Below are 57,671 nucleotides of genomic sequence, written 5' to 3'. Positions count from 1 at the left end.
TGGGCACCTTGAATTTTCCCGTATCACTTGTGCGACCCGTTACGCCGGCACGTCCGATATTGTCGGCATTGAAGGTGGCGTCCAAACCATTGTTGTGATATTCGAAGGTGCTCAACAAATCCACGGTATGGCAATGGAAACAATCACCCCGTTCCGTAAAGAAGATTTGCATCCCCCGGAAAGCCGCCTGACTGAAGCTGTTGGGTTCACCCCGGTAAAACTTGTCATATTCGGAATTTCCCGAAATCAACGTGCGCTCAAATTGAGCGATTGCCTTCACAGCCAATTCCTCCGTAATGTCATCTGTTCCGAAAGCCGCCTTGAACAATCGTGGATATTCAGCAGTCGCTTGAAGCTCAGCAACTGCATTTTCCCAACTCTCATGCATTTCGATCGGATTGATGACAGGCTCGCGTGCTTGGACTTCCATCCCAAATGAACGGCCATCCCAGAAGAATTCCTGCGCCCAACCCAAGTTCATGATCGCCATGGCGTTCATGTTTCCCAATTGGCCGTCGATACCCTCGCTGAATTGTTTTCCGTTGTCGCTGAAGGCAAAGGCCTGGGCGTGGCAGGAACCACAAGACTGGGTATTGTCTCCACTGAGAAGCTCCTCATAAAACAGCTTGCGGCCAAGCTCGACACCTTCGACGGTCATGGGATTGTCTGCAGGAATCGTAATGGGTGGCATGTTGGAGGGCGTTTGCAACTCCAAGGGGGTTGGTCCCAAATCCGTCAGCAATGGCTCCCGTTGGTCAATGACACAACCGGTAAACATCAAAATAGGAACCGAAACGGCCCATGTCAAACGTCTGGCTATGCGATGATTTCTCATAATTCGTTGGAAAGCCTTTTTCCAAAACTACGTTCCAATCGCCGCTTTTAAAAGTGACTTCGCTCAATTTCCCCGCGACATTTCCCGCTTTTTCCCGAGAAATTTAAGGGAGACTAACCCCTCAGTCGATCAAGCAGGCTGCTCAGCATCTCCAATTCATCGTCGCTGAGGTTATGCACGTTGCCTTCGACTTGATCCAGAACATTTTCCAACTGCGGCAAAATGGCAAGTCCAACCGGAGTGATCAGCACATTCACCTGCCGACGGTCACTCGGGCAAACAGTGCGCTCCACGTAACCCTTGGCGAGCAACTTTTCTACCAAACGTGAAGCATTGCTCATTTTGTCCAACATGCGGTCGGTGAGCAAGGTAATTGAGGCCGGATTGGGATGTTGCCCACGCAGAATGCGCAGGATGTTGTATTGCTGTATCGTAATTCCGAATGGTTTCAGGACTTTGGCTTGTCGCGAATGAATCCAATTGCTGGTATAAATAATGTTCACGATACCCTTTTGGAGGGGACTCTTGAACTTGGCCTGAACAATTTCCTTTTCGATTTCCATTGTGGTTATCGGGAAAACCCGTTTAGAATTCACTTACAACGACAAAGTTGGACCAAATGCTACAAATTTCAAAGTTTTTGCCAGCCCTCCTGCCGTGCTGCCGCATTGCAACACCATTTCGCGGAAAATTTCCCTAGAAAATCAAAATGAGCTCAAAACCCAATAGACTTTTAGCTAAACATTCTATAAATTAATGACTTCCTGTCCGTTGCGAATACGCTACGAAACAAAACGCTCTTTCACACTCGATTGATCACCCCTAACGGCGATTGCCATTGCTACGATTATGAAACACTTTGCAACAAAAGACATCAAAAACGTCGTGTTGGTTGGCAGCACAAAATCTGGCAAAACTTCCCTTGCAGAAACCATGATGTTTGAAGGCGGCATCCTGCAGCGGCGAGGCAGCGTGGAAGAAGGCAATACCGCCTCAGATTACACCGATTTGGAGAAGGAAAAAGGGTATTCTGTTTACGCCGCGTTGCTGCATACCATTTGGCGAGACACCAAAATCAACATCATCGACACCCCCGGCAACGACAATTTCATTGGCGAATTGCTCGGTGGTTTGCGCGCAGCCGACACTGTTGTGATGGTACTCAACGCCGCCCAAGGCGTAGAAATTGGAACGGAAATCATCTGGCGGCACGTCAAAGCAAGCGGGAAACCGGTGGTGATCGTTGCCAATCAAATGGACCATGAAAAGGCTGACTACGATCAACTACTAGAGGAGGCAACCGCGCTGTTTGGATCCGCGGTGATTCCCATGCAATTTCCACACAACGCAGGCGTCGGATTTGACAGCGTCGTGGACCTGCTCAAGATGACCATGTACAAGTTCAAAAAGGATGGCGGCAGGCCTGACAAACTTGCCATCCCGTCGGATGTACAATCCCAAGCAGCAATATGGCACAATACCCTGGTCGAGGCGGCCGCAGAAAACGATGAGACCTTGATGGAAAAGTACTTTGCCCAGGGTTCCCTCGACGAGGACGAGCTGCGGCAGGGAATCCGACTGGGGATGATGAAAGGCGCCATTTACCCCTTGTTTGTGGCGTCGGCAAAGCAGAACATGGGATCCGGCAGGATGATGGGCTTCATCGGCAATGTTTGTCCTACAGCGGCCGACGCACCGATTTTGCATACCACGGAGGGAAAGAAAGTCGCCTGTGACGGGAACGGCCCTGCAAGCGTCTTCATTTGGAAAAACAGCACCGAGCAGCATCTTGGGGAGGTGACGTTCTTCAAAGTACAATCCGGAATGGTTCAAGTCGGCGATGATTTACAAAATTCCCGCACCGGCAACAATGAGCGATTTGGCACATTGTATGTCGGCGAAGGCAAGAAAAAGCACACCATCAGCTTCATGAATGCCGGAGATCTTGGCATCACTGTAAAGCTCAAAGACGGCAAGGTCAATGATACCTACCGTCCCAAAGGTTCAGAAATCGCCTTTGAGCCCATCCACTTTCCGTCATCGAGCTTCATCGCTGCCATCAAAGCCGTCAATGCCCTTGACGAGGAAAAAATGGGCGAAGCCCTTCACGCGCTTGCCCAAAATGATCCAACCCTACACGCAGCCTACCGCGGCGAACTGAAACAGACCCTGATTGAAGGACAAGGCGAAATGCAGTTGGCCATGGTGAAAGCCGTTCTGGAAAAGCAATTCAAAATCCCCACCGAATTTATCAAACCACGGATCAGTTACCGGGAAACGATCCAAGGGAATGCCATTGCCACGTACCGCCACAAAAAGCAAAGTGGCGGTGCCGGGCAATTTGCCGAGGTACACCTCCGCCTTGATCCCTACATTTTTGACAATCCAATCCCGGCAGAATACAAATCGCGGGATATTCACCTGCTGGATCTGCCTTGGGGTGGCAAGCTGGAATTTGTGAATTGCATCGTCGGTGGTGCAATCGACGCAAGGTTTGTTCCCTCCGTGTTGCGCGGCATCATGGACAATATGAACGAGGGCCCACTCACGCATTCGCCAGTCAGGGATGTAAGGGTCTGCCTGTTTGACGGCAAAATGCACCCGGTCGATTCCAACGAAATGGCGTTTAAGATTGCGGCGAGCCACGCCTTTCAGGAAGCTTTTCTGCAGGCCAAACCCAAACTGCTGGAGCCCATCATGGAATTGGAAGTCCTCACCCCCGACGATACCATGGGTGAGGTGATGACGGACCTCCAAAACCGTCGAGCCACCATCCTCGGGATGAATGCCGAAGGCAAATTTCAAAAACTCCATGCCAAGGTGCCCCTTGCCGAACTGTACAAGTATGCGACGAGCCTAAGGTCGATCACCCAAGGCCGTGGATTTTACAGTCAAAGGTTTTCTGATTATGCCCTGGTCTCTGAGAATCTCAAAGACGCCATCGTCAAGGAATTGAAAGTCGTGGCTAAAGAGGATTGATGTTGAAGGGCAAATTGGCTTGGCTTTCAGGGATCCCAACTGAAACGAAGGCCGATGCTTCCACTGATCCCCACAAATCGGCAGGTTTGATTCAGAACGATTACCTTTTGTCAAATGACGTCAATGGAAATGCGCCGGTTTGCTACGCAGGAACTCCTGAAGGGAAATTCCTATGAGGCCGTGTACACAGACCTTGCGGGTCGCATCCATGGCCGAGAATTGGAGGCAAGTACCAGCGCGGGCATCATGAAACCTTGGGTGAAAATGGCGTACGCAGCTACAAACAAGCCGTTAAGTGGGTGGATTAGGGCAGTGCAAGCTCGTTTTAGTTTTGAGGACTTTGGCGAATCGCATTGACTTTTGTATCTTTCCGACCAATCCCATCAAATCCCTTTTCATTCTATGGCAACCATCACTTCCAAAGACATCAAAGAAATGATCCGCACCAAGGTGCTGGAGAACAAATCCCACCAAACGATCTATGACGAGCTCAACACGGCCATTCCCAACCGCGAAATCGACCTTGCGAGAATGGTTGGCGGATTCGTGACGTTGGCGCAGCAGGAGCGATTCAGACTTTGGAATTGGCTGTTGATCGTGCTTGTCGGATTGGCAGCGGTCGGCAATATCATCCTTGCACTGGTGAAAACAGGAGGCACTTGGGAGTTTGAAGTGTTCATGGTCATGATGGTTGCAATGGCCAACGCGGTCACGATGTTTTTTCTGTACAAGTGGAACCTATCGGCCTACTTGGCGATCGATGTGCTCGCGGTCCTCAGTATGTTTGAAGTTTCTTCGATGTCTGCCGAAATGGTCATTGACCCAAGTCGCGCCGGAAGCTGGGCCCTCATTGCCTTAGCCACCTACATTTATTCCCAAATCGGTGGCAGCTACAAAAGCCAAGCGAAGCAATACACCGACGCCAAGGGCCAAATCAGGGCCCGCCATACCGTCACCTTCAAAAAATAGGATTCACACCGTCGCCATTACCTTCAACTCGATCCCGATCGGCGTCGGCAGACAATTGATCTCCAATGTCGTGCGGCAGGGTGGATTTTCAGCGAAATACTCAGCCCAAAGTTTGTTGTAGATCGGGAAATCGTCCTTCATGTTGGTGAGGTAAACCGTCACATCGACGATTTTGTCCCAGCTACTGCCGGCATCTTCCAAGACAGCTTTCACGTTGGCGAAGACCGACCGGCATTGGACCGCGATGTCATACGAGACGATTTCGCCTTGCTCATTCAGCTCCACGCCCGGAATCTTTTTGGTACCGCGCTCTCGTGGGCCGATCCCGCTCAAAAACAACAGGTTGCCCACACGGCGCGCATGCGGGTAATGTCCGACGGGCTCAGGGGCTTTCTGCGAATGGGTGACGTCTTGCTCTGCCATTTTCTTTTCTTAGTTGAATAAACGGTGGCGTTTCCAATTGCTTTGTTTGGCTGTCTGAGCTGCTGCGCCAGTGAATGCCGTGGCACCACTCGTTGCCAAAACCGTCGAAGCCACCAATGCGGCCACTTCGTTTTCAGTTGCACTCAGCTCCTGCGCCAAATACTCTGGCTTGAAGTGCTTCTCGACAAACTTCGTGTCAAAGTTGCCCGAGACAAACGCCTCGTGTTCCAGCACAAATTCGCAGAAGCGCAACGTTGTCTCAAATCCCACGATTTCAAATTCGCGGATGGCACGCAGCATCTTGGCGATCGCCGTCGGTCTGTCTGCGGCGTGGGCAATCAATTTGCCGATCATCGGATCGTAGTAAATCGGAATTTTCATTCCCTCCTCAAAACCATCGTCCAACCGGATGCCGTGGCCCTGCGGACGTTTGTACACGTCCAATGTGCCGATGTCGGGCAGGAAGTTATTCGTAGGATCCTCTGCATATACCCGAATCTCAATCGCATGGCCATGAATTTGGAGATCTTCCTGGGTGAAGCTCAACTTTTCGCCGCGTGCAATTTTGATTTGCTCCTTGACCAAATCCAAGCCGGTGATCATCTCCGTTACCGGATGCTCGACCTGGAGACGGGTATTCATTTCAAGGAAGTAGAAGTTGAGGCTTTCATCCACCAAAAATTCGACGGTCCCTGCATTGTAATAGTTGCAAGAACGTGCAACGTTGACGGCAGCCTCGCCCATGCGCTGCCGCAGCGCAGGCGTGAGAATGCTCGAAGGCGCCTCTTCGACAACCTTTTGGTGGCGACGTTGCACGGAACATTCACGCTCGAAGAGATAGACAATGTTGCCGTGGTGGTCGCCCAGCACCTGAATCTCGATATGTCGGGGTGAGCCGACGAACTTCTCGATGAAGACGGCGCCATCGCCAAAGCTGCTGACGGCCTCGCTCACCGCGCGGTCCATTTGCTCTTCAAAGTCCTCGACACGGTCGACGACACGCATGCCTTTGCCACCGCCGCCGGCACTTGCTTTGATCAGAATCGGGAAACCGATTTGGGTCGCGATCGCCTTGGCGGCCGGAATGTCCGTGATTGCCTCGGCTGTGCCGGGGACAAGGGGCACATCAAAGTCCTTGACAGCCGCCTTGGCGGCCAATTTACTGCCCATCACGTCCATCGACTGTGGCGAAGGGCCGATAAAGGCAATCCCCGCCTCGGCAACCTTGGCAGCAAACCCCGAATTTTCGCTCAGAAATCCATAGCCGGGGTGAATGCCGTCCACTCCATGCTCCAAACAGAGCGCGATGATCTTGTCGCCCAAGAGGTAGGATTGGTTGCTCGGCGCCGGGCCGATGCAATAGGCTTCGTCCGCAAACCGCACATGCGGAGACTGCCGATCCGCCTCGGAATAAATGGCGACCGTGCGGATTCCCATTTCTTTGGCGCTGCGCATCACACGCAAGGCTATTTCGCCACGGTTGGCGACAAGGATTTTCTTCATGTAAGCTTGATTTCCAAGAGCGGCAAACTTACGAAATTTTGGAGACGGGGGATTGGGGCAGGTCGAGAAAGTTCCGGTAAGCCATGAAAACGCTTTGTCCCTTGGATGGGTCCCAAAGGCATCCTTTCTTCCCATAAACCTTGACAAATGAGCCCATTCAGCGTAGATTTGCAAAAAGATTCCGAATGATCATTGCCAACCCCATCTACGATGTCGCTTTCAAATTCCTGATGGATGATGACCGGGTTGCCAAGTTTTTCATCGGTACGATTCTGGAAGAGCAGATTGAAGATGTTTCCGTAAAGCCGCAGGAGCTTGTTTACAAAGATGAAAGCGGTGCCGGGTTTGCCATTTTCCGGCTTGACTTCATTGCAACGGTACGCACAGCCGATGGCGAACTCAAAAAAGTGCTCATTGAAATCCAGAAGGCCAAGAATGCCATTGATCTGATGCGCTTCCGGAGATATTTGGGAGAGCAATACAAAAAACAGGATGAAGTGAACGGCAAGAAAGTCGTTTTGCCGATCGTAACCATTTACCTTCTTGGATTCAACCTTCCGGAAATCGAGTCCTGCGTCGTAAAGGTGAACCGGCAATATGTCGATTTGGAAACGCACGAGATTCTGCATAAAAAAAGCGAATTCATCGAGAAGTTGTCCCATGACTGCTACGTGGTGCAACTAGGTCGCATCAAATCCAAGTTTCAGACCAAGCTGGACAAACTTTTGAGCGTGTTTGAACAGAATTACTTCTTTGACGAAAACAAAATCCTCAAAGAATACAAACACGAAGCAGACAACCCATCGTTGGCGCTCATGATCAACAAATTGCACTACATGGGCACCGAACCTTTGGAGAAAAAGAAAATCGAAGACGAAGAGGAGGCACACCGCGTGTTTGAAGTCTTTTTCGGCGCAACATTGCAAGAGCTAGAGGGGAAAATCGCCCAGAAGGAAAAAGCACTGGAAGAAAAGGACAAGGCATTGGGTGAGAAGGACAAGGTGCTGGAAGAAAAGGACAAGGTATTGGAGGAAAAAAACAAAGCCTTGGAGGAGAATGCCAAACTGATTGAGGAGCTCAAACGCAAACTTGGCCTCGATTGATTGTTGGCTGCGCAACCCAAACCGCATCAAAGGAGTATCAAACTCGGGAAATCATTGCATTTCCCCCGAATTCTTGAATCTTTGCAGATGCCTTTGAGGATGAAGACACACAAAAACATGTCGCGGATGGTTTTGCGAACAGTTGCGCTTTCGGGGCTGCTGTTGTTGATCATCGCTTGTACAACCGGCAGAAAGCACCTAGCATCAGATGCAGGAAATGCCCCTGTTGCGACTGCCCTCACTGCAGAGCAGCTGATTCAATTCGAGCCCGAAGCATTGCGTTTCGACTCCTTGCTTAAAACCGAACTCGAAGCCCGTGGCGGAATTGTGTTTTCAGGAAGCTCGAGCATACGCAAATGGGAGACTTTGCAGTCGGATATGGCGCCTTTGCCTGTGGTGAACCGCGGCTTTGGTGGAGCCATCATCAAACAAGTCACGCACTATACTGGAAAGATGATCGTCCCGCTGTATCCCAAATTGGTCGTGTTTTACTGTGGGGAAAACGACATCGCCAACGACAAATACCCCGCCGAAATGCCCCTCAATGACTTCAAGGCGTTCACCAAACAACTGCGCAGCCGGCTTCCCAATACTGGCATTTTGTTCATCTCGCTGAAGCCATCGCCCCTGCGTTGGAAATGGTGGCCCAAATTCCAGGAAACCAATCGCCTGATCGCAGATTACATCTCCAAGGAGAAAAAAATGTGGTACGTCGACGTCAGTCAACCCATGCTAGGACGGAACGGCAAGCCGATTCCCGAGCTGTTCACCAGCGATTCCTTGCACATGAATTCCAATGGCTATGAGCTCTGGACCAAGATCTTGAAGCCTGAGGTTGCAAAACGATTCGACGAGGTAAAATAAATTCTGCGATAAAAGCCTTGAAGACGTCTTAAAACGATTCGCATCGCCCTTGGATTTTTCCTAATTTCGAACTGTGGGAATGTGCCCTTTCAGAACCTTTGGATTGAATAGCCTGCTTTTGGGGCTGGTGACGATCGTTTTGGCGAATCAGCTTTTGGGGCAGCCAATTTCGACGCGTCACCGACTCAATGCGCAAGCACAGCTGATTTTGCACATGGATGGGCTTGAAAGCAGTTGGGAAGTTATGAACGCCCGCGCCAATGAGCTGAACAAAGGCGTTGCGCCTGAACCACTTCCGCTTCCTGTTGACGATCAGTTGAGCCGGGAACTACGGATGACTCTGGGAGAGATTCGTATCGATTTTGGTCCCCGTGTCAAGGAATTCATCCACTTCTTTACCAAACAGCGCCGCAGCACGACCGAGGCAATGCTCGGCGTTTCCAATATTTATGCTCCCGTGATCGAGCGCAGGCTAGTCGAAATGCAAATGCCCCCCGCCTTTGCCTATTTGCCTGCAGCCTTGTCTGCCTCCCATTTACGTGCGACTTCCGAGGATGGCAGCGCCGGACTCTGGCAACTCAACTATTTTGTTGCAGTTCGCCAAGGTCTGATTTGCAATGCAACGGTCGACGAGCGTCGTGATCTGTACAAAAGTACCCGCGCTGCGCTTAACCATTTGTATGATTTGAACAGGCTGTACAGCGACTGGGCGCTGACACTTGTTGCCTATACGTGCAGCCCTGCAAGCATCGCACGTGCAAGGGAGCGCGCAGGAGCGCGCGCAAATTTTGAACAGATGTATCCGTTTCTTCCTGAAGGCAAACGCGACTTTGTTCCTGCCTTTGCAGCTGTCGCTTACGTGATGTCGCATGCCAAACAGCTTGGGCTCAAGCAACTGGCAATGGAGGTGATGCCATTACCCGACCGCATTCAGTTGCAGGAACCATTGCGCTTCACGCATGTCGCCAATGCGCTTGGCATACCTGAAAACCAATTGCGCAACATGAACCCGGTGTGCCGTACGGAGGTCATCCCGGGTATTGGGATGCCCGTCCAACTCTGCCTCCCAAAGGGATATGGAACCCGATTCGCCGAATTGAAAGACTCGATTTATACCCTGCAAATGCGCAAGGATGCCGAGACCAAAAAACCGGAGCCCAAACCAGAAGCAACAAGTGCGGAAACCAACGATGCCCCGAGACCCGAGCCGGCCAAGCCCGTTCCACCCAAACCCTATGCGCCGCCCACCGGCACTTTGCCCCTGATCTACACCATCAAATCGGGCGACAACGTCGGCCTCATCGCGCAATGGCACGGTGTTCCGGTAAAGGACCTCCGCGAAATGAACGGACTCACATCCGACCGCATCAAGGCCGGAGAAAAGCTCAAAATCTACGTTCCAAAGGCTGATCTTTCTCGGTATGCACGCGTGGAAACGATGACATTTGCGGAAAAACAGGCTTTGACAGGATCAAAGGAGCCCGTGATCGTGCAACCCAAGCCGCAGCCTGCCGCCGCAGGCTATACGATTTACACGGTCAAATCGGGCGACAACCTTTGGTTGATTGCCAAAAAATATCCCGGTGTCACCACAGAGGCCATCATGAAAGCCAATGGCGTGAACACCAAACTTCAACCGGGCATGCAGCTCAAAATCCCCAAGGTGGCCAAGTGATTCCTCCTCACAAGATCGATCCGCAGGCAGGTCCCGACATCTCGCAAGATGCCGCACACACGTCAAAAGTCCGTGGTGAGCAAACAGGCGTCCCCCATTCGCCAGGGAAATTACCGCCGGAGACGGCGCCCGAAGGCAAGTCGTTGCAGCCACAGTATGTGCTCGGTTTTGTGACAGCAGTGATCTGCGTATTAGGTTTGATCGCACTTGTTTTTCCGAAACAAGGGGTAAAAATTCCGGAAGTCAAGCTTGTCGGGACCAACCTTACCGTGATTCCGGGTTTTACAGCCTATTTTCCGACTTGGAACGACTTTTTTGAAGCTGATACCAACGAAGCGAAAGATCTCGATGATATTCTGGCTGCTTTGGCAGCACCCATCGATTCCAAAACACAGGCGGCACTGGATACCACTGCTCAATTTGCAAAGGCCGCCAACATGAACCGGCCACCCAATACGATTCAATACCCCAACGATGACCCGAGCATTCTTTTCCCGGCATTCGAAGCTTTGGAAAAGGCACAACAAAGTCAAAAGCCTGTTCGCGTGATCCACTTTGGCGATTCGCAAATCGAGGGTGACCGCATGAGCGGGCTATTCCGAGCACGGATGCAGGAGCGGTTTGGAGGCACAGGTCCTGGGTTGGTGGCTGGCAAGCCATTGACAAGTTCGATGTCGGTCGTCCAAGAAGCCTCGGAAAATATGCGGCGCTACGCGCAGTATGGCGGAATTGACAAGTCGGTAAAACATCGTCGCTACGGTGCAATGGCCATTTTCAGCCGATTTGCGCCGATCGTTCCTGACTCCGCATTTACCGAATCAGAAACACATACTGGATGGTTGAGCATTGGTGTGCCCGGATCTGCTTATGCCACGAGCAAGACCTTTACCAAACTCAAAATGTACTACGGTTTCAACCGGAGTGATGTCAACGTCAAGGTATTCTTGGACGACGTGCTATTTGCGGATGAAACCTTGCCCGCCAACAAGACGCTGAAGGTCAAGACTTGGCGATTCAACAGCACGCCCAAGAAAATCATGATCATCATGGAGGGCTTTGACAGTCCTGACATCTACGGATTGAGCTTGGAAGGAGATGGGGGCGTGGCCTTGGACAATATTTCGATGCGCGGCAGTTCCGGGACGACTTTTACGAGTTTGGAACACATCCCCTTCAAGCCGATGCTCGACAGTTTGAATCCTAAGCTGCTTTTGCTTCAGTACGGCGGCAATACGGTTCCGTATATCAAGGACAAGAAGGCAGCCGACAACTACGGCCGCAGCTTCAAGGCACAAATTGATTACCTGAAGGGCTTGGTGCCTGGAGCTGCCATCATTGTGATTGGACCGGGCGACATGAGTACGAAGGTGGATGGCGAAATGCAGACCTACCCCAATTTGGTGGATATTCGAGACGCGCTACGCAAGGCGGCATTTGATGCTGGCGCAGGATTTTTTGATATCTACGAAGCGATGGGTGGGCACAATTCGATGATTACCTGGGTCGAAGCCAAGCCTTCCCTTGCGGCTGCCGATTACGTCCACTTCTCACCGGGCGGCGCAAAGATCATTGCCGAGGCATTCATCAAGTCTTTCATGGCCGATTATGAGGCCTATCATCAAGCACGGGTCAATTGAGAAAGTTGATGCTTCATAGCTTGCGGATGGGACTTCGCCTGCGGGTGGTTGGCTTTTTGCTGGCAAATTTTGCCCTGCTTTGCGGAGCTGCATTCGGCCAACAAGACTATCCCTACGCGGTCAATCAATATCCGTTTCTCCATGCCGACCAAAACCAATTGACCTTTCCTGGCGCTCCGGATGCCTACGAAAGGTTGTTCAAGAAATTTGATCAAGTGCTGTTCAGCGGTCGCGGGCAAGTGCAGGTCGTGCATATTGGCGGATCGCATATACAGGCAGATATGTGGAGCGACCGCATGCGGCAGCGCCTACAGCATTTTTTTCCCGGCACAGAGGCTACCCGCGGATTGCTGTTTCCTTTTACCATGGCCCGCACCAACAACCCCTACAACTATCACACGGAATATACCGGTCAGTGGGAAAGCTGCCGGAATGTACAATGGAACCGTGCCTGTGACCTTGGCCTCACAGGCATTTCTGCCACCACGCGCGACAGCAGTTGCCGCATCAAGGTCTTTTTCCGAGGGGCTGATTATCCGCAGTACGAATTTAACCGCGTACGCATTTTTCAAGATACCGATAGCACAAGCTACACTGCCCGTGTGGTCAACTCCGGCGTAAGCGCAAGTTATGCGGTGGACACCGCACTCGGATTTTCAGCGCATCGATTGGGCTCCTTTCAAACCTTCGTCGAAATCGAAATCAAAAAAACCGCGCCCTCGCAGAATCATTTTACGCTGTATGGCATCAGCATGGAAAGCGACGACCCCGGATTTGTGTACAGCGCGATGGGCGTAAACGGCGCAGCGACCAAAAGCTACTTGCGCTGCTCGCTGTTTGAGCAACATTTGAAAGCCATCACGCCTGATTTGGTCATTTTTTCCGTAGGGATCAACGACGCCAATACGACTGAGTTTGATTCGCATCTCTTCGAAAAGAATTACGACTCCTTGGTGGTCAGGGTGCAGCGCGCATCTCCCAATGCCGTCGTGCTCTTCACGACCAACAATGACACCTATTACCAAAAGAAGTACCCCAACCGCAATGCCGAAAAAGTAAGAGCTTCCATGCTCAAGCTTGCCAAAAAACACAATGCTGCGGTTTGGGACCTCTTTGAAGTCATGGGCGGACTTGGATCAATCAAGGACTGGATCGCCGCAGGCTTGGCCAATTCAGACAAGATACATTTGCTCAAGCCCGGCTACGAATTGGTGGCTGACTTGATGTTCAATGCGTTGATGCAGGCTTATGATCAGCATCTGAAAATCGTTTATCAAAACAATCCAAAATAAGGAACAGGAAATAGTGGAACTGCTACGCGACATATTTGGATTGGATTTCAAGACCCCGCTGCTCTTCACGCAGTTTTTCTTTTGGGGCTTCTATGCGGCTGTATTGGGTGTTTTCACCCTGATTCACCCCTATCGCCTCGCGCGAAACACGTTCCTTTTCATTGCCAGCATCTTCTTCTACTACAAGACCGGCAGTTTCTTTTTTGTGCTGCTGTTGAGCTCGACGGTCATTGATTACTGCATCGGATTTTTGATCCACGATGCCAAAACGAAGCGGGTCAAACTTGTTTGGCTGATCACGGCTATCGTTTATAACCTACTGGTGCTCTGCTACTTCAAATACAGCTATTTCTTCACCGAATCCTTCAACGACTTATTCGGGACACATATCGTGTACCACAACCATTTCAATGAATGGATGAACAACATGGCGAGTTGGATGGGCATCAAACTGGGCAAAAACTTCCCGATCGATTCGTTGATTCCACCAATTGGGGTGAGCTTCTTCACCTTCCAAACGATTTCCTACGCCATTGACATTTACCGCGGGCAGATCAAACCCGTGCGCAACATCCTCGACTTCGGCTTTTTTGTCTCCTATTTTCCGCAGTTGGTGGCAGGACCGATCGTGCGTGCCTCCGAATTCATCCCGCAGATTTACCAACCCTACAAGGTTTCGCGGCAAGAGTTTGGCATCGCCATCATCTGGGTGCTGAAGGGACTCGTCAAAAAGTTGGTCCTGGCGGATTTCATCGCCGTGAACTTCGTGGACCGGATTTTTGCGAATCCGGAGCTGTACACGGGCTTTGAGAATCTGATGGGCATTTATGGCTATTCGATTCAGGTCTATGCCGACTTCTCGGGCTATACCGACATCGCCATCGGCATTTCGTTGCTGATGGGATTCCGGTTGCCGGTGAACTTCAATTCGCCGTACAAGGCGCGGAGCGTTGCCGAATTTTGGCGGCGATGGCATATTTCGCTGTCGACTTGGCTGCGGGATTACCTGTACAAGCCCTTGGGCGGCAACAAGGGCAGCACGTTCATGACTTGGGCGTTCTATTTCTCGTTGCCGTTGATTGCAACGGCGATCTTTGGCGTACAACAACTGCCATTCATCATTTTTGGAAGCCTGGTCTTCCTCCTCATTTTCCTGTTTCTCGACTACAAATTCCCGAATACCCGCCTCGAAATGGCGATGAGCGGCAACTTGCTCATCACGATGTTGCTCGGCGGCTTTTGGCACGGCGCCAGCTGGATGTTCATCATCTGGGCAGCGCTGAATGGCGGAGCACTTGTGCTCTACAAATACTGGAAACGCATCAGCCCCTACGAAGGCAAAACACAGTGGTATTGGGTCGTCTGGTCGGTGTTTTTCACCTTCAGCTTCATCTCCTTCACGCGCATCTGGTTCCGGTCACCCGACTTGGAAACTGCCAATGCACTCATTCACAACATCTTCACCAACTTCGGCTTTGAGCATATCCCGGCTGTGATCGACAATTACTTCAAGGTATTCTATGTGATGTTTGTCGGCATGGTCGTGCATTGGCTCCCCGAATGGATGAAGGACCATGTCTATCAGCACTTTGTGCGCATGCACTTCGCGGGCAAAGTCGCCATCACGGTCGGGGTCATCTTCTTGGTGTACCAAGCGATTTCCAGCGACTTGCAGCCCTTTATCTACTTTCAGTTCTAGCGGGCTAGTTCAACTGATAGCTTTTCAGGACGCGCTTCCATTTAAGGATCGCCGTCTGCAGCATGCCATTATTGTCTCCGAATTCGGCTTCGCCTTCTTGGTAGCTCTGGACCATCCCAATGCCCGGGGACCAAAGTTGTGACCCAAAATCGGTGCATGTAAACGTTCCAGCAGGGGTGGTGACCATTACAGGCGTAGCTGTTGCCACCAACGGCCGAAATATGACCTTGTACCGAATGCCTTGATAGTTGCGGGGCCCTAGGTCGTTCACGCATTCCCTGAGATCATGAAAAGCAGGAACATAAACCAAGGAGTCGCCGATTCCCGGCTTCGCATACATCGCAACCTGCAATCCATCGTAGCTCGTGGTCATGATGAAGGGTGCATTTTGCTCCAATTCTCCCACCACACGGCTACAAACCGTAGAACTTCCAAAGTTAAATAGAAGCGGAACTCCCGTTGAAAACAAGGTGTCGTCCTTCCAAATCATCGTGTTGGGAAACCGAGTTGCGGTGTTGGTGACTTCCCATCCTTGCCAACGTTGTAAAGACTTCGTTGGCTTTCCTTTGTCGACAAATAGATCGATCCACCTTTTCCGCGTAACGTCATAAGTGGTTTCTGTCACCAAGGTATCCAATCCCGGCAAAGATGAAGTCACAAAAAACGAATCGACATAAACCCATTGGTTGCCCACCGCCAAGGGCAGCATGGCATTCTGTGATTCGGGCAAGACCTCGACCTTTGCACAGCTTGAAACGAGGAAAACCAGCAAAATGGATAGGTATGCGATGGAGGCCTTTTTCATTCTTGGAAATTTTTAAACAACCTCACCTGCAAGGACAATGCAGCAGTTTCAATGAAATAATTGCGCCGGTTAGGAGAATAAAACAGCTCCTCCGGACCAAAAAAGTTCACGTATTGCGCCCCAATTAGCACTTGAAATGCGCACCTGCGAAGGAAAAACCACGATGCTCCAGCCATCGCACCCGTCCGCGTCACGTTTACATATTTCTGGGGCCACGGAATTTTGGCATACCAATTCGCATTTTGGCGGGTGAAAAATGCTGCGCCATCAAAAGTGATCCGCGCCTTTTTGAAGAGTGGCAACACAGGGGAATGGTAGGTCCCCATGCCGCCAACACTGAATGGATAAGGTGAAATTTCCAAGCTAAGATTGCGAAAGTGGCCCGAAAGCGTTGGAAGAAGGCTCAGCCCGTTCAAGTCACTGACACCTTCGACAACACCGACATTCCATTTCCGAAACTGCGGACGCTGGGCATGCGTAGTTGAACTGATCATCAACAAAACAACGAATCCCAACGTCGTCCATGCTTTTAGAGTCAAATTTCCTGCTCGGGCCATTTTGCTGTTCATCGCTTGTCAAATTGTTTTGTTACCTCCTTCGTGACGCGAAGTATTGGTGAATATAGAAAACAATTCTGGACAAACCCAGCTCAGAGGGCAGGAACATTTTGATTGACCAACATCTGATCTCACTCCAAATGATAGCTTGTCAAACTGCGTTTCCAGTTCAAGGTCCCCGTCACTGACGCGCCGTTTTCATCCAGAAATGCGGTGGCTCCAGCGTATTGGAATTGCACCAAGCCTACTCCGTCAGCCCACAATTGGGAACCAAAATTCCGACAGTTGAAGGCACCTGCGGGCGTCATCAGGCTCACGGGGTCGGTGTCGTAGGTCAATGGTTCGAAAACAATGGTGTAGACCAATGGTGTCGAACCCACATACCCCAATTGGAAAATGCAACGCGGCAAGTCATGGAAAATGGGGTGCACCGGCATTTCGGCACCATCCGCCAAGCCGGAAGCGAGCCCTGGAGAAACCACTGTGCCGCTACTGTTTAACCAGTCAGGACCCACCTCCATGGCACCCTTGACGCTCGGGCAATTGCCAAACCCAAACAGGAAGTTAGGGGCCCAGCCATCCACCCAAAGGGTATCCTCAACCGGGAAAATCCCTCTATTGGGCAATCCGGACAACCCCGAACTCAATTCCCAGCCACGGAACCGACGGAAGTTGCGTTTCCCAGAATTGTTGTAGGTATCGATATAGGTTTCCTTCAAGACACTGAAGGTCACTTCGGAAACAATCGTATCGATCGTCGAAAGCGAAGTCGTCGCAATCATCGTATCGGTATAGGTCCATGTATTGCCAACTGCCAATGGAAGCAATGCATTGTTTGCCAAAGGCAATTCTTCAACCTTTTGACAGCTCCCAAAAAGGGCAATCAGGCCCAAGAGCATCCAAGTTTTGGTGTGCGTTTTCATTGGGCAAAGTTGTTAAAGAGCCTGACTTCGAAGGAAATGGCAGCTTGTTCAAAGATATAGTTCTTGGTGCCAGGAAAATGCTGAAACTCCCGTTCGCCATACTGCGAAATCCAAGCAGCACCCAACATGCCTTGCAAGCTGCATCGCTTGAGGAAATAGAAGGATGGTCCGGCGAGCAGGCCTACGTTGGTTTGGTTGTTCATGTGCCTGAAAAAGGGGAACGTGACCCAATACTTTCCATTTTGACGTGCTGCAAACAAGGTGGCGTCCAAATTGAAATGGATCTTTTTCAGAATGGTCCACACGGGGAGATGGTAAGTGGCACCAAGGCCGACGCAGAATGGATAAGGCGAAACTTCAGCGCTCCAATTGCGGTAATGTCCACGCACCGTTGGCAAGCCTGAAAGCCCATTCATTGGACTGATACCTTCCACGGCACCGAGATTCCACTTTGCGAATTGCGGCCGTTGCGCGCTCAAATTAGCAGGGACTGCAAAAAATAGCAGGAAAACTGAGAAGACAGCCGCTACATGCCAGCGCGGCGGTCGAAGGTGAGACTGATTTTTGATACCCATGTTGAAAGAGAGTTAACGTTGGGTAAGGCTGATTTCATGCGAGCGCTTTTGGTAACACAACAAAGATGCACAGAATCTTCTGGCGAAAACGTGTCAAAATTGGTGCCTATTTCAAATAGCTTTCCAAGACGATGAATAGTCCAAGCCCGTCACAAACGCTCAAGTGGATTCGCTGAAAATCTACCTTGCAATCACCCGCCGCACCGCAGCCACGACGTCATTTTCGCCCAGCCCGTACTTCTCCAACAACTCTTCGGGCAAGCCGCTTTCGCCAAATGTGTCATTGACAGCCACGTATTCGTGGGGCGAAGGCAGGTGACGCGACAGCACTTGGGCGACGGCATCGCCGAGGCCACCGTTGCGCATGTGTTCCTCGGCGGTGACCACGCGGCCGGTTTTACGGACCGACTTCAAAATGGCCTCCTCGTCGAGGGGTTTGATCGTGTGCATGTTGATGACCTCGACAGAGACACCTTCGGATGCGAGCTGCTGCGCAGCCTGCAACGCGATCCAGACCATGTGCCCACATGCGATCAAGGTCACATCCGTGCCTTCGACCAATACCTGCGCCTTCCCAATCTGGAAAGTCGGATCTTCGGCGGGCGTGAAAATATCCCATTTCGGACGACCGAAACGGAGGTAAGCGGGACCGTCAAACTCGGCGATGGCCAAGGTTGCGAGGCGGGTTTGGTTGTAATCGCAAGGCACGACCACGGTCATATAAGGCAACATCCGCATCATGCCGATGTCTTCGAGGCTTTGGTGGGTCGCACCGTCCTCGCCCAATGTCAAGCCGGCGTGGCTTGCACAGATTTTGACATTCTTCTTGCTGTAGCAGACGCTCTGACGAATCTGATCATAGACCCGCGCCGTGCTGAAATTGGCAAAGGTTCCTGTAAAAGGGATCTTGCCCCCAATCGTCAATCCGGCCGCCATGCCGATCATGTTGGCTTCGCTGATGCCAGCTTGGAAAAACCGGTCTGGAAATTCGGCGAGGAAGGCCTCCATCTTGAGCGAACCAATCAAGTCCGCGCAAAGTGCGACGACCTCCGGATTTTTGCGACCGAGTTCCAACAATCCCTGACCAAAGCCAGAGCGGGTATCTTTTTTGCCAGTGGAAATTAACATGATGACTTATAAAGGATTGACGGTGGGAGTGGAGAGTTGAGAGTTAAAAGTGGAGAGTTGATAGTGGAACTCTCATCTCTCCACTCTCAACTCTCCACCATTCGGTTCAATAGTCAAGAAACCTTGTTACCGGAATTTGCGCCATGGCGCGTGCAAATTGCTCATCGTTGGGCGCTTTGCCATGCCATTCGTGGGTGCCTTGCATGAAGTCCACGCCGCGGCCCATGTCCGTGTGCATGATGATCGCGATGGGTTTACCACGGTAGGTAGCACGACGGGCGGTTTCCAGGGTATTCAGGACCTCGACGTAGTCGTGGCCATTCATTTCCAAGACTAGCCAGCCAAAGGCTTCAAATTTTGGACGCAATTCGCCGAGGGACATCACCTTTTCCGTCGGTCCATCGATTTGCTGCATGTTGCGGTCGATGGTGCAGATCATGTTGTCCACGTTTTTGGCGGCGGCATAGATCACCGCCTCCCAGATTTGGCCTTCCTGCAATTCGCCGTCGCCGTGGAGGGTATAGACGATATGCTTGTCTCCGTTGAGCTTCTTGGCTTGCGCCGCGCCAATGGCGACGGACATGCCTTGCCCCAGCGAACCGGAGGCTACACGCACGCCTGGAAGACCTTCTTTGGTGCCGGGGTGTCCCTGCAACCGCGAATTGATCTTGCGGAAGGTGGCCAATTCATCCACGGAAAAATAGCCGCTCCGGGCCAAAACGCTGTACCAAACGGGCGAAATATGGCCATTGGACAAGAAAAACAGGTCTTGTTCCTTGCCATCCATCGTCCAGGTTTTGGGGTCGTGGCGCAGGTGGTTGAAGTACAGGGAAATGAAGAATTCCGTGCAGCCCATGGATCCGCCGGGGTGACCCGACTGGACGGCATGAACCATGCGTAGGATGTCGCGCCGAACTTGATCGGCCATTTCCTGCATTTCGGGGATGGTAGCTAATTTCATTGTTTTCCTAAGAATGGCGCGAAAATACAAACCCTTAGGCTCCAATGAAAAAATTGTTGTACACAAGCCATTACAACATGTCAGCAACCGAAAGGCGAAAACCGAAGATCGTTGACAACCAGCAACAACCGCACACCCCCAACCACCCCTCCCCCCCACCCCGGCCGGCCTTTCCCTTCTGCCCCCCCCCCTCCTTCCCCCCCCCCCGCAAAAAAACCCCCCCCCCCTTGCCCCCCCCCCCACAAACCGCGCCCATTCCTGCCGAAACAGGGATCGTGATGATCCAAGCAACGAGCAAACGTGTCGTAACGCCCCAACGCACAGCGGAAAGGCGCTTGGTCGCACCAACGCCAATGATGGCGCCAGTAATGGTATGGGTTGTGGAAACTGGAATTTTTAAGTTTTCAGACATGAACAGAATTGCCGCGCCAGCCGTTTCTGCTGCTACGCCTTCAAACGGCGTCACCTTAGTGATTTTGCTGCCCATGGTCTTGATGATCTTCCATCCGCCACTCATGGTTCCGGCTGCAATGGCTGCGTAGCAGGCCAATGGCACCCAGTCAGGCATGTGTTCAAAGTCCGGAATGACCTTCCCTGCGATCAATGCCGCTGAAATGATCCCCATGACCTTTTGGGCGTCGTTGCCACCGTGCCCGATGCTGAATGCACCAGAAGAAACAAGTTGCATCCGCTTGAACCAACGTTCGGCTGAGGCATGATTGAGGCTGCTGAGAGACAGTGTGAATATCCCGACAATCCAGGCGATAAATGCGAGCAACAGCCACTTGAAATTAGAGCCATGGAAAATGACCTTGAGCCAATAGGCATCGTAATTCGCCTTCAAATGGGAAATGTCAAAACGCTCAGGGGAATCTTCCAAAACGCGGTGCGATTCGGTCACAACAGCCGTAAGCTTCGTTTTTGAGATGCCTTCTTCGACCTTTTTCGTCAAGGCCGGGTCTATGGTGGTTTCGCCCTTTTTCTTAAGGAATCCCGTTTTGATCGTGTAGAGGGTTTTCGTTTCGTCGGCCTTGCCTGATTCATCCTTCCCCAATTTCACGACAGGCGCATATTCCTTTTCCTTCTCATCGACAAAAGTGAAGGCCTTTTTTACTTTGTCCTTTTCAATGGGTGCATCAAACTTCAAGGTATAAACCGAGCCGCCAGCGAAATCCTTTTTGAATTCCATTTTGGAGTACACCAACCAAGAAACCCCAAGAATGACGACAAGGCTGATAATTTTGGGATACCAAGCTTTTTTGAAGCTGTGCAAAAACCATAGGGACATCAGCATCGCAACAATCATTCCCAGAAAAGGGGCCAAGAGAATAAAAGAGGCTGTTTTGATGATAGGTTCGGGATTGAGGGACTGAAAACCTGCATGTGCAATGGCAGCGCCCATAAATCCACCGATCAGGGTATGTGACGAACTTGAAGGGATGCCGCGCCACCAAGTGAGCAGGTTCCATATAATCGCTGCAATGAGTCCGGAGGTGATAACCCCTAGTGTAACAAACTGTTCCTGAACAGTTTTGGCGATCGTATTGGCGACGCCGTGATCCTTGAAAATAAAAAAGGCTGCAAAGTTGAATGCTGCAGCCCAGATCACCGCCTGTGTTGGCGAAAGTACACGTGTGGAAACGACAGTCGCAATCGAATTTGCGGCGTCGTGAAATCCATTGATGTAATCAAATCCTAATGCTAGGATGATGATCACAATCAGCAATGTGGTCATTGGAGGAAGTTAAAACTCAAGTGGTCTTGATGAGAATGGCCTCCAATGCAAAGGAGAGCTCTGCAAAGTAGCGCATTGCATTGTCGGTTGCGTAGAAGATCTCCCTGAGCTTCAGCACGGAGTTGCCTTCGTAGTCGCCGCCATACAGACTAGCCATGCCATGCAGGAAGGTCTCTTCCGCGCGTGACTTGTGTTCCTGAATGGTTTTGATCTTGGCTGCCAACTGCTTTGGGTGGCGCAATGTCTTGAGCATGTGCACCGCTTCCACCGCAGCCAAACCACAAGCGCGGATGTCAGCAGCCAAGTCCAAAAGCTGATTGGGAATCGTCGTCACTTCATAGAGGACAACGCGACGTGCACCGCCATTGAGTTCATCCAAAATGCCATCGAGCGTAGTTGCCAAACGGTGGATATCTTCGCGGTCAAAAGGAGTCAGAAAAGTTGCGGTAAGCTCGGTAATCACACTGTGAATCAACTCATCGCCCTTCACTTCAGCTGCACTCACGCTGTCTGCATGTTTGCGGCGCTCCATTGGATCCTTGGCCATGAGCAGGTCAAAGTAGCTGGTGGCAGCTGCATTGACAGCCTCTGCATGGGCGTCAAACAATGGATAAAATCTTTTATCTTTTGGGACCAGCTTCTGTATCAACGAGTTTGCAAATGACATACGCGAATAGGAGCCAGTTTCTTTTGCCTTTGTTTCAGGCCCGTTTGGGGCCGATGTTTCAGCTATCATAATCTTGTCGCCGCTTTATACAGCATTACAAAGCTGACCAAACTTCTTGTGCTAGATATTTCCCGGATGTTAAATTAATGTTACGCACACATTTCATTGTCGATCAACAATCTACGCCATATTTTTGCCTTGTTTTTCGCAAAAAAATCATCCACAAATCCATTTACCTCCTCTTCCCAAGCCCCAGACAAAAGAAGTGCGTGTTCCTCGGCCGTTGAACGGTTTCCAGGTAGCTCCTCCGACAATCCGACAACGGTCAATCCACCGGATTGGAGGTTGTTGCCGCACCATTCGGGCTCGACCAACAGGCAAAGCCAACACTTGCGCCCGTAGCCTGAAAATTGGAGGACATCGCGGCAATCCAATTGTTCTTGCGGCCCCAAAGCGGCCTCCAGTTCCCAGCCGGCATCGGCCATGGCCTTAAAAAGCGGCTTCCAGGCTTCCGGCAAGCCCAATTCAGGATAGGTGATCATCGCGGCAAAGCTTGACGGGTGAATGTCGCGGCGCTTGCTTCCGCCATGATCTTGGTCCAGCCATCCGGGTAAGGCGCCTGCAGCAAGCTGCCCGTGGCGATGTAGGGATAACTTTCGTCGTAGCGGGCAATGAGGGTCTGACCTTCGTTTCGGTTCAGGTGGGCGCGGTTGATCTCCGTCGAATGTTTCAGCCCCGTAGCGGCCAACAATTCGCGGAAGGCTTTGACCGTTTCGCCATGAAAATTGGCGACGCGTTGCTTTTTGTCAGCCACGACAAGTCCTTTCATCAATTCGGGTTTTTGCGTAGCAACTCCTGTGGGACAGATGTTTTTATGGCATTCGAGGCTTTGGATGCAACCCAAGGAAAGCATAAAAGCCCGCGCGGCACTACATCCGTCGGCGCCGATGGCCAATGCACGGTAAATGTCAAATGCGGTGGCCACCTTTCCTGCAGCGATCACTCGGATGTCCTTTTTCAGGTCAAAACCCACCAAGGCATCGTACACAAAGGCCAATCCGTCGCGTAAAGGCCATCCAACAGAATTGCTGAATTCGACGGGCGCGGCGCCGGTGCCGCCTTCTCCCCCATCCACCGAAATGAAATCGGGCTTGATTCCTGTCTCCACCATGGCTTTGCAGAGCGCGAGGAATTCGCTTTTTTGGCCGACGCAGAGCTTAAATCCGACAGGCTTGCCGCCCGACAATTCGCGGAGCTGCCCGATGAATAACATCATTTCGAGCGGCGTATGGAAGGCGGTGTGGTAGGGCGGCGAATTGACTGTGGTGCCCGGCTGCACGCCGCGGATGGCGGCAATCTCGGGGGTATTTTTTTGTGCCGGAAGGATGCCGCCATGCCCGGGCTTGGCGCCTTGCGAGAGTTTCAATTCGATCAATTTCACTTCGGGCCGAATCGCATTCTCTGCAAATGCCTTCGGAGAAAAGCCTTCCTTGCCTGGTTCGCGCGCTCCGAAGTAACCCGTTCCGACTTGGAAAATGAGGTCGCCTTTGTTTTCCAGATGGTATTTGCTAATGCCCCCTTCGCCGGTGTTGTGGGCAAATCCGCCAATTTGGGCACCGGCATTCAAGGACATGATTGCATTGGGACTCAGCGAACCGTAGCTCATTGCCGAGATGTTGAGGATGCTTGCCGAATAAGGCTGCTTGCAGTCTGGTCCGCCGATGGTGATGCGCGGATCCTCCTCGACGGCATGGTGGTCGAGGGCGGCGATGCTGTGATTCACCCATTCGTAGCCTTCTGCATAAACATCGAGTTGGGTTCCAAAGGGGGCGGTGTCGAGTTCCTTTTTTGCCCGCTGATAGACCACCGACCGGTCGATGCGGGAAAACGGACGGCCATCGATGTCGCTCTCCACGAAGTATTGGTAAATCTTGGGACGCAGAAATTCCATGAAGTAACGACCGCGTCCGAGCAGGGGATAATTTCGGCGAATGGTCTGTTTGGTCTGCAGCATGTCGGCAATTCCCAAGGCAATCAATGGCCCGAAAATCGCCAACGAAAAGACAATCGGCCACCAAAACAGGGCAATCACCCCGACGGCAACCACGATCAGAACCGAAGCAACCACAAACATTTTCTGCATACCACAGAGATACGGTTTCTGCCGAAAATCCCCAAACTCTGGCGATATTTACCCCGATGTACCACGAAATGGGTCAGAAATTTTGCCACGAAGGCACGAAGACACGAAGACACACACGCTCCACTTGGTGCCTAGGTGCCTTGGTGGCAATCATCTTTCTGATTCCGTCCCAATTGTCCGCTCAAAACGAATTGGTGGCATCTGACAGGGTTCGCGAACTACCCAGTGCTTCGCTTTATACAGTTGCAGCACCCATCGCCACTACTGGCTATACCTTTCTTGCAGCAGGACATTGGTACGGCGCCAACGAAAATTATCAATCGATAGGGCCGGCGGCGAGTTTGCTGGGTGCGGTCGACAAAATCAAAGCTGCGCAACCGAACTGGGTCTTTGCCTTGGGCGATGTGGTACGGAATTCGGACAATGCGCAGCAGGTCGCGCAGTACCAACATACCTTGGAGGCATTCGGGTGCCCGATGATTTTGGTTCCCGGGAACCATGATTTGTTGGCAGATGGGAGTTTGCCTCCGTCGATCGGCGCCGAATTACCTTGCCAACGCGCCTATGGCGACCAATTCATCTTCCTCAACACGGAAAAGCTGCTTCAGCACCGCGGGCATGAATTGTTGAAGCAGTTGCAGGCCCTGCCCTCCGAATGCGATGGCGGCCAAAACTTGTTTGTCTTTTCGCATCGTCTGATGTGGGCCTTGGCCGAACCGGAATTTGAGCGAATGGACGAATTTGCCAATGAGCCGTTGCGTGACAAGGTGGACCTGGACACGTTGAAGCTCGTTTTTGATGCGGTAGGAAAATTGGCGATGAACCGCCCGATTTATTGGTTCAGCGGCGACATCGGCGCAAGCTGGTCCTTGCCCGTGTTTGAAGGCCATTCGCAGGATCAAAAACGCCACTACTTTGCCGCAGGTTTGGGCGACACCGAGGAAGATGCCTTTTGGCAGGTGCATGTCGACGCCGAAGGGAAAGTGACGACGAGCCTGTTTTCGCTGGCTCCGATTGATTTCCAGCGTCCGATTTATGACCTCGCCTATTGGGAGCGGGAAATGGCGGCGCGCGGTGGTCAGGACAAAACCGGGTTCCTTGACAAATTCGTTGCCGAATGGAAGGTTTTGTGCATTGGCGTTTTGCTGGGAATTGGGCTGGCCTTCTTGCTGATGCGTTTTCGAAGGAAGCCTCGGTAGCAGGTCTGCGATAAATTCATTACCTTCCCCTTGAAATTGAGAGGGATCCGTATTCCGACTGCCCCCTGCGGCGCAACCAACATCTACTATGAAAAGGCTGTTTCTGCTGGCCATACTGTCTTGCTTGACTTGGACGTTGTCTGTCGGACAAGTTGTGCTCAACAGCGGTTTCACGAGCGGCACCGCCAATTGGGGTTGCACGCCTGAAACCAATCCGGAGAGTGTCTACGGCGGTCCGACTGCGAATACGGTTGCCGAAATCGACGTGCTTGTCGGACTTTGCCAAACGATCAATGGCCTTGTTCCGGGAACGGTGTACAACCTGAATTATGTGGCTTCCCGAAGGCTCGGCGGCTGTCCCGGGCCGAATCCGGCGACGATCGGCGTGACCATTGCGAACCTGAACACGACCGATTCCCGCACGAATACGATTTGGGCGCTTTCGCCGTCGACGTTTCTCTTCACAGCAACGGCCACTTCGCATACGCTCAACATCTTCCATCAATTTGTTGTGAATACCACGTGCGGATTTATCATCGATGACATCACGGTCACGGTGGCGGTTCCATTTCCGGTGACGCTCACGAGTTTTGATGTGACCGAATCGGAAACAGGCCAAGCTCACGTCACTTGGACGACCGCCGATGAATGGCAAGCCCTGACCTTCGCCGTCACCAAAAGTCAGGATCTGCAACAGTGGCTACCCGTTGCAGAAATTACAGCGACGGGGAATGCAGGGTCGTATGAAGTCCAAGATTGGCCCACTGCGGGCGACAGGACCTATTACCGCCTTCAAGGAATCGACGCCAATGGGCAAGTGCAAGATTTGGGGACCAAGGTCCTTTTGGCGCAAGGGCAGGCACGGCCGGTTGTCAGTCCGAATCCTTGTAAGGATCATTGTTGCATCGACTTTCCGGGAATAGGTGACGGCAGGATTTTGCTTATGGATGGTTTGGGGCGGATTGTTCAGCCTGCTTTTATGTTACAGGAAGAAAACCGCGTTTGTCTGGATCTGCGGGGATACCTGCCGGGGATTTATTCCTTGCGGATTTTGGTGGATGGGAAGGACTTTGTTTGTCGGGTGGTTTTGGTCGGCAGTGCCGATTGATGCGTTGGCGCGTGGCCCGCGAAGCGGGGTCCCGCCAATACGCGGATGCTGTTTTCAGCCTCCGGCTGGCGAAATTCGGGAGCAGAATTTAGGTCCTTACAGGATTTGATAGCAGAACCATCTCGAGGGTTGAATTTGTTGGGGGAAGATTTGTTGTCCGCGGCTTGCCGCTTGGTTGTCGCCTCATCCCCTGCCCCTTCTCCATGTCCTTCGGCATCGGTGATTTTGAAGGCCATGGAGAAGGGGTCATGTCGGTCGGCGGTGCCATATACAGTTTGAGGAAGCAGTTTGAGGACGAGGGGTTGGCTTTGCCTTTGGGGTCCAGAAGCTTAAGCATCTGGCAATTCATTCAATGGTCGCTTTGTGATCGGGTTGGTTCTGAAATTGAGTCATTGTTGGTTGTATGTGTTGTCGTTCGCGCCGAAGGTGCCGTCTGTCGGTAGCCACGGGCGGAAGCCCGTGGTTGGGTGGGTCCTACGATTATTCGCTTTGGCGGCGACTGTTTGGGTCGGCGCCAAAGCGGGGCCCTGCGGCTTTGCAGCGGAAGGATTATTGGTGGCGGCTTGCCGCCTTTTTTGATCGCCTCACCCCTGCCCCTCTCCAACGCCTTCTTTATCAGAGATTTTGAAGGCTCTTGGAGAGGGGGAATCGGTCGGCGGTGCCGACTTTGAGGCGTCGGCGTCCCGCCGAAACGCCGACGCTGCATCCAGCCTCTGGCTGGCGAGTTTGAGGAAGCAGTTCGAGGACAAGGCGTCGGCGGCTTGCCGTTGCGCTACATGCAAATGCAATGCGCCTATTGGCAGAGGGGACTTTGAGCGGAGGTGTGCGGCAGTTGAAGGGCTAGATTGTCGGACGGGTGATGGTATGCTGCAACAGTCAGGATGGAATCTTGATGGTGTTTGGATCAACCTTTGGCGGTGGTAAGCGGTGTTGTTGGTTGCTTTTGGCTACCTATTATATATGTATTGCTTCGTCCTGAAATAGCTATACACTTAGGGGCGCTGAACCTGAACTGGCTATACACCCTTTTTATTGAACCTAAAATAGCTATACACCCCCTCGTTGTCGAGCCTGAAATGGCTATACAGCCCTCGTATCCGAGCCGAAGGTAGGGATGTGGCTCAACGATTCCTAGGGTATGCCTAACTTCGCGTGTCGGGTGAAGCGGACGGTGGCTCTGCTGAGGAGCAACCACCGAAGAGGAATAGCCCGACCCGTAGGCGTAATGCCGTGTCGGCCTCCGAGTGATTGGGGGCCGCACTTTTTATCGGCATACGCAATCGGCAGATGCCTGAAGAAACCTACGTCACGCTGGCACATCCTGCCTCCCTTTGCGCTGATGCCAGTATTTCCACCGCTTGGGGATCGGACCGCTCATTTTGTGGGCCTCTGCCGGCGAGAGGTAATCGATACTCCCGTGTGGCCGCTCGTAGTTGTAAATCTCGATGGCCTCCTGCACTTTCTCCCAAGCCTCCTCGAACGATCCAAACTTCATCTCAAGTCCCTGCTCGTCCTTGAGGATGCCGTTTACGCGCTCGGCGATGCCGTTGTCCCTGGGATCGCTGTCCTCAGTCATACTGATGCGGATGCCTCTTGCGATAAGAATCCCTGTATGCGCGTAGCAGGCGTATTGGCTGCCACGGTCGCTGTGGTGGATCAGGTCGATGTCGCCCTCTGGAAGCGTTGCCAAGGCCATTTCAAGTGCCACGATGGTCTGCTCGGCGGTCATCAAGAGGCTGAGGTTGTAGCCGACGATCATGTGCGAGTAGGCATCGGTCACCAGACTCAGGAAGCAGAAGCAATCCGTCAGCGACAGGTAGGGTAATGTCCGACACCCATTGCTGGTTCGGGCCTGTGGGCACGACGCCCTTGACGAGGTTCGGATACAGCGGGAAACCGTGGTTGGAATCCGTCGTCCTTGGGCCAATGCGCCGCTTGACCTTGATCGTCATCCCGGCATCCAGCAGGATCTCGTGGAGCGTGTCCCTGCCCACTTTCAGGTCGTTGTTGGCCAGCGAACCTCGATCTTGTGATAAAGCCTGCGTGTCCCGAGCTTGGGCTGGCGCCTCCTCACCACCGCGACAATTGCCAGTACGGCGACCTTGGTCCTTTCCCACTCTGTTTCGCTCCAAATACGGTCATAATATGCGTGTCGCGTCTTCCCGAACAGCTCGCAGAGCACCCTGACGCCGATGCCCTTGTACTTCGTGTGCATGCGCTTTACTGTTTGGAACCATACTTTTTTCGAAGGTCTTGCCCAAGCTCCTCCCCGGCCACCTCGATTACCGTTTCGGCCGCGAGCAACTGCAATTGCAAGTTGGCCAACCTTGCCCTCAAATCCCTGTTTTCCTGTGCCAATGCACCCTCTTGCTCATCCACCTTGTCTAGCACCGATTTTTCCGGCTGCGCAATCTCGCCATCCAGTGCCTTGATCCAAACTGAGACCGTACGTGGATAGACCAAGCCCGCCTCGGCCATTGCCTCCTCGACGGTCATGTACCCGCCCTGGACGGCTACCGCAAGCCGGCGGCGCGTGGCAGCATCGGGTCTTGCCTTCGCAGGCCAATCCATCAACGCGCCAGACTTTTTCAGCCAATCGCGAACCGTCGACTTGTCAACCCCTAGTTGCTCCGCAACCTCACGCCGCGTCATCGTCCCGGCAAGGATTGCATCCACCGCAGCTTTCTTCTTCGCAGGCGAAACATGGGCAATTATCTTGCCTACTTTTCCGTCATTCTTACTCATGTCTATCTTCCAAATTAATAGTTACACACTTTTCAGGTGTATAGCTATTTCAGGTCAAGACAGTATCTCTTGGAAAGTGCTGGTTTTGGTACAATTTGGACAATCCGGCTGTGGGAAGGCTGGATTTGAGGCATGGCGTAGCCTGACGCGGTTGGCGTTGATGGAAGAAAAGATGGTTGGGAGCGCTAAAACGACATTTTTACGTTTGTCGCATTTTGGCTAGGGCGGCTGAGATGTAGGCTTTGGGATTCGTGTAGGGGTTGACCCTTGGCATTGCAGTTTGGTTCAGGATGGCCGTCGGAAGGGTATGGTGGGCAGCGGGTTTTTGCCTTTCTAAAGATTTGGCGTCTTGGGCTTCCCAGACTGCGGCGGGCGCATGTGCGGATACGATGCGTGCAATGCCAAAGGCGTGATGGCGAATCGTTTTCTGGCCTACTTTGCGCATCTCGCGCCATTCTATGAGAATTGCAGTCAGGTAGGTTGCATCGGGTTCCCAGGCTGGTAGCTCAATCGAAATCCCTTCGGTTGGCAGGATGTCCAAGGGAATCCAATCACTGGGTTGTGTGGACTTTTGCTTGGAGGTGCCCGTTTTTTTGGATTCGCCCTTCTGTTCTTCTTGGGTGATCCATGCCGCATGCGATTCGGAATAAAAACGTTCCACGAACCTGACTTGCCGGATGTGAAAACGGACTTCGAGGCGGGCATTTCCATGGGCCGGAATTGTCTCCGCGGCTTTGGTCAAGCCAAGGATACGAATCGCAGTGGGGTTGTGCTGCGGTCCAATTGGAATAAATCTGACATGGCCTGCCGTGTCGTCGTTCTTGCTCAGGTCAAGACCCTTCAGGGCTACGGCAGCGTCCCGAAACAGAAAACGATCCGCAAAATGGTAGTACCTGTGCTTGCGTTTGGCCTCTGCTTCGGAGGCTTTTTTGAGGATCCCCGTCAACACATTTTGCGAATAGGCTTTAAAAATCGGACCGGGGGCATCGGCGGGATTGGTAACCTGCCATTTGCGCGGCTTTTCCGGTTTGAGGGCATTGTAGATTTCGCAGGCAATTTTGGCTGCGCCGGCAAATTCGCGTCTGTTGAGGCCGTGTGCAGGTGTGCCTTGCCGGAAAACGTATTCCTTGGGAGCCTCATGGACAAATTGCTTGCCGTTTCTGACGGTGTAAATGAGGTTTCCAATTTTGCCTTGGATGGGATGTGGGGTTGATGCCTTTGCCATAGTGGATCAGAATTAGCAGAATTTATGGAATTTACAGAATCATTGTTGGTGTTGAATTCTTGGGTGTTTACTTTTTTGGGTATTTGATTGTTGAATATACGTTTTTTTCTTTTAAGTCATTTGCCTCTTTCGATGATTGTCTTAACTTTGATTTTATAAAGTGACTAAACGGATGTTAGAGAATGGCATCGTGCCATTGTGAAGGCATCACCCTCGATTTAAGCATTTTTTGGTGATGACAATGTATCCTTGGCGTTTGGCCAAAGTGATGCCTATTCCGCCACAATAGCACCTCGGCCCATGAGATGCATCGTGATTGAGAATAGCGATAGACGTATTTGCTTGTAGATCGCTTTTTTATATCGGTTTGGTCTTGCCTTGCCTACACGGTGTGCCATGCTTATGGAAGGATGTTTGATAAAATGCCGCTTGGGCACAAACGCAATATTGGCTCCTTTTGAGCCTTACGACTTCTTGAATTTGTATCATCTATGCTAGACAAGAATACCGCCCCGCATACACCCACCCCCTCGGTGAACGCCTCCGCCAACAGCGCGGCACCCGATAGCAAAAAGAAGAATGGCATCGCCATCGATGTCCCTAGCGTCACGTTGCCCAAGGGCGGCGGGGCCATCAAGGGGATCGACGAGCAATTCAAGATGAACCCGAGCAACGGCACCTCTTCGTTCAGCGTCAAGGTTCCGCTATCGGCCGGCCGCAACGGCTACACGCCATCCCTCGCCCTGAATTACAACTCGGGGAGCGGCAACAGCATCGCTGGCATCGGTTGGAGTCTCGACGGCACCTCGATCCAGCGGCGCACCGACCGCCGACTGCCGCGGTACAACGATGCCGACGACACATTTATGTTTTCAGGTGCCGAGGAATTGGTGCCGGCGCTGCGGTGGCAGGGCGGGCATTGGGTGCCCGATGCAGACACGATTGCGGGATTCCAAGTCCAAGTCTATCGACCACGTCTTGAATCCAATGTGGCAAGGATTGAGCGCATCCGGCAGGGCAACGACACGTGGTGGCGCACGATCTCCAAAGACAACCACATCACTTATTTCGGCACGAGCCCTGCAAGCCGCTTGCATGATCCCGCCGACCCCAGCAGGGTCTTCCAATGGCTACCAGACTTCAGCCTAGATGACCGCGGCAATTGCATCGCATTCACCTACAAGCCAGAAAACCTGCAAGGCGTGCCCAACACGATCGCTGAGCGCAATCGCCTCAACGGCAATGCACTGCAGCGCAACCTTTACCTGAAATCGATCCGGTATGGCAACGCGACACCTTGCTACCGCGATGCCGTCCACGCCATGTTGCCGCCCAACTATGTGGGTGCCTACCGCTTCGAGGCTGTGCTTGATTACGGCGAGCACCACGCCACCCTGCCAACGCCTGCCGAGGTGCCCGGCCAGGATTGGGCACTGCGGCCCGACCCCTTCAGCACCTACCGCCCGGGCTTTGAAGTGAGGAGCTACCGCCTCTTGCAGCGGGTGCTCATGTTTCACACATTCCCGGACTTGCAGGCTGGGCAACCCTGCCTCGTGCGCTCCCTGGACCTTGGCTACACGTCCTCGGGCGTGGGCGCAGGCCAAGACGCTGAACTCAGCTACCTCAGCAGCGTCACCCAAAACGGCTACCACAGCATGTCCAACGGCCAATATTCCAAAAAATCATTGCCCGCATTGGAGTTCAGCTACCAGCCCCTCGACTGGGACAATACCATCCATACCCTCGACAAGGCTTCGCAGGAAAACCTGCCCTCGGGCATCGACGGTCCTTACCAATGGGTGGACCTGTGGGGAGAAGGCATTCCCGGCATCCTGAGCGAGCAGGCCAATGGATGGTTTTACAAGCGCAATGCCGGCGACCGCAACGAAGACGGGCAAATCCACCTGGACCACCAAACGTTGGTCGCGCCGCGTCCTTCCTTTTCAGGCTTCGTCTCGGGCGGTGCCCTGAGTCTGCAAGATTTGGAAAACAATGGCCAGAAACAAATCGTCGTCCATGACAAGAGCCTCCAAGGCTACTTCGAATTGAGCGACGACTTGCAGTGGCTGCCTTTCCAAGCATTCCCCCAGATCCTGAATGCCAAGCGGGAAAATGCCCACCAGAAAATGCTGGACCTCAATGGTGATGGCAAGGCGGATATCCTGATCTCCGAGGAAAATGCATTCGTCTGGCACGAGGCGCTGGGCAAGCAGGGCTATGGATCGGCACAACGATCGCCCAAGGCAGGAAACGAGGAGCATGGGCCTGCCTTGGTCTTTAGCGACGAATCGCAAAGCGTCTTCCTCGCAGACATGTGCGGGGACGGCCTGCAAGACATCGTGCGTGTGCGCAACGGCGAGGTCAGCTATTGGCCCAACCTCGGCTACGGGCGCTTCGGGGCCCGCGTCGCCATGGCCAATGCCCCGTGGTTTACCCATCCCGATCTCTTCGATCCCGGCCAACTCAAATTGGCAGACCTCAGCGGCACGGGCAATGTGGACCTGCTCTACCTCACGCATGGAGGTTGCAAGGCTTGGCTGAACCTGAGCGGCAATGCCTGGAGCGAGGCCCAAGACATCGTGCCCTTTCTCTCCACCGCCCGCCCCAATACGGTGTCTGTGAGCGACATCCTCGGCAATGGCACTGCCTGCATTGTCTGGACATCCAGCCTGCCCGAGCACGCCCAGGCGCCTCTGCGCTACATCGACCTCATGGCAGGCAAGAAACCACATCTCCTCACACGCTACGTGAACAACCTCGGCAAGGAGACCCGCCTGAGCTATAAAAGTTCCACGTGGTTCTACAACAACGACCGTGCCCTGGGCCAACTCTTGGATCACACGTCTCCCGTTTCCTGTGCATTGCATGCGCAAAACCGAGATGCTGGACCATGTGGAGGGCAGCCGCTACGTGAGCGAGTACAGTTACCACCACGGCTACTACGACCACCGCGAGCGCGAATTCAGGGGCTTTGGGAGGGTGGATCAATTGGATACCGAGGAATTTGAGCACTGGGTAAAGAGCGGAGCGACGAATGTCGTGGACGCCACATTGCACCAAGCGCCGGTGCTCACCAAAACTTGGTACCATCTCGGGGCGGGCATGGACCGGCAACGCTTGCTGAGCCAGTTTGCGACCGAATATTGGCCCGAGGAAATAAACCGCAAGGGATTTCCCGTGGTTGTGAATGAGCCGAAACTCGACGAGGCGCGGCTCATCGTCGCCCCGCATCTGCCGCTCGGTGCCATCGCTGGATTCAACGACGACGAATGGCAAGAGGCCATGCGCGCCTGCAAGGGCATGCCCCTGCGTGCCGAGGTTTTCGCGCTAGACGCCCCCAGTCTCAATGCCACAGATCAGGAACGCAAGCGTCAACTGAGCCCCTATTCGGTCGCGACCCACAACTGCGTCGTGGCGCTCATCCAACCCAAGGGTGCTCAACAACATGCCGTCTTTGTGGTCAATGAGAGCGAAACACTCACCCTCAACTACGACCGCAATATCACCGATCCGCGCATCAGCCACACCCTGAATGTACGTGTGGATGAGCTCGGCAATGTATTGGAGAGCGCCAGCGTCGTCTATGGCCGCCAAGTGCCGGGCGTCGGCCTGCCGATCCAAACCAGCGCTGCGCAGTCCCTCACGCAGGTGAGCTACCAAAAAAGCAGCTACACCGACGACAGCATTTCCCCGACCACCTATCGCCTGCGCCTATTGGCCGAGCAGAGTAGTTACGAAATCAAGGGCCTCATACCGAGCGGCGGTCTCTTCAAAATCATTGATTTTGACCGGCCCACATTCCATGTCCTCCTCAATTCGACCCCGGTCGAATACCACCAATACCAGACCGTCCCGCCTCTGGGCACTGTCCATCGGCGCTTGCTGTCACAGGAACGCAGCTATTACCTGTCTGCCGACCTCGTGACGCCGCTCGCCTTGCACGAAATCCATCCGCTGGGCTTGGTGGCAGAAAAATACAAGCTCGCTTTCTCCTCCGCGCTGCTAGCCGACATCTTTGGGATCAAGGCGACGGCACCGATGATGGCTGAGGGCGAATACATGCACTTGGACGGCGACACCAATTGGTGGATCCGATCAGGGACGACGCAATACTTGCACCTTGGCGAGGCACCCACTGCTGCAGCGACCCGCTTTTACAGCGCCCTCTCGGTCACCGATCCCTTGGGCGCCAAAACCAGCCTCAGCTATTTCTCGACCGACTTCCTGCTCATGCAGGAGACCGTCGATGCCGCCCTCAACCATAATACCGTCCTTGCGTTTGACTTGCGCACGCTGCAAGCTCGCCGCACCCGCGACGCCAACCTCAACATCACCGAGGTGATCTTTGACGAATTGGGGCGCGTGAAGGTCATGGCTCGGCTCGGCAAGGGCTTGCAAGCCGACGACCTCACAGGCCATTTGGACTGGGAGGATGCGGCGGAGACCCTGAACCTCCAGCATTTTGCAGCGGCGGCAACTCCGAGTGCCTTAGCACTTGCGGCGCAGCCGCTGCTCCAGAAGGCCACGTTGCGTTTCGCCTATGACTGGGACCGCTACAAATCATCCGGCGGATCGCTGCCTGCCCTCTCTGCCACCATTGCCCGCGAGGAATACTTCCAACAAAACGTCGATTCCCCGCTCCAACTCAAGTTTGAATATGCCAATGGTAGCGGCAAGGTCACGATGACCAAAGCCCAGGCCGAGCCCGGTCTCGCCAAGCAGGTGATCGAAAACCCCAATGCCAGCATCCAAATCTTGACCGTCGATACATCCGCCGGACCCAATCCCCAAAACCGCTGGATCGGCAATGGCCGCAAGGTGCTCAACAACAAAGGTAATGTCGTGAAGGAATACGAGCCTTACTTCTCCGTGACCCATCAGTATGAAAACCATAAGGAGTTGGTGGAGACTGGCAAAGGCTCGATCACATATTATGATGCTCTTGGCCGCCCCATCAAGGTGATGCACCCTGATGGCACCCTCACCAAAGTTGTTTTCGACAGTTGGAAAAAGGAGGCTTGGGACCGCAACGACACCTGTGCGGAATCACCATGGTACCTCGACCGCATTCACCACAACATCGATGCAGCGCTGCTCGCGGCAGGCAAGGACCCGATGCGCGAGGCAGAGGCTGCCGCACAGGCCTTCGCCCATGCCGGCACACAATTCACGGAGCATTTTGATGCACAGGGGCGCAGCGTCTTGCAAGTGACACACAATGGAAAGGACAACCTGAACGTGGATATCCAGTACAACACCTACCTCACGCTCGACATCCAGGGGCAGGCCCACATCACGACCGATACCTTGCTGCGTCCCGTCTTGACCAGCAAATACGACATGCTCGGGAATGCCCTCTACCAAGTGACCCCCGACTCGGGTGCGCGCTGGAAGCTGATGAACATCTTCGGCGAGGCGATGTATGACTGGGATAATCGCCAGCATGTATTCCACACGCAGTACAACGATCCCATCCACCGCATCACGCAAAAGACGGTGAGCGGCGGCGATGGGGCACCCCTGAACCATGTGATCGAGCGCATCGTCTACGGCGAGGGTGCCCTCAATGACCAGGCGCTCAACCTGCGCGGGCAAGCCATCGTGCTCTACGATACCGCCGGCAAATTGGAGTCGCTGGCATTTGACCTCGATGGCAAACTTGTGAGCGCCAGCCGCCGCTTTGCCACCGACTACAAAAGCGTCATCGATTGGCCTGCTTTGAATCCAGATGCGCTGCTTGATCCCGAGGCCTTCCCGCAGACCTTCGAATACGATGCCATGGGCCGGGTGAAACAGCAGACCAGCGCCGACGGTAGCACCTACCTGCCCACCTACAATGCTGCCAATCTCCTGCAGGCGGTGCAAGTGCAGCGCCTGGGGCTCACGGAGACCTTTGTCCACAACATCGACTACAGCGAGAAGGGTCAGCGCACGAAGATCCGATTTGGCAACGATGTCACGGCAGACTATTTCTACGACAACGAGACCTGGCGCATCACCCGCCTGCATAGCTACCGCCTGAATGGCGAGAGCCTGCAAGACCTGTACTACACCTACGACGCGGTGGGCAACCTCACCCATCTCGAGGACAAATGCATTCCCGTGCGGTTCTGGGACAACCAGAAAACGACGGGCTTGAGCACCTATACCTACGATCCCATCTACCAGCTCGTGCATGCCACAGGTCGTGAGCATGCGGCGACGGTGAACCTCTCCTCACTCGACAACTGGAACGACCTGCCCTTCTTGAAGCAGCTCAATCCGAACGATGATTTCCTATGGCGGCCCTATGCGCAAGTATATCGCTACGATGAAGTCGGCAATCTCTCTCAGTTGATCCATACCGCCGACATGGCTGGGTACACCCGCAATTACAGCTACGTCCCCGGCACCAACCGCCTCGACTTCACCAGCATCTCTGGCCAGAACTACCACTACCACCCGCATCCACAGCATGGCTTCGCAACGGCGATGCCCCACCTTACGCGGATGCAGTGGAATTACCGAGACCAATTGCAAGCCGTGGCGACGCAAGCGGTGAATGCAGGCGAACCCGAGACCACGTGGTATGTGTATGACAGCAAGGGCGAACGCGTGCGCAAGGTGACTGACAAGGCGCATGCGCAGGGTGCACAAGCCTTGAAGAAAGAACAGCGGTACTACCTCGGCACGGTGGAGCTGTACCGCAGCTACGACAATGCAGGTGACCTCGATGTCGAGCGCTACACCCTGCATGTGAGCGACGACAAGCAGCGCATCGCCATGGTCGATAACCGCACCGTTGGCCAGAATGGCCAGCCCGACGCCCACCTCGTGCGCTACCAATTGCCCAATCACTTGAGTTCGGCGAGCATGGAAGTCGATCAAACGGGTCGCGTGATCAGTTACGAAGAGCATCACCCTTTCGGCACGACGAGCTACCAAGCCCGCAATGCCACGGTGAATGCAGCGGCCAAGCGCTACCGCTTCACCGGCATGGAGCGCGACGAGGAGAGCGGCCTCGAATACCACAGCGCCCGCTACTACGTCCCCTGGCTCGGCCGATGGCTCAGTCCCGACAAGCTCGGCGAGAAACAAAAGGGCAACCGCTATGCCTATGTGAACAACAATCCGCTGAAGTTCATGGATACGAACGGGATGTTTGAGGAGCCTGCCCATGGGGCACTCACGTACAGGTTGGCATTGGCGGCTGGGTTTACGCGCGAGGATGCGGCGCAGATCGCACTCGCGACTGCCGGCATGGACCACGACAAGCAAGATCGTCCAGGAGATGGGATTGGGGAGATGATGTCTCAAATCGAAATTGGGCGTACTCAGCAGAATCATTACCCTTCACAGGAGGATTCTTTGGCGCGTGTGAACAGAGATGTTGCAAATCTATCGCCTCAGAACCGAGACAACCGTGACCTCGTGCAACTAGGCAGGGATCTACATAGTCTCGAGGATACAGGAACCCGGGAGAATCCTGGCCCACACAATCGCAATCCGTCGGGCGGTGCGCCGATTCGGGATCTCACTCCAACCTTGATTGGAGTCGGGATCGTATCGCTTGAGATTGCCGCCGTTCTTACATTTTTCGCATTGAGGGAGGGCAACGGTAATCCGGGATTGATGGCTGGCTTGCTATTCGCTGCCAGCATATTTGTGATGTTTGCCTTGAAGGCGATCATCTTTGGTGTACAGGCAGTCGGAACAGGTCATCCCACCTACCGGACCGAGCGTGGTGCACAAAGCAATTTCGCAAGCCATGTTGCAGACCAGGTCTATCAAGATCCGCGTGCGAATCGTGCAGAATTCAACCAGATATTCTCCATTTTGCAACGTGCTGCAGCTGCAAAATACGGCACTGCGCTGCCCATGATACCTCAAAACGTAGCCGAGCGTTTGCGAGACGAGGCTATTACGGGTGCCGTAGAAGCGCAAACGATGGAAAGCATCGACGCCTATATGCACCAACGTCCGACGATGCCAGACGGTTCACAAGCCCCATCTTACGTCGAAATCCTGCCGACGAGAACGACGGGAGCCGCTTGGCGTCCCGAGGACATGGACATCACCGTGGAAGGAGACGATCGCTCTTACCGCGACTTTTACAACAAGGCGCACCCAAATCCAAGATGATTTTGCGGCCTTGGACACAGCATTGATTACACCTCATCGTATGTATTTCACCCAATCTTAAAATATGGCAACTTATTCAATTTCAGGAATCGTCGTCAGTGCCAAGCGGCAGCAATCCCTGCCGGGCTTGCGCGTGGAGGCATGGGACAAGGACATGCTCATCGACGACTTGCTGGGCACGGCGACCACCGATGGGCAGGGCCGCTTTACCATGCAGTTTGACAAGACCTATTTCATGGAGCTCTTCCTCGACCGGAAGCCCGACGTGTATTTCAAGGTTTATGTCGGCGACCGCCTCGTGCTCGACTCGGGCGACCGAGTCGTCGTTAATATCTCCACCCATCCCGATCCCTTCCTACTGTCGGTTCCCGAGGAGGCGCTCAGCACCGATACAGCCTCGGGCACGTTTGTGGTGAAGGGAACAGTGCTCACCGCCGCCGGGCAGCCCCTGCGCAATCTGCAGGTCGCGGCTTATGACAAGGGCATCGACGGGCTCAGCCTGCTGTCCAGCACGGCCTCGGCCGCAGACGGGAGCTACCTGCTGCATTACATGCGGAGCAGCCTGCAGGGCAAGACACGCGCCGATCTTTTGGTGCGCGTCTTCACAGATGCCAAGCTCACGCAGGAGATTGCCCGTTCGGAAGTGAAATACGTTGCAGGCGCGACCGAAACGGTGAATTTCAGCATCGCGCAGCAAGACAGCCTGCGCGGCACTGAATATGAGCGCCTGCTCGCCGCTTTGCAGCCCCTGCTCGGCGGCAAGGCACTGGAAGACCTCAAGGAAGACGGTGAGGCCCAAAACATCACCTTCCTGGCCAACAAAAGCGGTTGGGATCCCCGCGCCGTGGCCATGGCGGCTCGCGCTGCCAGCCTGAGTGCAGGGACCCAGATTACCGCCGCCCATTACTATGCCCTCTTCCGGTGGCATTCCCAATGACCCCAACGCCATCCACAACCTGAGCAACAACACAGTCTCGGCGATGGTCACCAAGGCGATGGAGAATGGCCTGATCCCCATGGACAAGTTGCTGCCGCAAACGATCGAATTGCATACCAGCATGAGCACGCATCACGCCTTGGTCAATCCCATGGCTGGGGCCGTTTCCTCACTCGGCGAGATGCTGGACCTGCGCCTCGACAACCAGCAAAAGAACCTCTTCCTCGAGACCTACCAAGCCACCAAGGCCGACCAAAGCAAACTCTGGACCACGCTCGCTGAGAAGGGCATGGACGAGGGGACCATCACCCGCCTGCAAGCGGATGCCAAACTCGGCTTCCTCACCAAACAAAACGTCCCTCTCATACAGCACCTGCAACAGACGCTCGACATCCAGCGGCCCGAGGACCTGGCAAGGGCAGGCCTCTACAAAGCAGATGCTTGGCAACCCCTTGTCGCCGATAGGGTGCCCCAGGGACTCAGCGTCGAGGAATATACCGCCGGATTGGCCTCTCAGATCAATTTGAGCTACCCCACCCTCGTGACCGCCGACATGGTGCGCCGCAAAGAGATCGATGTCGATGGCAACGTGCGTCAGGGCCAAGTGGCTGCCTTCCTGGAAGCCGGCTACCCCAATTTCGAGATCGGGCTACAGCCCGTGAAGAATTGGGATGGCTTTGCCGAATTGGATCAACATACACAGATCGGCGTCAAAAAGGTGGAGCGACTCTACCAGATGTCGCCCTCCAATGCGTCCATGAAAGCCTTGTTTGACGCCAATTTGGATTCGGCCTTCAAAGTGATGCACTATTCGGAAGAGGAATTCCTGAGCGCCCATAGCGACAGCTTCCCGAGCTTGGAAGAAGCGCAAATGGTCTACAACAAATCGGCGCAGATATACAGCACCGCGCTCAACATGACCGCGCAATATTTCTCGCAAAATGTCAATCCATCGGTTTATGCCATCCATGGCAGCAACAATGGCTTGCAGCAAGGCAAGATGGCCCTGGACGCCATCGTTGCACCGCCGACGATGGAAAATCTCTTTGGCAACATCGATTATTGCGCTTGCAGCCACTGCAAATCGGTCTTGAGCCCCGCCGCATACTTGGTCGACCTGCTGCAATTCCTCGACCTTACCGGCAAGACATTTACCCGCACCAATCCCATCGATGAATTGCTCGATCGGCGGCCAGACATCGAGCACATCCTGCTCACCTGTGAAAACACCAATACCGCGATGCCCTATATTGACCTGGTGAATGAGGTGCTGGAATACTACATTGCCAATGGCTCGCTCACGGATTTTGAAGGCTTCAATACCGCCGAGGGCAGCACCACGCCCGATCTTTTGGCCGATCCCGAACATGTCGTGGGGGCCGCTTATACGCCGACCCTCAACAATGTCTATCCGATGAGCCTGCCCTTTGACCGGCCATGGGAAAACCTGCGCTTGATCGCCGAGTCGCTCAATACTTCGCTCGCCGAGGCCCTGCGCATTTTCCAAACGCCACAGGCATCCCATCGCGAGATGCTCTGCCTCAACCAAGTGGAATACAACATCCTGACCGGGAATGCAGGGCGCACCGTGCCGGAATATTATGGTCTCCCCACGAATGCGGATATTGTGGCCCTGAATGCGGCCGTTGGCAATGCGAAGGACTATTGCCGCAATACAGACCTCAGATACGCGGAGTTGGTTGCCATCTTGAAAACCCGCTTCATCAACCCCGGTGTGGACTTGGTGGCGCTCTTGCAGCAGCTCGGCATCTCGATGCAGCAGATCAAGGACTACTATACAGGTGCCTTGACAGGCCCAGCGTTGCTCCTGTTGCTGCCTCCCGATCTGGACCAAGCGCAATACGTGCCCAGCGTGACACAATGGCTCACGACAAACCAGCACAAAATCCTGAACTTGATCACGCTGACCGACCAGCATCCAGAATCGGCTGCCTGCGATTTCGGCAATATGGAATTGCGTTTTGCGGATCCATCCCTGGCTGGTAACCGCCTCGACATGCTCGCTTACGACCGCTTGCACCGCTTCATCCGGCTCTGGCGCAAGCTGGGCTGGAGCCTGGAAATGACCGATGCTGTGATCAATGCCTTCATTCCCACAGCCCCAGACGCCCTGAGCCTTGGGAATATCGACGGCGCCTTCAGCACTTTGCTGGCCCGCATCGCCAATTTCTTGCGCCTCATCGAATTGCAGAAGATTCCCAAAAAGAAGCTCCCAGCCTGGCTCTCTCTCTGGGACAGCACCATTCCAGCCTTGCAACGCACTGAGACGCTCGCCAAGCTCCTGAAAGCGGGCCTCACGGACTTGCAAGAGTTCGTCATCCTCACGGGTTTTGATCCCTTTGCGACCGATATGCAGGATGCAGAGCCGAGCCTCATCCATCTCGTGCGCGCCTGGCAACTGCTCAAGGCGAGCGGCCCCAAGGTCGTGGATGTGGATTACATCCTCCGCAACGCCGATCTCACTGGACAATTGAACTTGAGCACCACCACCTTGCACGGGCAAGCCAAGCTATTGCGCGATGCCCTCACCGCCGTGGAGGCGTCGCTAAGTGTCGCGCCCAACAATCCCGACCTCGCGTATGCGCGCAGCAAGATGGCGCTCGTCTATGACAATGCCGTGGTCACCGACTTCTTTGGTTTGGTGGGTGACAATGCCATCTATACCACGCCCTTTGCCCTGCCGATGGACAGCCTACCGACGGAGCTCACGGATGTGGACCCTCATCTCGGCTACGATGCGTTCAAGGGCCTGCTCACGCATACTGGACAACTGTCGGCTGCGACGCGTGTGGCACTCAATGGTGCTGCCGCGCTCATCGTGGACCCGCTCTGGCAGCCTGCAAACACGGCAGCCTTGGCCGCAGCCCTGCAACTGCTGGAGGACGCGGGTACGGCAGATTTTAATGCCTTGAATGCTGCCTATCCAGAGTTGGGGACGCTTTACAACCTACTGTTGCCAGCGCCAGATGATGCCGGCAAGACGGGTATCATTCTCAACAACATCCTGCCCCAACTCAAGGACAATCTCAAGGACAATGCCTTGCGCATCGCCCTCGTGGCGATCTTAAAATCCGATGAACCCTCGGTCGCGGCGCTTACCAGCAACAAGGATGTCATCCATGCCGGCACCGATGCCAACCGCCCTGTCTTGATCGATTTCCGGGCGATGGAGAACGCTGTCGCAATCAATGCCAATGGCAACTACGACTTCCATGTCGAGGCACCTGCGACCGACGATTACCTCCTCTATCTCAGGGCCCTGGATGGCACCATTGTGAACCTCACGGTCGATGGCGCTGCACCCGTGATCGCCAATCACACGCTCAATGCGCCACAGCCCACCGACAAGGCCGAAGTGCAATCGGTCGGCCTGCTTAGCTGGACGGCAGGCAGCTTTTATCGCCTGCGCATCAGCGTGGCGAACTTGCCGGTAAATGCAGTGGTGACCCTGAGTTGGCGCACCAAAGGCATGGCCAAGACGGCTGTGCCGGCCAACAAGATCTACCGCACAGTGGAATTGGACGCAGCTGAAACCTCTTTGCTGCGCTTGCAAAAGGCTGCGATGCTGCAGGCCATGCTCAAATTCACCGCAAGGGAAATGGGTTACTTTGCTGGCGAGAATGCGGATACGACAGGCATCCTGAATGCATTGCCGACCGGCAACGTATTGGCTGGCAGCCCGCCGCCCAATCTCTGGACCAAGCTTGCCTTGCTCTTGCGCTTCGTGCTGCTCAAGAAGGAAAACGAGCCTGATCCAGATACCTGGGTGCAACTCGTGCAGCACCCGACGCTCACCACGCCACAAGGCCAAGGCATCTTGGTGAACGTGAATGGCTGGACGCAAGCCGACCTCGATCAGGTGCTGCTGCATTTTGGGCTGACCCAAGGGCAATTGTCGAGCTTGAACAATCTCTACAAAGTGCGTGAAGCGATGGCGCTGGTCTTAAAGACGGGCTATGCCGCCGCGGACCTGCGCACATGGTTTGTGGCACAACCCGATGCCGCGCTTATCACGACCATCAAGGGTGTGATGCGCGCCTATCTGGACGATACTGCCTGGCTGGAAACGATGCAGAGCATCAGCGATGCCCTGCGCAACCGCAGCCGCGACGCCATGGTGGCCTACATCCTACACCACGCCGCCCCCTCGCCCGAGATTCAAAATGCCGATCAACTCTACGAGTATTTCCTGATCGACGTGCAGATGGATGCCTGCATGCAGACCTCACGCATCCGCATGGCGCTGAGCAGCGTGCAGCTGTTTGTGATGCGCTGCATGATGAACCTCGAGCCCAATGTCTCGCCCGATTCCATCCGCGCCAAACAATGGGAATGGATGAAGCGCTACCGCGTCTGGGAAGCCAACCGCAAGATCTTCCTTTATCCCGAGAATTGGCTGGAGCCGGAGTTGCGGGACAACAAGTCACCCTTCTTCAGGGAACTGGAGGGCGAATTGCTCAAGAGCGACATTACGGATGAGTTGGCGGAGGATGCCTATTTGCATTACCTCAAAAAGCTGGACGACGTGTCCTACCTTGAGGTGGTGGGCACCTACTTGCAAGAAGATGAGATGGGTGATCAAAACCTGGACGTGCTGCACGTGGTCGGCCGCACCAACGGCAATACGCGGCAATATTATTACCGCCGCTATGACGCAACCGGCTGGACGGCCTGGGAGAAAATATCGCTGCAAATCGAAGGCGATATTGTGATGCCGATCATGTGGAAACGCAAGTTGTACCTGTTTTGGTTGACAGTATTTGTGAAACCGGCCGATGCCGCAGGCGGCAAACCTTATGGCCTTGCCGACGCGGAATGGAAGGACAGCGCCAAGGTGAACGCAGAAATCACACTTTGCTACGGCGATTACTACAAAGGGAAATGGAGCTCGCCTAAATCCTCAGAACTCAGGAGGCCTGTCAAATTTGAGGGGCTACCCTATTTTGATGCGAGCAAGTTGCAACTGTTTGCCAAGACATTTACACCGACGCAACCGGGGGTAAAGCTCTCGCAAAAGCTATTGTTTGACATGTGGTATGCCCCGAATGGACCCGATTCCTATGTTGCCAAAATCACTTTTACGAGCAAGAATGCACCGCCGCAAATCGAGCAGGGGACCTGGGATCTAGATTTGGGATCCAAGGTGGATTTCTTCACGGACCGGATGTTCCGTGATCCTTATGGTGGCAATTACATTAAACACTTCGCTTACGACGCAAACAGCATGAACTGGCCAGAAAAGGCTTTCAAGGTGAATATTGCGCAGCCTTCCAATGCCGCAAAATCGACGGTCGAATATACCTTGACGACCAAACTGGGTAGTCTCTTCCCTGGCTATGCCGTGCGGCCGCTCATGCATCCGACAGCGAATCAATGGAATGCGCCCTTTTTCTACCGCGACGAGCACAGTCAGTTCTTTGTGGAGCCGACGGAGAAGTTGCATCTGGTAAAGGATGAGCCAGGCTACTACTTTCCCGAGATTCCTGACTATTACGTGGAAATCCCTCCAATCATGGAAATTCCATGGTATGAGAAACCCGATTTCGGTGGTCCAGTGATCAATCCGGGTTGGGGAGATGTCATGCAAAACCCGAATATCAACGTGATTTTGCCCAATGAAGGATTCTTCAGCTTCGGCAATGTGCTGTTTGATGGCAACGGGCAGGTGAATATCGGTCAGCAGGTCGGTCTCAACGGCGATTTCGGAAACTTCAATGCCGGCGGTCAATAATCCATTTCCCACAATTATCTCAAGATCATGAAACTTCAAAATAATTTTCATAAGACCAATGCTGCCAACTCGCAGCGTGAAAATGGCATTGCCAAATGGGTTTTGAAAGACAAATCCTACCGCCGCATCGAATACACTTATTCCTTGCATTACCATCCCTATAGCGACGAGCTCATCGAGGCCCTGAACCGCGACGGCCTCTATGCCTTGATGGCGAAGCACCTCGACCCGTCGCTGGTGCTGCCGCTGGAGGACAATCTCTATGATGTCGGGCCAAAGGTGGATCGCCCATTTCCAAGCCACAATATCGACGTGAGCGACTTGGGGCCTTATGCGATCTATAATTGGGAACTGTTTTTCCACGCGCCGTTGGCGATCGCCATCCACCTGAGCAAAAATCAGCGCTTTGCGGATGCACAGAAGTGGTTTCACTTTATTTTTGATCCCACAAGCACCGACCTGAGCGAGCCGCTGCCGCAGCGCTTCTGGAAGTTTCTCCGATTTCGCGAGGAAACCAAGCCCGAATTTCTGGACCAGATGCTGGCATCGCTCCACGATGGCATCAATCCTGCACTGAAGGCGAGAATCGAGTCGAGCATCGCGACTTGGCGCAAGACGCCCTTCAATCCCCATGTCGTGGCGCGCACGCGCTACCTGGCCTACCAGATGAATGTGGTGATGAAGTACATCGACAACCTCATCGCCTGGGGCGACTCGCTGTTTCGGCAAGACACGATCGAGACCTTGAATGAGGCCACGCAATTGTATGTCTTCGCCTCCAACATCCTCGGTCCCAAGCCACAGGCGATCCCGCCGCGCCGCAAGATCATGCCCAAGAGCTACAACGATTTGAAGACTGCTGGCCTCGATGCCTTCAGCAACGCGATTGTCGCGATGGAGAATGAATTTCCCTTCAACATCCAAGGCGGCAGCAATTCCGGCAACAATGGGCAGGGTGCGGTCTTCGGGATCGGTCGCGCATTGTACTTTTGCATTCCCCAAAACGATGTCTTGCTCGCCTATTGGGACCGTGTGGAGGACCGCTTGTTCAAGATTCGGCATTGCATGAACATCGAGGGTGTCGTGCGGCAATTGGCGCTGTTTGATCCGCCAATCGATCCGGGCATGTTGGTGAAGGCCGCCGCTGCAGGGCTGGACATCGGGAGCATCATCAACAACATCAATCAGCCGATCTCTAACATTCGCGGGCCGCAATTGCTGCAGAAGGCGATGGAGATTTGCAACGAGGTGAAGTCGCTGGGGGGCGCATTGCTGAGCGCCATCGAGAAGGGCGAAAACGAGCACCTGGCGGCCTTGCGGCAGCAAAACGAATTGCGCATCCTGAAACTGAGCCGCGACGTGCGCTTTCTGCAATGGAAGGAAGCCGAGGCACAGACCGAGGCCCTGCTGCGTTCGCGGGCGACCGCGTTTGAGCGCTTTGCGCATTACAAGCGCATTCTCGGCGTGAGCCAAACCGACATTGATAAGCTGAAGACCGTGGAACTGCTGCGCAATGCATTGACCGAGGAGACATTCGATGGCGTGTATGCCGAGCTGGTGGACCAATATGCCATCGACATCGCCCCCGAGGCCTACCGCAAAGAAAGCAGCGTGGGCGGATTGATGGAATTTGCGGGGAATGCGGTGGCTTCGCTCGGTGGCAAACTGGGCGAGACTTTGCCCCTCAATAAAAACGAGAATGCCGAGCTCAATATTTTCCTTCCGACGGCCGATACCTTCAGCTTGCTGGGAACGATTTTCAATATTGCGTCTGCGGGCTTGGGGCTAATTCCACAGTTTGATGCCCATGCCACGCCGCTGGGGGTGGGTGTGAAGACTGGCTTTGGCGGGGTTCAGCTTTCCAAATTTGCCAAATACGGGGCCGATGGTGCGGAGATGGTCGCCAAGGCATTCCAAGGCAGTGCCGACCGGGCTTCCAAGATGGCCGGGTACTACCGCCGCGCCGAGGACTACGTGCTGCAAGCAAACCTTGCGGCAAGCGAGCTCAAGCAATTTGGCCGTCAGGTGATTACGTCCCTCTTGCACGAGCAAATCGTGAAGAAGGAATACGAGAATCAATTGGCCCAAATCGAGAACTCCGAGGCGGTACAGGAGTACATGAATGAGAAATTCACCCAAGAGGAACTGTACCTCTGGATGCAGGGTGAATTGTCGCGCATTTTCTTTGACAGCTACAAATTTGCCTTTGACGTCGCCAAGCGCGCCGAGGCGACCATGCAACACGAGTTGATGCGGCCCGAATTTGACGACTTGAACCTGATCAAGTTTGGTTACTGGGATGGCGGCCGGCGCGGATTGCTCTCGGGCGAAACGCTGTACCTGGACCTGAAGCGCTTAGAAATGGCCTATCACGAGCAGAATCGGCGCGAGTATGAGCTCACCAAGCACATTTCGATTGCGCGGCTGGACCCGATGGCCCTGCTCAAGCTCAAGGCGACGGGCAAATGCGAGATTGAGGTGCCGGAGTGGCTCTACGACATGGACAGCCCCGGCCAATACATGCGGCGCATCAAGAGCGTGGCGATATCGATCCCCTGCATTGTCGGGCCTTACACGGGCGTGCATTGCAAGGTATCCTTGCTCAAGAGCAGCATCCGCACGACGGGCAACCTGCAGGACGGCGAATACAAGCGCGCCGAGGATGGCGAGGACATCCGCTTCCGTGACTACACAGGAGCGATCCAGTCCATCATCACGAGCACCGCGCAAAATGACAGTGGGCTTTTTGAGACCAATCTGCGCGACGAGCGCTATTTGCCCTTTGAGGGGGCGGGCGCGATCAGCCGCTGGCGCTTGGAACTGCCCAACGATGTGCCACAATTTGACTTCGAGAGCATCTCGGATGTGATTATGCACGTGCGCTACACGGCCCGCGAGGCCAGCAACCTGCGTCCCAAGGCCAGCGAGTACATCCAGGACGAGATCTTGGCGACCGGCCAACCGGGCCTGCAGCAGCTCTTCACCCTCAACTACGATTTTGGCATGGCCTGGCAGCAGTTCACCACCGCCGCCAACGACGGTGTGCGCGTGCTGAACCTCAAGGTGACCAAGGATCAGTTGCCGTACTGGACCAAGAAAATGACGATGGGAACCGAGCCAGAAGCGATGTTTTGCCGCATCGATTGGACCCAAAACAAGCTCACCGTAGCGCCCGTGAAGATCGCCTTCATCGGCGACGAGGTCAATGGCTGGACGCTCACGATCGACCAAGGGAGCGTTCCGCTCTTTGGTTTCTTGAAGAACAACATGGCGAACCGTGTGTACATGGCCCTGCATTACTGGGCTGATTGATGTCTATGTAAGGATCTGGTATGCCCCACTCGCTCGTGCGGGTGGGGTATATCGTCTTTGAGCGTGCGATTGAGGCGTTTTTGACTAGCTTGGTTATTGGAATTGTACAACCCCGCCATATTTTCTCCCAGTCACTCAACTAGCGATTTAGTCAGGTTTTAGTTCGCTAGCTACTCTGCACCTACAAAACTAGCAGAAAGGTATTTTTCAAGTTGGTTTGGTCGTGGAACAAGGTGGTAGTTTTCGCTACCTTTTGGCAGGGATGCCACCCTCTTCGCTTACAATTCTTAGCAATTGAAGGGTGCGTGATGAAAAGCGCGCCCACCTTTCATGTCCTGAAGTTAGCACCTCCGTGACCGGTCAATAAATTGATTAGCCACCCATTGTAAACAGCCATTGCAGGAGTACCAGGAGGCAGACGACGGTTATTGCATACTCCTCCGCACCTCGGAACCGCGCCCTTTAAGCAGGCTGATGGCTTGGCAGCTCGTAAGACCTTCGCGTACTACTCACCTGAAATCTGGGCTTGGCTCGAAGACCTCCGTATTGCCCGACGACGCAATCTCGATCACTCCGCTGGTGAAGTCGAAATGGTTGGGATCGCGCTTTTACCCTCATGCAGGGGGCGCCCAAATTCAATCATCGTTGGCGGTTTGGGATCTTGTTGGTAGCTTGTCAGGGAAGGTTGCTGGGGGCTGTGGAAATGTCATGTTTGATGTTTGGCAGGGTTTTGCTAAATTTGGTTCATTGAATCAAAACCCTTCGCTACCTTCTACAATGTCACTGATCACCGACTATCACGCCAAATACTATGCTTGGGAACTAGGGAAACGGCATCCGATTGATAGCACGGAGAAGTTTGCCGGGGCTGTGGCCAATGCGCAGGTGGATCTGAATCCGCATCAGGTGGATGCTGCTTTGTTTGCTTTCAAATCTCCTTTGAGCAAGGGTGCGATTTTGGCCGATGAGGTTGGGTTGGGTAAAACGATTGAAGCTGGATTGGTGCTTTCGCAGAAATGGGCGGAGAAAAAGCGGCGCATTTTGATCATTACACCTGCCAACCTTCGGAAACAGTGGAATCAGGAGTTGTTGGAAAAGTTTTTCCTTCCTTCGGTGATCCTGGAATCTAAAAGCTACAAAGGTGCGGTTGCACTTGGAAACAGACGTCCCTTTCTGATCAAGGACGAGATTGTCATTTGTTCGTACCATTTTGCACGGGATAAGGAAGCTGATATCGCTCAAATTCAGTGGGATTTAGTGGTCATTGATGAAGCCCACCGTCTGCGGAATGTCTATAAAAAGGACAACAAGATTGCCAATACCCTCAAAGATGCCCTGAAAGATTCGCCGAAAATTCTGTTGACGGCTACGCCGTTGCAAAATTCGTTGTTGGAGTTGTATGGGTTGGTGAGCATCATCGACGAACATGTGTTTGGGAACCTGAAGAGTTTCAGAGAGCAGTATGGCAACCTGAAACTGGATCAGCCCTTTCACGATCTCAAGCGCAGGCTGCAACCTGTGTGCCATCGGACGTTGCGCAAGCAGGTGATGCAGTACGTGCCTTATACGAAGCGCACGGCCATCGTGGAGAGATTTACACCTGCCGAAAAGGAACAAGAACTTTACAATGAGGTGACGGAATATCTGGCGCGGCCCAATTTGGAGGCCCTGCCAAGTGGACAGCGTTCCTTGATCACGCTAATCCTGAGAAAACTCCTTGCATCCTCGACATTTGCTATAGCAGGTGCTTTGCGTACAATGGCTGATCGCCTGGCAAACACACTCCTTGATCAAGAGAAACGCGGCAACATGATTCAGGCCTTCGAGGCTGATGTCGATGGACTTGTGGAGGCTGAGGAGGAATGGGAAGTAGGGGAAGATGAGACTTCACCTGCACTGAGCGCTATGCAACGCGTTGCGATGCAGGTGGAAAAGGAGGACCTTGAACGCTATCTGGCACTCGCAGAATCCGTCACGAAAAACGCCAAAGGAGAAAAGCTGCTGACTGGACTTGAGAAAGCATTCGAGAAGGCAACCAATTTGGGAGCATCACGCAAGGCAATCATTTTTACTGAATCGCGCAAAACACAGGATTACCTTGTGCGCTTGCTTACGCTTGATGCCTACTCGTCGGGGGAAATCGTGCTGTTCAATGGCACCAACAGTGATCCACGATCGAGGGAAATCTACAATGCTTGGCTTCAGCGTCACAAGGGAACGGATCGCGTCACAGGATCACCCACGGCAGATATGCGGTCTGCCATCGTGGATTATTTCAAAGAGGAAGCCACGATCATGATTGCCACCGAGGCAGGTGCCGAGGGCATCAACTTACAGTTTTGTTCACTCGTGGTAAACTATGACCTCCCATGGAATCCACAGCGGATCGAGCAGCGGATCGGTCGCTGCCACCGCTATGGGCAAGCACATGATGTGGTTGTATTGAACTTTCTCAATACAGAAAATGCCGCCGATGAACGGGTTTACAAGATCTTGGATGAGAAGTTCAAGCTGTTTGAGGGGGTGTTTGGGGCGAGCGACGAAATTCTAGGATCGATTGGGTCGGGGGTAGATTTTGAAAATCGTATCGCTGAAATCTATCGGACTTGTAGGACGACAAGTGCCATCCAAGCACAGTTTGATCTACTGCAAGCCGAATTGCGGGACGAGATCAACGAGGAAATGCGTGAAACACGCACCCGTCTGATTGAAAATTTTGACGAGGAGGTTCGGGAGAAGCTGAAGTCTTTGGACGAGGCTTCGCGCGGGGCATTGAAACAACACGAACGGTTATTGATGACCGTGACGGAACACGTCTTGGCTGGATTCGCGGAGTTTGATCGCGACGGGGGATTCAATCTGCTTGATCTGCCGCTTGGCTTAGCAGATCGGACAGACATTCCGTTGGGGCGGTATGAATTGCCAAGGCGCAGCAAGGAGGCGCATTTGTATCGGCCTGAGCATCCATTGGCGAGGTGGGTACGCGCGGCGGCGACGGAAAGACCATCGCCGGCAGCGACTTTGTTGCTGGACTATGCGGGTTATGAAGGAAATATCGCCGCCATTGAACCTTTGGTAGGCAACAGCGGATGGCTGCTGATGAAAGGGCTCACCGTAGAAGCCATGGAACTCACGGAGGATTATCTGCTGACTGCGGTGATGACCGATTCAGGGGAGGTCTATCCACCCGAGGATGCGGCGCGCCTGTTGAAAGTCAATGGGCAAGTTTTGGCCGATGAACCTGTTGATGCGCAGGCGATAGAGGCCATTCGTCCGCGCCTTGAAGCGGTGCTCTCGCCTCAGGTTGCAGAATTCTTGGAAAAGATTGAAGGTCGGAATTCGAAGTTTTTTGATGCGGAGGTCAACAAACTCGAAAGCTGGGCAGACGACCGCAAAAGCACGTTGGAGGCTGAAATCAGGGAAGTCGATCGACGCATCAAAGAGGCGCGCCGTGCTGCAACGGCTTCGTTGCCTCTGAAGGAAAAGCTCGAAGGGCAAAAGCGTGTGGGCGAACTTGAAAAGGAAAGGAATCGCCTTCGGCGGGAGTTGTTTGCCACGCAGGATCAAATCGATGAAGAGCGTGATGCGCTGATTGCGGATGTGGCGGGGAAATTGGAGCAGCGGGTGGTGCAGGAGGAGTTGTTTTTGATTCGGTGGAGGTTGAGGTAGTATTCCAACAAATCCATCAGGGCGTTCGCCTTCAACATTTGCTTGAAATTCACTAAAAAATGTCATGCGCAATTTGGTTCTTAGTTCTTAATGTCTATATTTGAGTCTCTTAACCACATTCTCTAGCTCATGGAAGGCGACCAAAGGCATCAACGCAGTCAAAGGCATAGCTCAGGTAAAACCGGGCATTTCGAAGAGGACCACGAAATCACGAAGGTGATGACACCTCCCCCGTTTGCATTGACTGCATCGCCGGTCTCTCCTCCCAACGATTCTGGTGCGTCTGACGAATCTGAGGAATTTGCAGAAAATTCGTTTCTAAAGGAACAGGAGTCGGCGTCTGCGCCGCCTGATGAAAGCCCCAATGGACTTCCGAAGGAACTGCGATTGCAAATGGAGGATAGTCTTGGGCATGATTTCTCAACAGTTCAAATCGTCCGAGATTCGCAGGAGGCCTTGGCGAGTGGGGCTGAAGCATTTGCAGCAGGAGATACACTGCATTTTGCGCCAGGATTTTACAATCCTGCAAGTGCGGAAGGCCGTGCGCTGATTGGGCACGAATTGGCGCATATCGTTCAACAGCGCGAGGGCCGCGTACAGGCATCGAGTGAGGTCAACGGCATGCCGCTCAATGATGATCATGGACTCGAGTCTGAGGCAGCAAGCCTTGGGGCGAAGGCGGCAGAAAACAACATCGCCGGAAAAAGCAAAGAGGCTGAGCGCAAAATGGATGGCCTTCAAAAGGCTGGAAATGTGTCTTTGCGGGTTGGTAAGAAAGTCATGCAGCGGAATATCTTTTCCAATGCTTGGGACTGGGGGAAAAAAGCGGTCGCGGGTGTTGCTGACTTTGCTGGCAAAGCCATCGGAGGCGTAGCCAAAGTCGCCAACAAGGCCTTGGGGGCAGTTGGCAATTTTGTTGGAAATGCCGCAAAGACAGTCGCTGGCGCAGCATGGGGTGGCATCAACAATTTGGCTGATCTATTGGGATTTGATTTGCCCGACAATACGACGGAGGCCTTGGTGGCGATCGCAAGTGCGCTGGGCAGTGCCTTGTTTTTCCCATTCAAAGCCCTTATTCCGAAAGCGGTAAGCGGAACCTTGGACATGATTTCCAAGGTTTGGAACTTCTTTGACAAAATCGCCGAAAAAGGTAAGGAGGTCATCGAGGCCATTCGTAGCTGGATGCAAACGAGGATTGACGCTGTAGAAGCAAAAGCCAAGGAGAAGCTGGAAGAACAAGGGGTCCCTGAAAGCCACTGGGATGGCGTAATGTCCTATCTCCAACCGATGTTGGAGTCGATGGCCGCCAATTGGTGGGATGCCATTGTAGAAGGTCTTTGGGAACTGATATGGCCCATCCCGGGCGTTTGGGCCGATATCCAAGGAATTGGCGAACAAATTTTGGTAGCAGGTGGCCATCTATGGCATTTACGGTTCTCGAAATTTGGTGAAGCAATCACACAGGTTTGGGCAAAGCTCAATGCAATTCTTGGACGTTTGATGGGCTGGCTAACAGTTGCCATGGTAGCAGGTGGCGCAATCATCGGCACCCTTGGCGGGCCGCTTGGCACGGCTGGTGGAGCTTGGGCAGGCTTCGAGTTGGCTGGCGCAATCGGACTTGGTGTATTATTAAGCACTGCGGCTTGCGAGTTAACGATCATTGCAACTAGCCGGGCAGGTCTCCATAGCTTGGAAGATGCTGAAACGGATGAAACCAAGGCACTTGAGAACGAATTGTACTATGAAAATATCGCATCCGGTATTTTGACCCTGTCCTTGCTCTTGGTGATGGTGCTGATAGCGGCTGCGGCCGTAAAATTCGCCAAAGCTATCGTAGGCAAGGTCAAGGGAATGTTCAAGCGTCCACCGTTGAAAACGCGTGGTAAGAGGCGGTATCGGCCCAAGAAAGCCAATGAAAACAAAAAGGGCAGGTTGAGGAATAGGGAAAAAGACAAAACGACCGAACCGATAGAAGAAGGACCAAAAACTACTGAGGAGCCCAAGCATGTAGTTGATTATACAAAAACGGGCCTTTCCGCACAGGCGGAAGCAGACTTAACTGCTCTATGTAAACGCCTCAAAATGAAAGGTGAGGACATCCAAAAAATCATTGCGCAATTCAAAAAGCATCCAGGTGGCGAAGACTTATTGAACCGGATTGTGAATGGAAGATACGCTGATTTTGAAGGATTTGATAAAGTGCTTTCTACATTCAAACAAGGACCCAAAGTAGAACCTGACCTCGTCGCAAAAACGGTGCAAACGTTGGACGGTGCAGACGAACTGATCAAACAAGGATACGACGAAATATTTTTCGAGCGATCCACTGACAAGTTTGGCTTTGACGCGGACATTGGCGCCGAACCCAAAATTGGAATTGTCAATACGGAATCCAATTCCATCGTGGTGCAGCTTAAGTTTGTTCAAAACAACAAAGGTGTGGCGTCCAATGTAACAAAAGGATGCAGCCAATTGGTAAATGCTCCCAAAGGGTTTAGAAAATTAGTCGATATTCAAGTGAAGAATGGAAACTACTCTGACTTCATGCTTGAAAACAGAAATGTTGGAATAGAATCGATTCATCAAACCTTTCCAGATACGGAGATAAGAATTAAGTTTGCAGACGGCGGTATATTCCAAATCAAATGATACAGCTCAAACGGTACAACGACGGGAGTGATGGTGTTGGGGAATGGAACTACGAGCTCAATCTTCAAACACCCCTTGAATATTCGCTGCAAGGACTTGAGGAGTGGCGACAAAAAGTAGTTATTGTGGCAGCGGCGTTGTCTGTGCGCAACTTCTTCCAGTTTGAAACTTTGAGGGTTGAGCGTTGGTGCCGAATCGGCAGCAACGCAACTCAGGAATTCATTGCCCTACAACGACTTATTCCGAGTGACTTGCTTCTCAACGCGAATGTGAACGGCGATGGGCAAACGGTCTTTTCTCTTCCCGAAAAGGAAGGACTTTGGTTTCCCGTATTTGCCGTGATGGAAGGGCAAACACATGTCAAATTTCCAGACCATGAAGTCGTCGTCGATGGACTTGCCTCTGTCAGGGTGTTGTGTGCTGGTATTCTTGCATTTACGCTAGTTGTCGATTGCGATGTCTATCTTGACTACGATCTACTTGGCAAAGAGCAGCCTGCACTTGCCGCGTTGAATCATCCCATTTTGGAGGAGGCGATTGGCGGGCTTGCTACGGTACTCGGCGTCGATCCCTACGCAGAAAACACCAAATATGCTGCTGTTACCGACAAAGGTATGCAATCACTTTTTGAAGAAGAGGGCATGGATGAGTTGATCGATGCGCCCGAAAGCTGGATTCGGCGCGCATGGAATTGAATCTATGAAGCAACGGATTTTGCTTCTCCCTCTCCAATACGCCTTCCCATGGGCCTGCAAGTCAACCATTGGATGATTCAACCGAAATTCCAATCGATAATCGTAGACACCACTGAATCAGAAATATGAAAGCAAAACTGATACGTTTTCGGGTTACGAAGTTTAGATCCATTCAGGATTCTGGATGGATCAATGCGAGTGATATCACTTGTTTGGTGGGGACAAATGAGTCCGGCAAAACGAATGTGCTGGTGGCATTGTCAAAGCTGAAGCCAGCAAATGGTGAGCCGATACTGCCTTTGATTGACTATCCAAGGAGTGAATATTCTCGATTTGAGACGGAAGGGCAGCGGCAGATTTTCATCACGGCAGAATTTGAAAGAGCAGGAGACGCCAATGGCTCTACGCGAGTTGTCGTGGAAAGATCTTTTAATGGCAACTATCGAATCAATTCCCATGAGGTCGGTGATTCGCATGAAGGAGTTTCAGGTATCGAAGCGGAGAAATTGGCGATTTGGGCAGAGATACCCTCATTCGTTTATTATTCGGACTACGGCAATCTTGATTCTGAAATATTCTTGCCGGATGCTGTGAAGCATATTTCACAATTGAAAACTGCCAGTTTGACGGAAAGACAACGTGCGAAATCCAGAACGTTGAAAGTGCTCTTTGATTACTTGCTGTTAGATCCGCAGAAGATTCTTGACATGGGAAGGGAGGGAAACCATGCGCAGCAACCGAACCTGATCGAGAGCGACCAAAAGAAAAAGCAGGAGCGCGATATTTTGCTCACTTCGGCTTCGACAAACCTCACCAAGTCGTTCAAGGATTGGTGGAAACAAGGGAACTACCGCTTTCGATTTGCGGCGGATGGCAACTTCTTCCGAATATGGGTTAGCGACAATGTCCGACCGGAGGACATCGAACTTGAAAACCGAAGCAGAGGATTGCAATGGTTTTTCAGTTTCTTCATCGTCTTCTTGGTTGAGAGCAAGGGCATCCACAACAATTGCATCCTCCTCCTTGATGAGCCTGGTCTCACTTTGCACCCTATGGCGCAGTACGACTTGATCAAGTTTTTTGAGTCGTTGTCCCAGACGAACCAATTGCTCTATTCGACGCATTCCCCTTTCATGGTGAATGCGGATCGCATTGGGGATGTGGTCGCGGTGTATGTGGCTGAAAATGGGGAAACCAAGGTTTCTCATGACCTGCGCGAAGGAAACAAGGAGGCTGAAAAGTCAATCTACCCTGTACATACGGCGATCGGCATCACCGTTTCCGATACGTTGTTGTTGGGTTGTACGCCTGTATTGGTGGAAGGGCCTTCTGATCAGGTGTATATGATTGCCGTCAAGAACTTCCTGAGCAAGATTGGCAAATACAGTTATGGAAGAGAGCTGGTTTTCATCCCCACTGGCGGCGTGAAAGGGGTAAATGCCATCAAAAACATCATCACGGGTGTCGATGAAAAGCTGCCCTTCGTGCTGCTGGATGGGGACAAGGCAGGGCTGGACATGGCCAAAAGCCTTCGTGATGGTAGTTATAAGAATGACAAGGACCTCGTGATCACTGCTGATACCGTATCGAGTCTCAAGGACTCTGAATTTGAAGATCTGATGCCGGCTGAGATGCTTGCCAAGTTGTTTTCAAGGGAATATCGAGGCACCAAAACTGCCGATTTTGACGATGGTTACCATGATCCCACAAAGCCAATCGTCGATCAAATGGAAGCTTTCTTAAAGGCAAATGGGCATTCCAAGCCAGAGGGCTGGAAAGTGGAGCT

The 57,671-nt window shown here is 53.2% G+C and carries 37 protein-coding genes and 2 pseudogenes (1 of these 39 running past the window's edge); 21 read left to right on the top strand and 18 right to left on the bottom strand.

Annotated features, from left to right (window positions below):
* Positions 1-835, bottom strand: the 5' portion of a protein-coding gene (locus IPN95_22040) for a cytochrome-c peroxidase (protein MBK9452048.1). 239 nt of this gene lie to the left of the window's left edge; 835 of the gene's 1,074 nt are visible here — the first part of the coding sequence; its start codon is at positions 833-835; its stop codon lies beyond the left edge, outside the window.
* 113 nt (positions 836-948) lie between these two features.
* Positions 949-1,398 (bottom strand): MarR family transcriptional regulator, encoded by a 450-nt coding sequence (locus IPN95_22035; protein ID MBK9452047.1) that lies wholly within the window; start codon positions 1,396-1,398, stop codon positions 949-951.
* Positions 1,399-1,684: 286 nt separating this feature from the next.
* Here IPN95_22035 and IPN95_22030 point away from each other — a divergent pair, with 286 nt between their 5' ends.
* The 3 genes from IPN95_22030 (at position 1,685) to IPN95_22020 (ending at position 4,783) form a co-directional block, all read left to right on the top strand.
* Positions 1,685-3,814 carry an elongation factor G gene (locus IPN95_22030; GenBank protein MBK9452046.1) on the top strand — a complete coding sequence of 710 codons (2,130 nt, stop codon included), beginning with the start codon at positions 1,685-1,687 and terminating at the stop codon, positions 3,812-3,814.
* Positions 3,815-3,928: 114 nt separating this feature from the next.
* A complete protein-coding gene (locus IPN95_22025; GenBank protein ID MBK9452045.1) occupies positions 3,929-4,171 on the top strand; it encodes a hypothetical protein in 243 nt (80 codons plus the stop codon).
* 45 nt (positions 4,172-4,216) lie between these two features.
* On the top strand, positions 4,217-4,783 hold the full coding sequence (locus tag IPN95_22020) for a hypothetical protein (protein MBK9452044.1): 567 nt from the start codon (positions 4,217-4,219) through the stop codon (positions 4,781-4,783).
* Positions 4,784-4,786: 3 nt separating this feature from the next.
* Here IPN95_22020 and IPN95_22015 read toward each other — a convergent pair whose 3' ends face one another.
* Both IPN95_22015 and IPN95_22010 read right to left on the bottom strand, forming a co-directional pair.
* A complete protein-coding gene (locus IPN95_22015) occupies positions 4,787-5,206 on the bottom strand; it encodes a RidA family protein (GenBank protein ID MBK9452043.1) in 420 nt (139 codons plus the stop codon).
* A 9-nt stretch (positions 5,207-5,215) separates the two neighbouring features.
* Positions 5,216-6,709, bottom strand: coding sequence for an acetyl-CoA carboxylase biotin carboxylase subunit (locus IPN95_22010; protein ID MBK9452042.1), 1,494 nt, complete (start codon positions 6,707-6,709; stop codon positions 5,216-5,218).
* 185 nt (positions 6,710-6,894) lie between these two features.
* Between IPN95_22010 and IPN95_22005 the strand changes: the two genes are divergently transcribed.
* The 6 genes from IPN95_22005 to IPN95_21980 all read left to right on the top strand — a co-directional run bounded on the left by IPN95_22005 (position 6,895) and on the right by IPN95_21980 (position 14,979).
* Positions 6,895-7,812 (top strand): hypothetical protein, encoded by a 918-nt coding sequence (locus IPN95_22005; protein MBK9452041.1) that lies wholly within the window; start codon positions 6,895-6,897, stop codon positions 7,810-7,812.
* Positions 7,813-7,911: 99 nt separating this feature from the next.
* Positions 7,912-8,676, top strand: coding sequence for a hypothetical protein (locus tag IPN95_22000; GenBank protein MBK9452040.1), 765 nt, complete (start codon positions 7,912-7,914; stop codon positions 8,674-8,676).
* 103 nt (positions 8,677-8,779) lie between these two features.
* Complete coding sequence (locus IPN95_21995; GenBank protein MBK9452039.1) at positions 8,780-10,351, top strand: LysM peptidoglycan-binding domain-containing protein; 1,572 nt, start codon at positions 8,780-8,782, stop codon at positions 10,349-10,351.
* Positions 10,348-11,988 (top strand): hypothetical protein, encoded by a 1,641-nt coding sequence (locus IPN95_21990; protein MBK9452038.1) that lies wholly within the window; start codon positions 10,348-10,350, stop codon positions 11,986-11,988. The genes IPN95_21995 and IPN95_21990 overlap by 4 nt, the downstream gene beginning before the upstream one ends.
* Complete coding sequence (locus IPN95_21985) at positions 11,985-13,280, top strand: hypothetical protein (GenBank protein ID MBK9452037.1); 1,296 nt, start codon at positions 11,985-11,987, stop codon at positions 13,278-13,280. Before IPN95_21990 ends, IPN95_21985 begins: the two co-directional genes overlap by 4 nt.
* Before the next feature lie 13 nt (positions 13,281-13,293).
* Positions 13,294-14,979 carry an MBOAT family protein gene (locus tag IPN95_21980; protein MBK9452036.1) on the top strand — a complete coding sequence of 562 codons (1,686 nt, stop codon included), beginning with the start codon at positions 13,294-13,296 and terminating at the stop codon, positions 14,977-14,979.
* A 4-nt stretch (positions 14,980-14,983) separates the two neighbouring features.
* On the opposite strand, the gene IPN95_21975 is transcribed toward IPN95_21980, so the two are convergent.
* The 10 genes from IPN95_21975 to IPN95_21930 all read right to left on the bottom strand — a co-directional run bounded on the left by IPN95_21975 (position 14,984) and on the right by IPN95_21930 (position 24,473).
* Positions 14,984-15,784, bottom strand: a complete 801-nt coding sequence (locus IPN95_21975; protein MBK9452035.1) for a hypothetical protein — start codon at positions 15,782-15,784, stop codon at positions 14,984-14,986.
* On the bottom strand, positions 15,781-16,278 hold the full coding sequence (locus IPN95_21970; GenBank protein ID MBK9452034.1) for a hypothetical protein: 498 nt from the start codon (positions 16,276-16,278) through the stop codon (positions 15,781-15,783). Before IPN95_21970 ends, IPN95_21975 begins: the two co-directional genes overlap by 4 nt.
* Positions 16,279-16,472: 194 nt before the next feature.
* Entirely contained in the window at positions 16,473-17,264 is a 792-nt protein-coding gene (locus tag IPN95_21965; protein MBK9452033.1) for a hypothetical protein, read from the bottom strand.
* Positions 17,261-17,839, bottom strand: coding sequence for a hypothetical protein (locus IPN95_21960; GenBank protein MBK9452032.1), 579 nt, complete (start codon positions 17,837-17,839; stop codon positions 17,261-17,263). The genes IPN95_21965 and IPN95_21960 overlap by 4 nt, the downstream gene beginning before the upstream one ends.
* A gap of 180 nt (positions 17,840-18,019) precedes the next feature.
* Entirely contained in the window at positions 18,020-18,967 is a 948-nt protein-coding gene (locus tag IPN95_21955) for a transketolase family protein (GenBank protein MBK9452031.1), read from the bottom strand.
* 106 nt (positions 18,968-19,073) lie between these two features.
* Positions 19,074-19,928, bottom strand: a complete 855-nt coding sequence (locus tag IPN95_21950; GenBank protein MBK9452030.1) for a transketolase — start codon at positions 19,926-19,928, stop codon at positions 19,074-19,076.
* A gap of 70 nt (positions 19,929-19,998) precedes the next feature.
* The gene (locus IPN95_21945) at positions 19,999-21,663 is read right to left on the bottom strand and encodes an inorganic phosphate transporter (protein MBK9452029.1); all 1,665 of its coding nucleotides are present in this window, start codon (positions 21,661-21,663) and stop codon (positions 19,999-20,001) included.
* Between the two features lie 16 nt (positions 21,664-21,679).
* Positions 21,680-22,270 (bottom strand): DUF47 family protein, encoded by a 591-nt coding sequence (locus tag IPN95_21940; protein ID MBK9452028.1) that lies wholly within the window; start codon positions 22,268-22,270, stop codon positions 21,680-21,682.
* A 209-nt stretch (positions 22,271-22,479) separates the two neighbouring features.
* Positions 22,480-22,872, bottom strand: a complete 393-nt coding sequence (locus IPN95_21935; protein MBK9452027.1) for a hypothetical protein — start codon at positions 22,870-22,872, stop codon at positions 22,480-22,482.
* Positions 22,869-24,473, bottom strand: a complete 1,605-nt coding sequence (locus IPN95_21930) for an FMN-binding glutamate synthase family protein (GenBank protein MBK9452026.1) — start codon at positions 24,471-24,473, stop codon at positions 22,869-22,871. The genes IPN95_21935 and IPN95_21930 overlap by 4 nt, the downstream gene beginning before the upstream one ends.
* Positions 24,474-24,529: 56 nt before the next feature.
* On the opposite strand from IPN95_21930, the gene IPN95_21925 reads away from it, so the two are divergent.
* Together IPN95_21925 and IPN95_21920 are read left to right on the top strand one after the other, a co-directional pair.
* Positions 24,530-25,672, top strand: coding sequence for a metallophosphoesterase (locus IPN95_21925; GenBank protein ID MBK9452025.1), 1,143 nt, complete (start codon positions 24,530-24,532; stop codon positions 25,670-25,672).
* A gap of 88 nt (positions 25,673-25,760) precedes the next feature.
* Positions 25,761-26,780, top strand: coding sequence for a hypothetical protein (locus tag IPN95_21920; GenBank protein MBK9452024.1), 1,020 nt, complete (start codon positions 25,761-25,763; stop codon positions 26,778-26,780).
* A 1,306-nt stretch (positions 26,781-28,086) separates the two neighbouring features.
* Here the strand turns inward: IPN95_21920 and IPN95_21915 are convergent.
* From IPN95_21915 to IPN95_21900, 4 genes are all read right to left on the bottom strand, one after another.
* A complete protein-coding gene (locus IPN95_21915; protein MBK9452023.1) occupies positions 28,087-28,560 on the bottom strand; it encodes a transposase in 474 nt (157 codons plus the stop codon).
* Positions 28,561-28,776: 216 nt separating this feature from the next.
* On the bottom strand, positions 28,777-28,995 hold the full coding sequence (locus tag IPN95_21910) for a hypothetical protein (protein MBK9452022.1): 219 nt from the start codon (positions 28,993-28,995) through the stop codon (positions 28,777-28,779).
* A gap of 5 nt (positions 28,996-29,000) precedes the next feature.
* Positions 29,001-29,525 (bottom strand): helix-turn-helix domain-containing protein, encoded by a 525-nt coding sequence (locus IPN95_21905; GenBank protein ID MBK9452021.1) that lies wholly within the window; start codon positions 29,523-29,525, stop codon positions 29,001-29,003.
* Positions 29,526-29,724: 199 nt separating this feature from the next.
* Positions 29,725-30,750, bottom strand: coding sequence for a hypothetical protein (locus IPN95_21900; protein ID MBK9452020.1), 1,026 nt, complete (start codon positions 30,748-30,750; stop codon positions 29,725-29,727).
* A gap of 491 nt (positions 30,751-31,241) precedes the next feature.
* On the opposite strand from IPN95_21900, the pseudogene IPN95_21895 reads away from it, so the two are divergent.
* From IPN95_21895 to IPN95_21850, 10 genes and pseudogenes are all read left to right on the top strand, one after another.
* A pseudogene (locus IPN95_21895) lies at positions 31,242-32,273 on the top strand (hypothetical protein).
* Positions 32,259-33,602, top strand: a pseudogene (locus tag IPN95_21890) (hypothetical protein). Before IPN95_21895 ends, IPN95_21890 begins: the two co-directional pseudogenes overlap by 15 nt.
* A 13-nt stretch (positions 33,603-33,615) precedes the next feature.
* Entirely contained in the window at positions 33,616-38,871 is a 5,256-nt protein-coding gene (locus IPN95_21885; GenBank protein ID MBK9452019.1) for a hypothetical protein, read from the top strand.
* 64 nt (positions 38,872-38,935) lie between these two features.
* Positions 38,936-39,808, top strand: coding sequence for a hypothetical protein (locus tag IPN95_21880; protein MBK9452018.1), 873 nt, complete (start codon positions 38,936-38,938; stop codon positions 39,806-39,808).
* Positions 39,780-45,560 carry a hypothetical protein gene (locus IPN95_21875; protein MBK9452017.1) on the top strand — a complete coding sequence of 1,927 codons (5,781 nt, stop codon included), beginning with the start codon at positions 39,780-39,782 and terminating at the stop codon, positions 45,558-45,560. The genes IPN95_21880 and IPN95_21875 overlap by 29 nt, the downstream gene beginning before the upstream one ends.
* A 27-nt stretch (positions 45,561-45,587) precedes the next feature.
* Positions 45,588-48,872 carry a toxin gene (locus tag IPN95_21870; protein MBK9452016.1) on the top strand — a complete coding sequence of 1,095 codons (3,285 nt, stop codon included), beginning with the start codon at positions 45,588-45,590 and terminating at the stop codon, positions 48,870-48,872.
* A gap of 777 nt (positions 48,873-49,649) precedes the next feature.
* On the top strand, positions 49,650-52,541 hold the full coding sequence (locus IPN95_21865; GenBank protein ID MBK9452015.1) for a DEAD/DEAH box helicase family protein: 2,892 nt from the start codon (positions 49,650-49,652) through the stop codon (positions 52,539-52,541).
* A gap of 129 nt (positions 52,542-52,670) precedes the next feature.
* Entirely contained in the window at positions 52,671-55,190 is a 2,520-nt protein-coding gene (locus IPN95_21860; GenBank protein MBK9452014.1) for a DUF4157 domain-containing protein, read from the top strand.
* Entirely contained in the window at positions 55,187-55,885 is a 699-nt protein-coding gene (locus tag IPN95_21855; GenBank protein ID MBK9452013.1) for a hypothetical protein, read from the top strand. Before IPN95_21860 ends, IPN95_21855 begins: the two co-directional genes overlap by 4 nt.
* 125 nt (positions 55,886-56,010) lie before the next feature.
* On the top strand, positions 56,011-57,671 hold a 1,661-nt coding region (locus IPN95_21850; protein MBK9452012.1), incomplete at its 3' end, for an AAA family ATPase.

It is taken from the genome of Bacteroidota bacterium, from assembly GCA_016718825.1.
In the GTDB taxonomy this organism is placed as follows: Bacteria; Bacteroidota; Bacteroidia; order J057; family JADKCL01; genus JADKCL01.
The sequence above is the reverse complement of the archived record's forward strand: the minus strand, read 5'-3'. Positions and strand labels throughout refer to the sequence as shown.

Bases quoted from the DNA above. Each gene is read 5' to 3' on its own strand.
- IPN95_21880 (MBK9452018.1), top strand. From the start codon at position 38,936: ATGGCAACTTATTCAATTTCAGGAATCGTCGTCAGTGCCAAGCGGCAG.
- IPN95_21855 (MBK9452013.1), top strand. From the start codon at position 55,187: ATGATACAGCTCAAACGGTACAACGACGGGAGTGATGGTGTTGGGGAA.
- IPN95_21885 (MBK9452019.1), top strand. From the start codon at position 33,616: ATGCGCAAAACCGAGATGCTGGACCATGTGGAGGGCAGCCGCTACGTG.
- IPN95_21875 (MBK9452017.1), top strand. From the start codon at position 39,780: ATGCCCTCTTCCGGTGGCATTCCCAATGACCCCAACGCCATCCACAAC.
- IPN95_21935 (MBK9452027.1), bottom strand. From the start codon at position 22,872: ATGATCACCTATCCTGAATTGGGCTTGCCGGAAGCCTGGAAGCCGCTT.
- IPN95_21960 (MBK9452032.1), bottom strand. From the start codon at position 17,839: ATGGGTATCAAAAATCAGTCTCACCTTCGACCGCCGCGCTGGCATGTA.
- IPN95_21910 (MBK9452022.1), bottom strand. From the start codon at position 28,995: ATGCACACGAAGTACAAGGGCATCGGCGTCAGGGTGCTCTGCGAGCTG.
- IPN95_21860 (MBK9452014.1), top strand. From the start codon at position 52,671: ATGGAAGGCGACCAAAGGCATCAACGCAGTCAAAGGCATAGCTCAGGT.
- IPN95_21900 (MBK9452020.1), bottom strand. From the start codon at position 30,750: ATGGCAAAGGCATCAACCCCACATCCCATCCAAGGCAAAATTGGAAAC.
- IPN95_21865 (MBK9452015.1), top strand. From the start codon at position 49,650: ATGTCACTGATCACCGACTATCACGCCAAATACTATGCTTGGGAACTA.
- IPN95_22015 (MBK9452043.1), bottom strand. From the start codon at position 5,206: ATGGCAGAGCAAGACGTCACCCATTCGCAGAAAGCCCCTGAGCCCGTC.
- IPN95_21920 (MBK9452024.1), top strand. From the start codon at position 25,761: ATGAAAAGGCTGTTTCTGCTGGCCATACTGTCTTGCTTGACTTGGACG.
- IPN95_21925 (MBK9452025.1), top strand. From the start codon at position 24,530: ATGTACCACGAAATGGGTCAGAAATTTTGCCACGAAGGCACGAAGACA.
- IPN95_22010 (MBK9452042.1), bottom strand. From the start codon at position 6,709: ATGAAGAAAATCCTTGTCGCCAACCGTGGCGAAATAGCCTTGCGTGTG.
- IPN95_22000 (MBK9452040.1), top strand. From the start codon at position 7,912: ATGAAGACACACAAAAACATGTCGCGGATGGTTTTGCGAACAGTTGCG.
- IPN95_22030 (MBK9452046.1), top strand. From the start codon at position 1,685: ATGAAACACTTTGCAACAAAAGACATCAAAAACGTCGTGTTGGTTGGC.
- IPN95_22020 (MBK9452044.1), top strand. From the start codon at position 4,217: ATGGCAACCATCACTTCCAAAGACATCAAAGAAATGATCCGCACCAAG.
- IPN95_21955 (MBK9452031.1), bottom strand. From the start codon at position 18,967: ATGTTAATTTCCACTGGCAAAAAAGATACCCGCTCTGGCTTTGGTCAG.
- IPN95_21870 (MBK9452016.1), top strand. From the start codon at position 45,588: ATGAAACTTCAAAATAATTTTCATAAGACCAATGCTGCCAACTCGCAG.
- IPN95_22005 (MBK9452041.1), top strand. From the start codon at position 6,895: ATGATCATTGCCAACCCCATCTACGATGTCGCTTTCAAATTCCTGATG.
- IPN95_21930 (MBK9452026.1), bottom strand. From the start codon at position 24,473: ATGCAGAAAATGTTTGTGGTTGCTTCGGTTCTGATCGTGGTTGCCGTC.
- IPN95_21905 (MBK9452021.1), bottom strand. From the start codon at position 29,525: ATGAGTAAGAATGACGGAAAAGTAGGCAAGATAATTGCCCATGTTTCG.
- IPN95_21950 (MBK9452030.1), bottom strand. From the start codon at position 19,928: ATGAAATTAGCTACCATCCCCGAAATGCAGGAAATGGCCGATCAAGTT.
- IPN95_21975 (MBK9452035.1), bottom strand. From the start codon at position 15,784: ATGAAAAAGGCCTCCATCGCATACCTATCCATTTTGCTGGTTTTCCTC.
- IPN95_22025 (MBK9452045.1), top strand. From the start codon at position 3,929: ATGACGTCAATGGAAATGCGCCGGTTTGCTACGCAGGAACTCCTGAAG.
- IPN95_21945 (MBK9452029.1), bottom strand. From the start codon at position 21,663: ATGACCACATTGCTGATTGTGATCATCATCCTAGCATTAGGATTTGAT.
- IPN95_21970 (MBK9452034.1), bottom strand. From the start codon at position 16,278: ATGATCAGTTCAACTACGCATGCCCAGCGTCCGCAGTTTCGGAAATGG.
- IPN95_22035 (MBK9452047.1), bottom strand. From the start codon at position 1,398: ATGGAAATCGAAAAGGAAATTGTTCAGGCCAAGTTCAAGAGTCCCCTC.
- IPN95_21965 (MBK9452033.1), bottom strand. From the start codon at position 17,264: ATGAAAACGCACACCAAAACTTGGATGCTCTTGGGCCTGATTGCCCTT.